The 57,671-nt window shown below is 43.7% G+C and carries 54 protein-coding genes and 2 riboswitches (1 of these 56 cut by a window edge); of the genes, 18 read left to right on the top strand and 36 right to left on the bottom strand.

Annotation, left to right across the window (positions count from 1 at the left end; translation table 11 throughout):
• Positions 1-57, bottom strand: partial view of a GNAT family N-acetyltransferase gene (locus H0266_RS17715; RefSeq protein ID WP_181473784.1) — the beginning only. Its footprint begins 390 nt before the window's first position; 57 of the gene's 447 nt are visible here — the first part of the coding sequence; the start codon lies at positions 55-57; its stop codon lies beyond the left edge, outside the window.
• A gap of 115 nt (positions 58-172) precedes the next feature.
• On the opposite strand from H0266_RS17715, the gene H0266_RS17710 reads away from it, so the two are divergent.
• Positions 173-1,546: a DUF2254 domain-containing protein gene (locus H0266_RS17710; protein ID WP_181473783.1), complete on the top strand. Its 1,374-nt coding sequence runs from the start codon at positions 173-175 to the stop codon at positions 1,544-1,546.
• Positions 1,547-1,654: 108 nt separating this feature from the next.
• Here H0266_RS17710 and H0266_RS17705 read toward each other — a convergent pair whose 3' ends face one another.
• The 3 genes from H0266_RS17705 to H0266_RS17695 form a co-directional block, all read right to left on the bottom strand.
• Positions 1,655-3,121 (bottom strand): DUF4153 domain-containing protein, encoded by a 1,467-nt coding sequence (locus H0266_RS17705; RefSeq protein WP_181473782.1) that lies wholly within the window; start codon positions 3,119-3,121, stop codon positions 1,655-1,657.
• Between the two features lie 72 nt (positions 3,122-3,193).
• Positions 3,194-3,811 (bottom strand): HAAS signaling domain-containing protein, encoded by a 618-nt coding sequence (locus tag H0266_RS17700; protein WP_181473781.1) that lies wholly within the window; start codon positions 3,809-3,811, stop codon positions 3,194-3,196.
• On the bottom strand, positions 3,801-4,133 hold the full coding sequence (locus H0266_RS17695; protein WP_181473780.1) for a PadR family transcriptional regulator: 333 nt from the start codon (positions 4,131-4,133) through the stop codon (positions 3,801-3,803). The genes H0266_RS17700 and H0266_RS17695 overlap by 11 nt, the downstream gene beginning before the upstream one ends.
• Positions 4,134-4,314: 181 nt before the next feature.
• Between H0266_RS17695 and H0266_RS17690 the strand changes: the two genes are divergently transcribed.
• Positions 4,315-5,208: a cation diffusion facilitator family transporter gene (locus H0266_RS17690; RefSeq protein WP_181473779.1), complete on the top strand. Its 894-nt coding sequence runs from the start codon at positions 4,315-4,317 to the stop codon at positions 5,206-5,208.
• 30 nt (positions 5,209-5,238) lie between these two features.
• On the opposite strand, the gene H0266_RS17685 is transcribed toward H0266_RS17690, so the two are convergent.
• Positions 5,239-5,664: a pyridoxamine 5'-phosphate oxidase family protein gene (locus tag H0266_RS17685; RefSeq protein ID WP_181473778.1), complete on the bottom strand. Its 426-nt coding sequence runs from the start codon at positions 5,662-5,664 to the stop codon at positions 5,239-5,241.
• 148 nt (positions 5,665-5,812) lie between these two features.
• Here H0266_RS17685 and H0266_RS17680 point away from each other — a divergent pair, with 148 nt between their 5' ends.
• Entirely contained in the window at positions 5,813-6,634 is an 822-nt protein-coding gene (locus H0266_RS17680; RefSeq protein ID WP_181473777.1) for an alpha/beta hydrolase, read from the top strand.
• 272 nt (positions 6,635-6,906) lie between these two features.
• On the opposite strand, the gene H0266_RS17675 is transcribed toward H0266_RS17680, so the two are convergent.
• Positions 6,907-7,587 carry a class I SAM-dependent methyltransferase gene (locus H0266_RS17675; protein WP_181473776.1) on the bottom strand — a complete coding sequence of 227 codons (681 nt, stop codon included), beginning with the start codon at positions 7,585-7,587 and terminating at the stop codon, positions 6,907-6,909.
• A 233-nt stretch (positions 7,588-7,820) separates the two neighbouring features.
• A riboswitch (cobalamin riboswitch) is annotated at positions 7,821-7,997 on the top strand.
• Positions 7,998-8,126: 129 nt separating this feature from the next.
• Here H0266_RS17675 and H0266_RS17670 point away from each other — a divergent pair.
• The 4 genes from H0266_RS17670 to H0266_RS17655 all read left to right on the top strand — a co-directional run bounded on the left by H0266_RS17670 (position 8,127) and on the right by H0266_RS17655 (position 13,350).
• A complete protein-coding gene (locus tag H0266_RS17670; protein WP_181473775.1) occupies positions 8,127-10,328 on the top strand; it encodes a ribonucleoside-diphosphate reductase subunit alpha in 2,202 nt (733 codons plus the stop codon).
• A 15-nt stretch (positions 10,329-10,343) separates the two neighbouring features.
• Complete coding sequence (locus tag H0266_RS17665; protein ID WP_181473774.1) at positions 10,344-11,381, top strand: ribonucleotide-diphosphate reductase subunit beta; 1,038 nt, start codon at positions 10,344-10,346, stop codon at positions 11,379-11,381.
• A gap of 206 nt (positions 11,382-11,587) precedes the next feature.
• Complete coding sequence (locus H0266_RS17660) at positions 11,588-11,929, top strand: P-II family nitrogen regulator (protein WP_181473773.1); 342 nt, start codon at positions 11,588-11,590, stop codon at positions 11,927-11,929.
• A 32-nt stretch (positions 11,930-11,961) separates the two neighbouring features.
• On the top strand, positions 11,962-13,350 hold the full coding sequence (locus H0266_RS17655; protein WP_181473864.1) for an ammonium transporter: 1,389 nt from the start codon (positions 11,962-11,964) through the stop codon (positions 13,348-13,350).
• 122 nt (positions 13,351-13,472) lie between these two features.
• Here the strand turns inward: H0266_RS17655 and H0266_RS17650 are convergent, their stop codons facing one another.
• The gene (locus H0266_RS17650) at positions 13,473-15,155 is read right to left on the bottom strand and encodes a YndJ family protein (protein WP_181473772.1); all 1,683 of its coding nucleotides are present in this window, start codon (positions 15,153-15,155) and stop codon (positions 13,473-13,475) included.
• A gap of 131 nt (positions 15,156-15,286) precedes the next feature.
• Between H0266_RS17650 and H0266_RS17645 the strand changes: the two genes are divergently transcribed.
• Positions 15,287-15,853, top strand: coding sequence for a sigma-70 family RNA polymerase sigma factor (locus H0266_RS17645; protein WP_181473771.1), 567 nt, complete (start codon positions 15,287-15,289; stop codon positions 15,851-15,853).
• Positions 15,850-16,485 carry a hypothetical protein gene (locus H0266_RS17640; RefSeq protein WP_181473770.1) on the top strand — a complete coding sequence of 212 codons (636 nt, stop codon included), beginning with the start codon at positions 15,850-15,852 and terminating at the stop codon, positions 16,483-16,485. Before H0266_RS17645 ends, H0266_RS17640 begins: the two co-directional genes overlap by 4 nt.
• A 36-nt stretch (positions 16,486-16,521) precedes the next feature.
• On the opposite strand, the gene H0266_RS17635 is transcribed toward H0266_RS17640, so the two are convergent.
• Complete coding sequence (locus H0266_RS17635) at positions 16,522-17,160, bottom strand: uracil-DNA glycosylase (protein WP_181473769.1); 639 nt, start codon at positions 17,158-17,160, stop codon at positions 16,522-16,524.
• A 583-nt stretch (positions 17,161-17,743) separates the two neighbouring features.
• On the opposite strand from H0266_RS17635, the gene H0266_RS17630 reads away from it, so the two are divergent.
• Positions 17,744-19,882 carry an MMPL family transporter gene (locus tag H0266_RS17630; RefSeq protein ID WP_181473768.1) on the top strand — a complete coding sequence of 713 codons (2,139 nt, stop codon included), beginning with the start codon at positions 17,744-17,746 and terminating at the stop codon, positions 19,880-19,882.
• 71 nt (positions 19,883-19,953) lie between these two features.
• Here H0266_RS17630 and H0266_RS17625 read toward each other — a convergent pair whose 3' ends face one another.
• The 14 genes from H0266_RS17625 to H0266_RS17560 form a co-directional block, all read right to left on the bottom strand.
• Positions 19,954-20,937, bottom strand: a complete 984-nt coding sequence (locus tag H0266_RS17625) for a sodium:calcium antiporter (protein WP_181473767.1) — start codon at positions 20,935-20,937, stop codon at positions 19,954-19,956.
• A gap of 214 nt (positions 20,938-21,151) precedes the next feature.
• The gene (locus tag H0266_RS17620; protein ID WP_181473766.1) at positions 21,152-22,657 is read right to left on the bottom strand and encodes a phytoene desaturase family protein; all 1,506 of its coding nucleotides are present in this window, start codon (positions 22,655-22,657) and stop codon (positions 21,152-21,154) included.
• A 17-nt stretch (positions 22,658-22,674) separates the two neighbouring features.
• The gene (locus H0266_RS17615; protein WP_181473765.1) at positions 22,675-23,232 is read right to left on the bottom strand and encodes a methyltransferase family protein; all 558 of its coding nucleotides are present in this window, start codon (positions 23,230-23,232) and stop codon (positions 22,675-22,677) included.
• A 435-nt stretch (positions 23,233-23,667) separates the two neighbouring features.
• Positions 23,668-23,805 (bottom strand): hypothetical protein, encoded by a 138-nt coding sequence (locus H0266_RS17610; protein WP_181473764.1) that lies wholly within the window; start codon positions 23,803-23,805, stop codon positions 23,668-23,670.
• Positions 23,806-23,892: 87 nt separating this feature from the next.
• Complete coding sequence (locus H0266_RS17605) at positions 23,893-24,117, bottom strand: hypothetical protein (protein WP_181473763.1); 225 nt, start codon at positions 24,115-24,117, stop codon at positions 23,893-23,895.
• Positions 24,118-24,228: 111 nt separating this feature from the next.
• Complete coding sequence (locus H0266_RS17600; RefSeq protein WP_181473762.1) at positions 24,229-25,470, bottom strand: dicarboxylate/amino acid:cation symporter; 1,242 nt, start codon at positions 25,468-25,470, stop codon at positions 24,229-24,231.
• A gap of 375 nt (positions 25,471-25,845) precedes the next feature.
• The gene (acsA, locus tag H0266_RS17595) at positions 25,846-27,546 is read right to left on the bottom strand and encodes an acetate--CoA ligase (protein ID WP_181473761.1); all 1,701 of its coding nucleotides are present in this window, start codon (positions 27,544-27,546) and stop codon (positions 25,846-25,848) included.
• 14 nt (positions 27,547-27,560) lie between these two features.
• Positions 27,561-28,274, bottom strand: a complete 714-nt coding sequence (locus H0266_RS17590; protein ID WP_181473760.1) for an ABC transporter ATP-binding protein — start codon at positions 28,272-28,274, stop codon at positions 27,561-27,563.
• A 15-nt stretch (positions 28,275-28,289) separates the two neighbouring features.
• On the bottom strand, positions 28,290-29,126 hold the full coding sequence (locus H0266_RS17585) for an ABC transporter permease (RefSeq protein ID WP_181473759.1): 837 nt from the start codon (positions 29,124-29,126) through the stop codon (positions 28,290-28,292).
• Positions 29,127-29,143: 17 nt separating this feature from the next.
• Positions 29,144-30,127 carry an aliphatic sulfonate ABC transporter substrate-binding protein gene (locus H0266_RS17580; RefSeq protein ID WP_181473758.1) on the bottom strand — a complete coding sequence of 328 codons (984 nt, stop codon included), beginning with the start codon at positions 30,125-30,127 and terminating at the stop codon, positions 29,144-29,146.
• A gap of 342 nt (positions 30,128-30,469) precedes the next feature.
• Positions 30,470-32,257 carry a PLP-dependent aspartate aminotransferase family protein gene (locus tag H0266_RS17575; protein ID WP_181473757.1) on the bottom strand — a complete coding sequence of 596 codons (1,788 nt, stop codon included), beginning with the start codon at positions 32,255-32,257 and terminating at the stop codon, positions 30,470-30,472.
• A gap of 105 nt (positions 32,258-32,362) precedes the next feature.
• Positions 32,363-32,477: riboswitch (SAM riboswitch) on the bottom strand.
• Between the two features lie 72 nt (positions 32,478-32,549).
• A complete protein-coding gene (locus H0266_RS17570) occupies positions 32,550-33,695 on the bottom strand; it encodes a trans-sulfuration enzyme family protein (RefSeq protein ID WP_181473756.1) in 1,146 nt (381 codons plus the stop codon).
• A 59-nt stretch (positions 33,696-33,754) separates the two neighbouring features.
• Positions 33,755-34,348: an NUDIX domain-containing protein gene (locus tag H0266_RS17565; RefSeq protein ID WP_181473755.1), complete on the bottom strand. Its 594-nt coding sequence runs from the start codon at positions 34,346-34,348 to the stop codon at positions 33,755-33,757.
• Between the two features lie 68 nt (positions 34,349-34,416).
• Positions 34,417-36,552, bottom strand: coding sequence for a putative bifunctional diguanylate cyclase/phosphodiesterase (locus H0266_RS17560; protein WP_181473754.1), 2,136 nt, complete (start codon positions 36,550-36,552; stop codon positions 34,417-34,419).
• 206 nt (positions 36,553-36,758) lie between these two features.
• Here H0266_RS17560 and H0266_RS17555 point away from each other — a divergent pair, with 206 nt between their 5' ends.
• Together H0266_RS17555 and H0266_RS17550 are read left to right on the top strand one after the other, a co-directional pair.
• Positions 36,759-36,923 (top strand): hypothetical protein, encoded by a 165-nt coding sequence (locus H0266_RS17555; protein WP_181473753.1) that lies wholly within the window; start codon positions 36,759-36,761, stop codon positions 36,921-36,923.
• A gap of 213 nt (positions 36,924-37,136) precedes the next feature.
• Positions 37,137-38,588 carry a hypothetical protein gene (locus tag H0266_RS17550; protein ID WP_181473752.1) on the top strand — a complete coding sequence of 484 codons (1,452 nt, stop codon included), beginning with the start codon at positions 37,137-37,139 and terminating at the stop codon, positions 38,586-38,588.
• Between the two features lie 290 nt (positions 38,589-38,878).
• Here H0266_RS17550 and H0266_RS17545 read toward each other — a convergent pair whose 3' ends face one another.
• Complete coding sequence (locus H0266_RS17545; protein WP_181473751.1) at positions 38,879-39,649, bottom strand: alpha/beta fold hydrolase; 771 nt, start codon at positions 39,647-39,649, stop codon at positions 38,879-38,881.
• Between the two features lie 229 nt (positions 39,650-39,878).
• Between H0266_RS17545 and H0266_RS17540 the strand changes: the two genes are divergently transcribed.
• Positions 39,879-40,478 (top strand): SCO family protein, encoded by a 600-nt coding sequence (locus tag H0266_RS17540; protein WP_181473750.1) that lies wholly within the window; start codon positions 39,879-39,881, stop codon positions 40,476-40,478.
• Positions 40,479-40,516: 38 nt separating this feature from the next.
• On the opposite strand, the gene H0266_RS17535 is transcribed toward H0266_RS17540, so the two are convergent.
• Entirely contained in the window at positions 40,517-41,416 is a 900-nt protein-coding gene (locus H0266_RS17535; protein WP_181473749.1) for a DUF1002 domain-containing protein, read from the bottom strand.
• A gap of 186 nt (positions 41,417-41,602) precedes the next feature.
• Between H0266_RS17535 and H0266_RS17530 the strand changes: the two genes are divergently transcribed.
• Together H0266_RS17530 and H0266_RS17525 are read left to right on the top strand one after the other, a co-directional pair.
• On the top strand, positions 41,603-41,989 hold the full coding sequence (locus H0266_RS17530; RefSeq protein WP_181473748.1) for a DoxX family protein: 387 nt from the start codon (positions 41,603-41,605) through the stop codon (positions 41,987-41,989).
• A 226-nt stretch (positions 41,990-42,215) separates the two neighbouring features.
• Positions 42,216-42,740, top strand: a complete 525-nt coding sequence (locus H0266_RS17525; protein ID WP_181473747.1) for a type 1 glutamine amidotransferase domain-containing protein — start codon at positions 42,216-42,218, stop codon at positions 42,738-42,740.
• A gap of 584 nt (positions 42,741-43,324) precedes the next feature.
• On the opposite strand, the gene H0266_RS17520 is transcribed toward H0266_RS17525, so the two are convergent.
• The 4 genes from H0266_RS17520 to H0266_RS17505 all read right to left on the bottom strand — a co-directional run bounded on the left by H0266_RS17520 (position 43,325) and on the right by H0266_RS17505 (position 47,453).
• Positions 43,325-44,482, bottom strand: coding sequence for an acyl-CoA dehydrogenase family protein (locus H0266_RS17520; protein ID WP_181473746.1), 1,158 nt, complete (start codon positions 44,480-44,482; stop codon positions 43,325-43,327).
• Between the two features lie 152 nt (positions 44,483-44,634).
• Positions 44,635-45,432: a YtvA family blue-light photoreceptor gene (ytvA, locus tag H0266_RS17515; protein WP_181473745.1), complete on the bottom strand. Its 798-nt coding sequence runs from the start codon at positions 45,430-45,432 to the stop codon at positions 44,635-44,637.
• Between the two features lie 82 nt (positions 45,433-45,514).
• Positions 45,515-46,078, bottom strand: a complete 564-nt coding sequence (locus tag H0266_RS17510) for a nucleotidyltransferase family protein (RefSeq protein WP_181473744.1) — start codon at positions 46,076-46,078, stop codon at positions 45,515-45,517.
• Positions 46,079-46,565: 487 nt separating this feature from the next.
• A complete protein-coding gene (locus H0266_RS17505) occupies positions 46,566-47,453 on the bottom strand; it encodes a LysR family transcriptional regulator (RefSeq protein ID WP_181473743.1) in 888 nt (295 codons plus the stop codon).
• 179 nt (positions 47,454-47,632) lie between these two features.
• Here H0266_RS17505 and H0266_RS17500 point away from each other — a divergent pair, with 179 nt between their 5' ends.
• Positions 47,633-48,610 carry a YeiH family protein gene (locus H0266_RS17500; protein ID WP_181473742.1) on the top strand — a complete coding sequence of 326 codons (978 nt, stop codon included), beginning with the start codon at positions 47,633-47,635 and terminating at the stop codon, positions 48,608-48,610.
• Positions 48,611-48,683: 73 nt separating this feature from the next.
• On the opposite strand, the gene H0266_RS17495 is transcribed toward H0266_RS17500, so the two are convergent.
• Together H0266_RS17495 and H0266_RS17490 are read right to left on the bottom strand one after the other, a co-directional pair.
• Positions 48,684-48,971: a hypothetical protein gene (locus tag H0266_RS17495; RefSeq protein ID WP_181473741.1), complete on the bottom strand. Its 288-nt coding sequence runs from the start codon at positions 48,969-48,971 to the stop codon at positions 48,684-48,686.
• A gap of 17 nt (positions 48,972-48,988) precedes the next feature.
• Entirely contained in the window at positions 48,989-49,453 is a 465-nt protein-coding gene (locus H0266_RS17490) for an NUDIX hydrolase (RefSeq protein ID WP_181473740.1), read from the bottom strand.
• Between the two features lie 200 nt (positions 49,454-49,653).
• On the opposite strand from H0266_RS17490, the gene H0266_RS17485 reads away from it, so the two are divergent.
• Positions 49,654-50,106 carry a GNAT family N-acetyltransferase gene (locus H0266_RS17485; protein ID WP_181473739.1) on the top strand — a complete coding sequence of 151 codons (453 nt, stop codon included), beginning with the start codon at positions 49,654-49,656 and terminating at the stop codon, positions 50,104-50,106.
• A 67-nt stretch (positions 50,107-50,173) separates the two neighbouring features.
• Here H0266_RS17485 and H0266_RS17480 read toward each other — a convergent pair whose 3' ends face one another.
• The 6 genes from H0266_RS17480 to H0266_RS17455 form a co-directional block, all read right to left on the bottom strand.
• Positions 50,174-51,325 carry an AI-2E family transporter gene (locus tag H0266_RS17480; RefSeq protein WP_181473738.1) on the bottom strand — a complete coding sequence of 384 codons (1,152 nt, stop codon included), beginning with the start codon at positions 51,323-51,325 and terminating at the stop codon, positions 50,174-50,176.
• 524 nt (positions 51,326-51,849) lie between these two features.
• On the bottom strand, positions 51,850-52,869 hold the full coding sequence (locus tag H0266_RS17475; RefSeq protein ID WP_181473737.1) for a MoeB/ThiF family adenylyltransferase: 1,020 nt from the start codon (positions 52,867-52,869) through the stop codon (positions 51,850-51,852).
• A 24-nt stretch (positions 52,870-52,893) separates the two neighbouring features.
• Positions 52,894-53,691 carry an SDR family NAD(P)-dependent oxidoreductase gene (locus H0266_RS17470; protein WP_181473736.1) on the bottom strand — a complete coding sequence of 266 codons (798 nt, stop codon included), beginning with the start codon at positions 53,689-53,691 and terminating at the stop codon, positions 52,894-52,896.
• A 250-nt stretch (positions 53,692-53,941) separates the two neighbouring features.
• Positions 53,942-54,097, bottom strand: a complete 156-nt coding sequence (locus H0266_RS17465; RefSeq protein ID WP_181473735.1) for a hypothetical protein — start codon at positions 54,095-54,097, stop codon at positions 53,942-53,944.
• A 315-nt stretch (positions 54,098-54,412) separates the two neighbouring features.
• Positions 54,413-55,159 (bottom strand): LysM peptidoglycan-binding and 3D domain-containing protein, encoded by a 747-nt coding sequence (locus H0266_RS17460; RefSeq protein WP_181473734.1) that lies wholly within the window; start codon positions 55,157-55,159, stop codon positions 54,413-54,415.
• 195 nt (positions 55,160-55,354) lie between these two features.
• Complete coding sequence (locus H0266_RS17455) at positions 55,355-56,119, bottom strand: MerR family transcriptional regulator (protein ID WP_181473733.1); 765 nt, start codon at positions 56,117-56,119, stop codon at positions 55,355-55,357.
• Positions 56,120-56,298: 179 nt separating this feature from the next.
• On the opposite strand from H0266_RS17455, the gene H0266_RS17450 reads away from it, so the two are divergent.
• Positions 56,299-57,330, top strand: coding sequence for an AimR family lysis-lysogeny pheromone receptor (locus H0266_RS17450; protein WP_181473732.1), 1,032 nt, complete (start codon positions 56,299-56,301; stop codon positions 57,328-57,330).
• The last annotated feature ends 341 nt before the right edge of the window (positions 57,331-57,671 follow it).

Genomic DNA, 57,671 nt, shown 5'->3' with positions numbered 1-57,671 from the left:
CAGGGTATACAACTCCTCTTTCGTCAGTTCTGCAAATGTTTTATTCACCCAATCCATAACGCCTCATCCCCTTTATAAAGTTACTAGTTACTATACCGAAGCGATTCCCGTTTGAAAAGAAAATAAGTTGGGAATTATTTTGAAATAATACAAAGAAAAGGAGCAAGAGCGAATGATACTGGATCTACTACCTGTTGCCGTAAGAAAATACTTCGAAATGTCGAAAAGACAAAGAAAACATGAAATGCAGATGGCCATTTGGTACATGCCTGTCGCCTACATAGGTATAGCAATTGGTTTTGGTGTTCTGACCCTTTTCTTAGACTTGGTCATTGAGGTCAATGAATACACGCACACCTTCTTCCAAATCAACGCGGACATTACCCGAATGCTGGTCAGCACTTTGATCGGGGGCATCCTGACGTTAAGCGCCTTTACGTTAAACTCCTTGCTTGTTGTTCTGATCACATTCAGTGGACAGTTTTCTCCGAGAATGCTCCTTAATTTCGTCTCTGATCGACGGACTCAGCATGCACTGGGAATCTTTAACGGGAACTTCGTCTACGTCCTCTTCGTATTCCTTTTCGTTGGCAATACATCGAAAGAAGCATTTGTGGCCGTCCCGATCACATCTGTGTTGCTTGCCTTCTTATCAGCGATTACATTCATTTATTTCATCAACCACGCCACAACTTGGATGCAGGTGCACAATATCACCTTTACGATGAAAAAATCATCGGAAGAAATCATAAACCAGACGCTGAAAAAAGAGTTGGAAGCCTATCGGACGACTGAACCTGGTGATCTAAAGGAAGAAGAAAGAGAAAAGGAAGTTTCAGTGGGATCAGTCAAATCGGGTTATATCCAGCTTGTGAACTATCGTGAAATGATACAAGAAGCAAAAAAGGACGACATCATCATTCAACTTCATTCACAAATCGGTGATTATACGCTCAAGACAAACAAGCTGCTCAGTTACTGGGGACCAGGTGCGGATGACGTTGATTATGAGAAATATTGCCGTATGATTGATATCGGCCACAAAGAAACAGAGATTCAAGATGTTCAAATGGGAATGCACAAGCTTGCCGAAATCGCAATCAAAGCACTGGGGAACGACGACCCCAAAACGGCGACGAACACGATTCACCAAATGTCAGAGTTGATGCTGACCGTAGAAGACTACATTACTTTCACTCCCTATCTAATGGATGATGATAAACAAGTACGCGTCATGTTATTGGAGGAATCATTCAACTATTACATTTACAGAGGGTTCGGGTACATTCGTCACTATGCCCGGGACAACCACTTGATCATCACCGAGCTTATCAATGGGCTTGCCATGATCGCAGAATCCATCGATCCATCTAAGCATGATATGTTGTGGGACTTTGCGTGTCAGACGCTGGACCATATCGAAACGGAACTTATCTATGATCTTGATAAAACGTTCTTATTAGATGGCGTCAAACGCTTGGCGGTATCTACGGATAAGGTCTTTGATTATTACGCCATTGAAGAGAAGTTCTATCCGAAAACCTAGGCAAGCTCCTAATAGACTTGTGAACCCATTACAAGGGTCGTTCATTGTTGTCATATTGCGTGGCATCGTCAATCGACCCTTGTTTCTATAGGACCAATACATTCATAGTCAAGGTTTCCATTCTTGTAGACGTTCAGACACTTTGTATTTCGGTATAGTAAAGGATTGCCATGCATCATTGGTTGAGTCGCGACCCGTCCACAATGCTTTTCTCATCTCTAGGGTTTCTTCTAATTGGGGGATGTCTGAATTCAATTCATAGACATCAAGCAATCCATCCACTCCTGTATAGGAAAGAGAATTCAGGTAATGAACGTCCAGTTTGCCCGTCTCTTGGTACCTCTCAATATTACGATCCACAATCCACGCCTCGACGTTCACAGCATTCAAAGCCGTGTAAAATAGTACCGCTGTTAAAATATAAAAATGAATCAAAGGTAACCGGTCCACCCATACACGAATTCCTGTGTACACAAAAATAACAAGGAGAAAAATCATGAATACGTGAGGAAGCACGCGAGCCATCGTAAACCCGTAATGGGCTTCATACATCATCAGACGATTAAAGGCTGAGATGAGCATGATCCCACTAAATAATATCAAGAACGTGTACATGACACGCAAAGTGATTCCTGTTTTCTTCCCTTCCGGCCTGTTGATGGTTAGCATAAGGAGCAGAACCGTCAAATTCAGCAGTGACACCATGATAAGTTCAAAAAAACCTCTACGAGCATATTCAGCATAGCTCATATCTCCATACAGCTCTCCCCCGAAGAAATAAGTGAACTGGACCACAGTAAAAAGCACATAGACGATATTCAGCAGTAGCAAGATTGTGATGGATACAATACCGTCTTGTTTTTCCATTTGAGTACTCACTACTTGCATATGATCTGGCGCTTTTCTTGTAAGAATTTGCATCACTCCGAAAAACAACCATCCTACGGCAACCGCAAGCGCCACTCTCACCGTAACTTCATTAACCTCAAGCCCAAACAGCCAATCCGGTATGACGGCAAGCATATTTTGAAAAGCTTGATCCGCTTGCATCAGCAGCACGACAACCACCATTAAAAGCGGAACACCTATGAACAAGCCAAGCAATATTTTCTTCAAGACATCGGATTGCTTCTCGTCCATTCCTTTGAATATTCGACGGTACACCTTATTTATAAATTGCGTATTGTAAACGAACGAACCGAAAACAGTCCCCACCATTCGCTTCAAAAATGAAAATTGATGCCACCGAATCGTAGCCGGTTTTGTAAGCAAAACGAGATGAGCTAATATAAATAAAGGGAGAAGCAGTGCATTAAGTACGTTAAACAGGAACGCATCATACAAAAAGTAGTTCGATGCAAGCACCAGTATGACAAACATGAGGAGAATCCCCATCCGTCGTTGTCTGAAAACAAAGTGACGGAATCGGATAAAGAAAACAAGATAGAAACTGGCAACGAAAACGATCGAGCTCACTCCGACGGGAGCGTGTAAGAAAGAGAGTTCCGCAAGCCCTCCCAAAGCTAAGCAAACCACAAAAAAGATAAGGTCATGACTTTTTAAATTGTTGGACATGATCATTCCTCCTATACCTAGTTTTACGATGAATATAGAATTTCTATGTATATAGGCGAAAAGAATGCCGCCTTAAAGAGACATCCTTCTCCCCCATCTGCAACCAATCCATGAGACAGGGTACAATAAGCCGGTACAAACGATACAAATCAAAATGAACCTTGGTGTGATCAATGGATCGAACCAGCGACGCGGTAAGATTTGAAAGACCGTAAGAGCCATCAATACCAAATTCGGAACAATGCCTATCAGAAGGGTTTTTTTCAATAATAGCATCCCCCTTGGACCAAACGCCTTGCCAATCTCATACCCTAACAACGCCCAAAACAGGAAATACAAAGCGATAATGACATTCGGGATGGAAAGCAGACGATACCAAAGGGACTGTAGGAATGGCCACTCAAACAAATGGTATCCAAGAGTTAAGAGTCCACCGCCCAAAAACAGGAACACATTGGATAGTACGAACAACCAATGCAGGCGCGACTCTGTGACCGAGTTCTCGGCTTGCCACATGCGGGCGATTTCTTCTGGAGACCCAAGCCTTGCAACGAGCTCTTCATAGCCGATCACCTCGTGTTCTGCTTCTAATTCACGAATGTGACCTTCGTATTCCTCCATGATTGAGGAGCGATCAGGGTGAAAGGACAATTCTTCAGACAACTCTTCTACGTAATCGTTACGATTCATGCTTTCCAATCAACTTATTCATGACTTGGACATATCGGTGCCACTCACTCGTTCGCTCTTTCAGCATCGCCTGCCCTTCTGGAGTGACTTGGTAATATTTGCGCGCGGGTCCTTTCTCTTGCTCCTGCCAATAATGGGTCACATACCCTTGCTTCTCCAATTTATGAAGAGCTGGATACAGCGTTCCTTCCTTCACCTGAAAACTATGGTCACTGCGCTGGTCCATCTCTTTGACTAACTCATATCCATACATATCCCGGTCGTTCAACATTTGCAAAACTAAGAGAGACGTACTCCCTTTCACTAATTCTCGATTAAACAATCTTTTCACCTACCTCGGATAATTAGGTAAGTACATCATACCTAATTATCCGAGGTAAGTAAAGACGCGTTTAAATGAAGGGAGAAAAGGAAACATAAAAGGAAGAATAGACAAAACAACGTACGCTTTATATGATTGTATATGAACATATAATCATACATCGATTTAGGAGGATACATCTATGGGACATCATCATCACCATGTCGATTCATCGACAGGAAAAATAAAAGTGGCCTTTTTCCTTAACCTAGGATTCACAATCATAGAAATCATCGGAGGTCTATTGACCAACAGCATGGCCATCCTTTCTGATGCCTTGCACGACTTAGGAGATTCCTTATCTTTAGGTCTTGCTTGGTTTCTCCAGAAATTCTCGAACAAAGATCATTCCACTGATTTCTCTTTTGGATATCGACGATTTTCTTTACTTGCTGCCCTCATTAATAGCGTTGTACTGATTGTCGGTTCAGTCTTCATCTTAACCGAGGCGATCCCGAGGTTAATGAACCCTGAACAACCTAATACCATAGGAATGATTATACTGTCTGTTCTCGGTATCCTCGTGAACGGAGCAGCTGTATTCCGTTTGCGCGGAGGAGACTCGATGAACCAAAAAGTCATGACCTGGCATTTGCTTGAGGATGTTCTCGGCTGGGTGGCTGTTCTGATTGTCAGTATCATTATGACGTTCACAGACTTACCTATTCTTGATCCCATTGCTTCCATCGGTATTACTCTTTTCATTTTATATAATGTCATCGTAAACTTCGTAAAGACGATGCGTTTATTCTTAGAAGGCGTTCCGAAAAACATTGATTTGGAAGATTTGATTGAAAAAATGAATGCCGTTGAAGCCATTAAATCGACTCACCACACCCATTTGTGGTCGATGGACGGTGATCATCACGCGTTCTCCACGCATGTCGTTGTCGGTTCTTCTGCAACAAAAGAGGAAATCTGTGATGTGAAAGATTCCATCAAAGACATTATCAGCTCGATTCACCTTGATCACGTAACGATTGAAGTAGAGTACGAAGACAAGCCTTGTTCTATCACAGAACCAAAAAACGAGTGAGCTGAATGAGCTCACTCGTTTTTGTGTCTTTTATAATTCTAGAATTTCTGGTGTGTCTTCGCCTTCGTTCATGAGGCGGATCGCTTCTGGCATAATCTCAAGGACAATATATTCAGGGTCATCTTTGCTATCGAACCAACGCTTCATACGATCATTCCATAGCCAGTCCTTGATGTCCTGATCATCACGTATTTTCGCTTGGCCTTCGATTTCTAAGTAACCATCTCCATAGCCTTCTCCTTCGTAACCGAGCAAGATGTGTACGTTCGGATTCTCCTCGATTTCTTCTGCTTTATGCGTTTCACGATTCGTCGGTGTGAAGAATGTAAACGCATCGTTGTTTGAAAACGTCATATAGCGCGTATGAGGTTTGCCATCTTTCACTGTCGCGAGTGTTCCAACCTTATGGTTCTCCATCACTTCATGTATCTTGGCTTTTAATTCTTCTTGGTTCATTTTAATCTCCCCTTCTTTCAGTCTCACCAACAGTTTTCCCTGTCTGATGTAAAATATAAACATGTCGCTATGTTATGATTCGTTTTTCTTCCATGACAGAGGGTATGCTATATAATGTCTACAACAAGAATGTACAGGAGGATTTATTGTGAAGGACAAGAAAAAACTAATCTCCCTCTTACTCCCCACCCTGATTATCGGGGTTCTCTTGTTCTTTTCTGCTTCAAAACCAACGAGGTCCGAATACGGGACAGACGTTATTCCAACGGTATTTGTTCATGGATACAAAGGCGGAGAACGGAGTTTTTCTACGATGCTGCACCGATTCGAGCAGAAAAACTGGGGAGAACGACAAATGCTCATCCGCGTATCAAGAAACGGAAAGGTGAATATAAACGGTCATGTAGCTGGCCCGAAACCGATGGTGCAAGTCATCTTCGAGAATAGCCGCGCAAGCCTTGAACAACAAACGAAATGGCTTCGTAAAGTGATGAAAACCTTGCACTCAGATTTCTCAGTAGAATCTGTCAACCTTGTCAGCCATTCCATGGGAGGATTGGCTTCTGCCAATTATTTAGTTAGCAATGACACCAAACAGCCACAGGTAAGAAACTTGGCCGTCATCGCTAGTCCGTTTAAAGGAATCGATAAGGCAGGGTATTTCCAAATCAATCAAGATGCTGCCGCGGATGATTTACAACCTCAATCGGACGCCTTACAACAGCTCACAAGCAAGGAAATCCCTCATGATATTGACGTTCTATCTATAAGCGGTGTCATCAACGAGGAGGACTCGAAGGCTGAACATTGGGATGGACTGGTACATGTGACGAGCTCGCAAGCTATCAAAAAAATGGTGTCTCGTGGTCAACTTGAAAAAGAGATTGTATATGGACCTTTGGCCACACACTCCGGCCTTCATGAACTTCCACAAGTCGATCAGCTAGTCCACGACTTTTTGGTACAGTAACCTTAAGAAATCATATAAAAAACGCTCAGAACATCCTGAGCGTTTGTTTTTATTTCCGATGAAAGGCCTCAAAGAAATCTAAGAACGCGTGAAAAGTAGCAACAGATTGAAAAGCAAGAAGACTCAATGCTGTGAGTGAAAAGAAACCAATAAATAAAAAGCGAATCGATGGAATAGCATGAAGCCAAGCAACCATCTTATCCCTCTTTATAGTCTCGCTCAATGAGTGATATAAGCCTATCATACTCCTGTTTTCAATCATTTCAACGACATTATTTTTTCTCGAACATGAATAACCACATGAACGTCAACGCTTGTTTCATATCCTCATCAAGTGACTCAATCAACTCTGCCTGAACTCCTCGTTTGTACACGCCTTCTCCACCAAGGTGTAGCCAACCTGTCTCTTCTGCCATCCTACTGAATTCCCACGGCATCATCGTATTGCAAATCACTTCTTCTCCAAATAAGCGGCGGTAGCTATTCACCCGCGGCATCGCCGTCGGTCCCAGAAGTCCAATACAAAGCTTTCCGCCCGGATTCAAAATGCGCTTCATTTCCTCCAATCCTTGATATGGAACCTCTGTCCATTCCAAAGAATTGATGGCCATAATCCCATCAAAACTCTCGCTTTCAAAAGGCAAGTCCGTCAGATCCCCTTGCACAAAATTCAGACCATCTGTTTTCATACGTGCATTAGCACGTTCAATCATATCTTGTGATAAGTCCAACCCCGTCACCCTGTATCCTGACTGATGCAACTTATAGGATCCATATCCATCTCCACATCCTAGATCTGCAAGGGATGCACCTTTCTCTATGTAAGACTCCAAAAAAGGAACAATCGATTTCCTGCTACCGTTATCCCACATATCTTGACTTCGCTGATTCCATGATTCTGCCCGAAGGTCCCATTGTTTCTCCGCTTCTTTATGCCAATTGAATGATTCCATCGTTCCAACATCCCTTCATACGCTTTTTCTTCCATTATAAAGTAAATCCTTTAGTAAACACACACTCCATGCAACAAATGATAATAATGATTATGACCGTAAGAACCTGAAGTAATGCCCAGTCAGGAGACTAACAGAAACCAGTAAAACCAAAAAACAGTTGCACATTATCCGTTTGTTCGATATGCTAAATACACCATATAAGCTAACCACTAATCAAATATAACTACATATAGTATCCACGAACAGAAGATGCCGTTAAGGCTTAATAGGGAATCCGGTGAAACACCGGAGCTGCCCCCGCAACTGTAAGCGTACGCGAAATGGATTTTCCACTGTACTTTTCGTACGGGAAGGACCAGAGTAAGATCGTGCGCAAGCCAGGAGACCTGTCTTCGTTCGTAGTAGTTTCAACTTCTTCGGGGATTGAGGAGATGATGCGATGGAACGAACGCATCTTCTTTTTTTATGCCTTCGTTTCATGGTCTCATCCGCTCAAATTCGAGCGGATTTTTTTATGTTCAAAAAGGAGTGAAAAGATGAACAGTATAACTTTAGAAACAACATGGTTAGAGGAAGCGTTCCCTCACCTCCCCATCCGTGACGTACTCGGGAAAACGAACGCCAAAAGCCTGGACGCTCATACTCAGGAGGTGGTTTTAGCCTGCTTAGCAGAAATTGATGAAGCGAGTCCAGACTGGACATTCGTCGCAAGTCGCGTGTATTTGAACTGGATGTATAAACAATCTAGAGCGAACCGACAACAACAGAATGCTTATGTGAACTTTCATGACTTAATCGTTTCTCTTATAGATAAAGGGATTTATTCCAGGAAACTTCTTACCTATTACAGTCAATCAGACATCGAAGAACTCGAAGGGTCCATTGAACCAGAACGTGATCATTTATTCACTTACATCGGACTTCGCACATTAAGTGATCGATATTTAGCCAGATCCAAAGAGAACGAGATATTCGAACTGCCTCAGGAACGATTCATGATCATCGCCATGACATTGATGGCGCAGGAAAAAGAGAGCCAGCGTCTCAGGTTAGTAAAAGAGGCTTACTGGGCGTTAAGTCACCTGTACATGACTGTGGCCACCCCTACCCTAGCCAATGCTGGTAAACAGCACGGGCAACTCAGCTCCTGTTTCATCGATACAGTCGATGACAGCCTGCAATCGATCTACGATAGCAACACCGATATCGCCAATCTAAGTAAAAATGGTGGAGGGATCGGCGTTTATTTAGGGAAAATCAGAAGCCGCGGCAGTGATATCCAAGGGTTCAAAGGCGTCTCTTCCGGTGTGATTCCTTGGATGAAGCAGTTAAATAATACAGCCGTCAGTGTCGATCAACTCGGCCAGCGTCAGGGCGCGATTGCCGTTTACTTAGACGTTTGGCACAAAGATATCTTCTCTTTTCTAGATAGTCGATTAAATAATGGAGACGAACGACAGCGCACGCACGATTTATTTACCGGCGTATCCATTCCCGATGTATTTATGGAAGCTGTTGAACAGAGAGAAGACTGGTATTTATTCGATCCCCACGAAGTGCGTCAGGTTATGGGGTTTGCCTTAGAGGATGTGTATGACGAACATCTTGGGGACGGGACATTCCGAACGTACTACCAGCAGTGCATCGAACACCCTGAGCTATCAAAGGAATGCGTACCTGCGATTGATATTATGAAAAGAATCATGATCGGTCAGCTTGAAACAGGGACACCGTATATGTTTTATCGAGACGAAGTGAACCGAATGAACCCGAACTCACACGCCGGGATGATTTATTGTTCTAACCTTTGTACAGAAATCACCCAAAACCAAAGCGCCTCCTCTCAAGAGCAGCAGTATGTGGAGGATGGACAAATCATCACGGTTAAAGATCCCGGAGATTTCGTCGTTTGTAACTTATCCAGCATAAACCTAGGGCGAGCGGTACCGTCCGGTCACTTGCAACGATTGATCAAGATTCAAGTCCGAATGCTTGATAACGTCATCGACCAAAACTCCATCCCCGTCCTGCAAGCGCAATTGACGAACCAAGCTTACCGGGGCGTAGGGCTCGGAACCTTCGGGTGGGCGCATTTGCTCGCTTTAAAGAAGATCCCTTGGGAATCGGATGAAGCGATCGCCTATGCTGATGAAATCTACCAGGCAATTGCCTTCTATACCATTGAAGCGAGCAGTGATTTAGCCCAGGAAAAAGGTAGCTATGGTCACTTTGAAGGGTCCGAATGGCAAACGGGGGCATTTTTCATTAAACGAACGTTTGATCAATCGCAATCCTGGAACTGGAGAGCTCTTCAGGAAAGGGTTCAAAGAAACGGTATAAGAAATGGTTATCTGATGGCGGTGGCTCCGAACTCCAGCACCTCTTTAATTGCTGGCAGTACAGCAAGCATTGATCCAATATTCAAGAGGTTTTATTCCGAAGAAAAGAAAGATTTCAAGATTCCTGTGACGGCTCCTGACTTGAACCATCACACTTACGGGTTCTATCCCTCTGCGTATGATGTCGATCAAAAGGCGAGCATGAGACAGAACGCTGCCCGTCAAAAGTATATCGACCAATCCATTTCATTCAATCTATATGTCCGGAACTCCATCCAAGCAAAGGAATTATTAGATTTACATTTAGAAGCGTGGAAACTTGGCTTGAAGACAACGTATTATACAAGGTCTACATCCAGTCAAGGCGCTGTTGATGAATGTGAAAGCTGCTCATCCTAAAGGAGGAACCACATTATGACGAACATCCAAACACGCAAACTCGTTGATAAAGATGCCCCGAACCAATCCACAGGCATCATCAATGGACAAAGCTCCAACGTTCTCAACTGGGACGATACCGCTTTTTCATGGGCTTACCCTATGTACAAGAACATGCTCTCGAACTTTTGGATTCCGAATGAGATCAATATGAGCAATGACTTGAAACAATGGCCGGATCTATCGCCAGAAGAGAAGCATACGTTTAAGAAAATCATTGGGCTGCTCGCTTTTTTAGATTCGATTCAAACCGACTACTCAGGAAAAGTGGCTGACTATTTAACAGATTCTAGTTTATCCGCCCTTATGCAAGTCTTGGCTTTTCAAGAAGTCGTACACAACCAGTCGTATTCTTATGTCTTATCATCCCTTGTACCCCAGCATGAACAAGAAGAGATTTTTGAGTACTGGAAACACGACGAGGTCTTATTAGAACGCAATAGGTTCATTACGGAGGGGTACGAGGCATTCATTGAAACTCCAACAGCGGAGAATTTCTTGAAGTCCATTGTGTACGATGTCGTATTAGAAGGGTTGTTTTTCTATGCAGGGTTCGCTTTCTTCTATAATTTAGCACGCAATCACAAGATGGTCTCGACAAGTACGATGATCAATTACATCAATCGTGATGAACAAATCCATGTAAACTTATTCGCCCGCATCTTTAAAGAAACGCTTTACGAAAACCCAGACATGGATAAGGAACATTTCCAAAATTTCGCCACGGAAACATTCGCTGAAGCTGCAGAGCTTGAAATTAAATGGGCCGAACACATCATCGGCCACCACTTCCCTGGGATCCCATTAGAGGATTTAAACGACTACATTCGATTTATGGCGAATAAACGCTGCAAGCAACTCGGGGCAGACAAGCCATTTCCAACCTACAAGAAGAATCCACTCAAATGGATCCGGGCATATCAAGACGTGGATGAAGGTAAATCAGACTTTTTCGAACAGAAATCCAGGCAATATACGAAAGTGTCAGAAACAAACGGATTCGATGACTTATAAATTTTTCTCCCTCTTTTTTAAGAGGGATTTTTTATTGTCCTCATCACAATGGAAACGGTTACCAAAGCATCCACATGTCACGTTTCCTTACATGAACGCAATAAAGTGTATTGATTTTTCTGAATATTTACTTTATGATTATATTTATTCATAACTTGATGTGTTAGAAAACCTGACACAAACAAGAATAAGGAGGAGTAAGATCGATGAAAAAAGTAGAGGCTATCATTCGTCCTGAAGCCTTCCAAACACTCCGCCAAAACCTCGATCACTTAGGTGTCAAAGGGTTGACGGTATCAGAAGTGGCTGGATGTGGACAACAGAAAGGTCAAGAAGGGATTTTCCGCGGCAGCCGATTCGAAGTAAAGCTATATCCGAAGGTGAAAGTGGAAATGGTTGCGGAAGATCACGAACTCGAGTCCATTATTGATGTCATCATGGATTCTTGCGCGACTAATGAAGTTGGTGATGGGAAGATCTTCGTTTCTACAATTGAGGAAGTTTTCCGCATTCGAACAGGAGAAACTGGTAAAGCCGCTCTCATTTAATCACGATTATTTTGGAAGGATGGATGAATCGAATGAAAAAAATCGCTCTTTTATTTATTATTGCTTTGTTTAGTTTCCCCGTTATCGCAAGTGCACAAGCGGTAACACCTGAATCCGTATTACAGTCTCTGGACATGGTTTGGATCATGATTGCCGCCTTTTTAGTATTCTTTATGCACGCAGGTTTTGCTATGGTTGAGTCTGGCTTCACACGATCGAAGAACGCTCTCAACATTTTAATGAAAAACTTCATGACCATGTCCATCGCTGCTGTACTCTACTTTGTTGTCGGGTACGGGATCATGTTCGGAACGTCTGGCGGTGGGATCATCGGAATTGATGGGTTCTTCCTTACAGGACAAGAAGACCAAATCGGATTCTTCGTTTTCCAAGCTGTCTTTGCCGCGACCTGTGCGACGATCATCTCAGGTGCTGTCGCCGAACGAATGAAACTGAACTCTTACCTTCTCCTTACCGTTTTAATGACAGGCTTCATCTATCCTGTAGTAGGCCACTGGGTTTGGGGCGGTGGATGGTTGTCCTCCCTCGGATTCGTTGACTTTGCCGGTTCTACAGTCGTCCACTTGACTGGTGCCCTAGGTGCCATCGTGACGGTCATGTTCCTCGGACCACGCCTTGGTAAATATAGCGGTAAAACCGTCAACGTCATCCCTGGACACAACATTCCTTTAGGTGCTTTAGGTGTATTCATCCTATGGTTCGGTTGGTTCGGATTCAACGGTGGAAGTACGCTCGCAGCCGATCCTTCCTTAATCCCTTCTGTTGTAGCGACGACACTATTATCCGCTTCAGCGGGAATTATCGGATCTGCTTTTTACTCCCAAGCGAAATTCAAACGGATTGATGCTTCTCTTACTTTGAACGGCGCGCTCGCCGGACTTGTCGGAATTACAGCGGGTACAGCGAATGTATCCTTGATCGGCGCCATCGCAATCGGATTGATTGCCGGTGTCATTCTAGTCGAAGCCGTTCAATTCCTTGATCGCGTAGCACGCATTGACGACCCTGTAGGCGCCATTGCTGTTCATGGTATTTGCGGCATTTGGGGTACTCTCGCTGTTGGACTATTCTCTGTCGAAGGCGGCCTTTTCTACGGAGGCGGAATCAGCCTTCTAGGTATTCAAGCAGTCGGCATCTTGGCGGTAATCGCTTGGACAATGGCTACTACAGCAGGTGCTGTTCTCCTGATCAAAGCACTGACAAACGGTATTCGCGTATCTCGTCAGGAAGAAATCTCTGGCTTGGACTTTGCTGAGCATGGTTCCTCCGCTTATGAGTCTAGTCGTGGTATTTTCAACGAGAACCCAGGTTCGACGGCTGACTTCGGTGTCGATCTACTCCACCGGTTAGACAGCTTGAACAACGAACCCAGAAAGACTGACCACAAAACAGCTCAATAATATCTGCAACACGAATAAGACCTCTTCTATCTCCCCCGAATAGAAGAGGTCTTTTCTTTTTCTGTCTCTTATTCCGGGAGTAAACCGAATAGACAATTCTAAAAGCAGATTCTACAATGAATCTACTTCACAGCTTTTTCGCGGATGTGGTACGTAATCGTTAGAAAAGGGATGTTCAATAGAGATAGAAAATGCTTCGCGATCAGCTCTCCACTTTCATCTGCTTGAACGTGAAACCATTCCCTAAGAGGCGTACGAATCGTCCAGCTCCCCAACGTCACATATACCCCTTCATCCCCTCTGGCATCCACGCGTTGATGACTTGATAAAATAAGACCATCCCCGTCATCTTTCTGCAAACGCAACACCCCCGTCATCATACCGAACGGCAAAGGCAGTCCAATATTCATGTAGCGCTCTTCCGCTTGCTTATGAAAGGAGTAAAGAGCTGTAAAAATCGGCTCATCCGTCTCCCTGTTTTTCCTGATCCAGGCCCGCACATGGCGCCGTCCATCTTGTTCATCCGATATAGCTACAATCTCCCCGTTCATCTCCACATCACTTGAAGGTGGAAGATTGATCTGTCCGAAGCGTTTAGTTAAACGATGACTCATACCAGAAAGTCTACGGAAGCCCCTTTGCCAACGAATAGAAGCGTGCATGTCATATTGATCCGTGCGCAAGTAAAACCGCCTTACGAGAGGGTGGATGGTGGTAGGGTCAAAACGGTCGCTCTGAAAGAACCTCCAGGTCGGAATCAACCCCGATTCCGATCGATAGCTTTCCACCCATTTATTTTTGTACACCGCGTCATTTCCAATATATCCACTCGCCCTCACCCGGCTGACAGGGAAGCTCGTATAGCGATGACGTTGCGGCGCACCCGTCCTTCTCCAAGACAGTACAGCTAAAACAGAAAAGCCAAAAGCATTCAATAAGCCGTGGTAAGAGACCATTCTATGCACCGTAATCGAATACGCATCGATCATCAACCCTAAACTATATAAGAACGAGAGAACCATCGTTCCAAGTAACACTAAGGAAGCACCTCTTAAGCCAGCCCCTGCCCAAGTGCTCAAGTCAATCGACATCCAGATCCACCAGATACATAGCCATATTAGAATTAAGACATAAAGACCAACAGTGATTACTTCTACAGGAGGTCCTTGATCGAGTCCAACCGCAACTAGGATCGGACCGATGATGACCCCAACCGCAAGGACATGGTATGGCCTGTGCATATACCTTTTTCGGACACGATTTCCATCGGAGCGATAACGCCCGAAGAAGCCCGTCACTAATGGAAGGACAAAGGCCGCGTAGTGAAAGTGGATAGCTGTTAATTGGACAATCGTCTCCGAATAAGGAAGGTAATCAGACCATCCCGCTTGAGCAATTAAGAGCCACCCTCCACCGACAGCTATGTACATCAAACCAATATCAATGATCGTTTCCTCCATCGGTCGCACTCCACGGCCCAATAGACGCATCAAACCACCGAAAGCAAGAAGCAGAGTATAGAAGAACCAAATAGCCGCCCACCACCCCGCTTCCACTCCAGCAGGCAATGTGACAGATATCGCTCCCGCTCCAGCGAAAGGCAGAGAGGTTTGCATCACTTTCCATAACCACTGTTCTGCACGATTACCTTCCTTGTGTTTCACGACTTCTTCAACTAACAGCGGAACAAGCACAAAGAACACTAACCCTAGAGCAATATCAATTTTACTCACAAAAAAAATAAAGCACCAAACAACTAAGATGACCGTTCCAGCCAACGCATTCCATCTACCCGGATTTTTCATTCTTCATTCCCCCTGATGAACGAGACCGCATTTTCCAAATATAGCTAAACGTGTTTTAATAGAGTTAGATATTTCTATTTTACCAAAACCTCAAGCAAAGGAGTGTCGTCTAAGTTATGAGGTGGGACAAATTGATACATAAACAACGCACAAGCCCCGTCACCCCCGATGATAAGGTCGACATGGATCAACGGGTCGAACAGTGGATTCAAGATTATGGCCATGATTTAAAGTGGTTAGCCTACTCCTATGTAAAAGACCACTCCTTAGCTGAAGATATCACTCAAGAGACGTTTATTAAAGCGTATCAAAAATACTCGAGCTTTAAAGAAGAATCTAGTGTGAAAACCTGGTTATACAAAATTTCAATCAATCTGTGTAAAGACCATTTGAAAAGCTCTTATATGAAAAGAGTCGTCAAAAAAGGGACAGAGTTGTTCAGAAGCCTCCCTTCGACGCAATATACACCCGAAGAGTACGTGTTGAACCAAAGTGAAGACGAAGAATTATTTCAACATATTTTAGCGCTTGAGGGAAAATATAGAGAGATCATCATTCTATATTATTTTGAAGAGTTCGATACAAACGAATTAGCTGACGTCATTCAAGCGAGCCCTAACACAGTCAAAACAAGACTCAGACGGGCACGCCAGCTTTTACAAAAGCAAATGACTTCAGAAGGAGGTACGTCGGAATGAATGACTTACTCGATCGCAAGTTAAAGAAATTGGATCGACAGTTAAAATACGATGAAGTTCCGTTTGACGAAGAACATATGAAGAAAGCTGTACTAAGGGCACCCAAAGCTAGACCGTCCACAACCCCTTCCTGGATCAGGCGAACCGCCCCACTTCCGCTGATTGCAGCTTTGACTTTCTTCTGTATTCAATTCGTGACGAACCCGGCGGATCACGCTATATACACTGCAAATATGTTGCCATCCAAAAGTTCCGTCACAGAGCTGAAAACACAGACAAATGCCAACCTATTGAGTTTCGATCAAAAGAAAGCCGATATCACTTCGCCCTCACCTAAACAATCCACCATGATAAGGGAAACCTATGTCATCCATAATGACCATCAATTTGTGCAGACAGGAAAAACCGTGCAAACCGAAGAGTTAGGCGAAGTATTAGGAACCATTCAAATCAAACGAATGATGGACGAAACCCTGCGGCAAGAGACAGAAATCTATAGCATCAAGGGCGAAGATGACGAGGATCGAATCGCCATCGAAAGCAGGCGGAACACAGGAATCGGCTCCACATCCATCAGCAAGCAAGGATATTTCGTGTTCGAGCGTAAAGAACCGCTTCCACAAGCTCAATAACATTTCAAACATCCGCTAAAAGGTAGCGGATGTTTTTTATTTCTTTCTATTCTGACCTAAGTAATCCCTGACTTTTTCTAAGGAACTTTCGATTTCCGCTCTGATCTTCGGATTATAAAATACTGCGGCAGGGTGATAGAGCGGTATGATTTCATAAGTCCGTTCAGACTCCGACCACTGACCTCCTTCTATATCCCAGCATAAGACCCTGGTTTCAAAAACCTCACCGACCACATCACTCATTCGTTGCTCACCCCCTGTCAGTCGCTTAAAGGCAACACCACCAAGCGCTACAATAACAGAAGGATCCACCTTACGTATTTGATAATCCAATAACGGCGCATGAGCGATGATTTCTTTTTGATTGGGCTTTCGGTTCGCTTTCCTCTGGCCTGACTCATTGTTCGCCTCAACCCAGCGATAAGGACGACTTCGCACAACACTCGTAATGTAGACCTTCTCTCGATCCCACCCCAACAGATTGAATTGCTTATCCAGTTCTTTTCCTGCACGGCCAATAAAAGGTACTCCTTTTACCGCTTCATTCTCACCAGGGGCTTCCCCGACAACCATGATGTCGCTATTCTGATCCCCTTTCCCTAACACAAATCCTTCGACTGCATAAGGTTCTATTCTCTGTTTCGCTTCATTAATAATATTCTCAGGAATCTCCATTCATCCCACCTCCACTTCCTTTGGTATTTTCCACAACATCATCAACCCTACACCTAACGACCTATCAGTTTTCAAAAGAAAGGAAAAGGAGTATGATTTGAAGGGAGCATGTATATAAATATCCTGTTACACATTGATGTCATTTTTCTCTACTATACTTATCTCCCCGTGCCTATACAGTCTCTCGAAATCACATGCAAATAGCGAATAAGGTTGAGATACTTTCGTCAATGATTGTTATTCTCAGCGTATGAGTTGATTATATTCATGTCGACATTCTTACATCAAAAAATGGTCCGACTATCTATATTTGGGTGGGTGTGATGGGAAATGACGAGACTCCCGCGGGAGAAGGACTCAGGCGAGACCCCACAGGGAGTGCCAACGACCGAGGAAGCTTGCCGGTTCCACCGCAGGAAAGAGGGTTATTTCCCACCACACCCTAGTCATTCTTCCATAGAGGAGCCAAGAGACTCATATTCAGGATAGAGAGGGTTATAACGGAGTAGGAGAAATTAAGGATCAGCAACAAGGATGAGCAGAGCTACAGAAATAAGAGATTGATATAAAGGAGTTTGTGTTGATGAGTAAACTATCCTCTTTGATTGTGCGGTTCCATAAATGGCTCTTAGCCCTATGGATTGTAATCGCAGTCGCCATGGGGTACTTCGCCATACAGTTACCTTCATTATTAGACGGTGACGGGTTTCGTACAGATGGAGAATTTGAAGAAGTGGAAGACATCCTGAACGAAGAGTTCGACTTCCCAGAATCGACTTTACTGGTATTGTTTGAAGAAAAATCAGATGAAGAGATTTCATCGCTTTTAACGGAAATAGAAGACTTGGATGCAGCATCAAGCATCCAGTCACCAATCGATAACGAAGAGATGCAAGAAGGCGATGTTGCCTATGCATCCCTGTTCTTCACAGATGAGTCATTGGATATAAATCAAGTCATCAGTGATGTTAAAGATATTACGTCTGAAGAATCAGGCGTCAGTTTAACCGGAGCCCCTGTCATTTCAGAAGACATAAATAAAGCAAGCCAAGACGATTTGAAGCGCGCCGAATTAATCGGCCTCCCTGTCGCCTTACTCATTTTATTGCTTGCATTCGGAACGGTCGTCGCTTCCCTGCTCCCTCTGATCATCGGAGCCATAACGATTGTAGCAGGTTTCGGGGTGTTAGCGATCATCGGTCAAGATACACAGTTGTCCATTTTCATCCTGAATATTGTTCCCATGATCGGCCTTGCTTTAAGCATTGATTTTGCCTTACTGTTTATCAACCGCTACCGGGAGGAACGCTTGAAACAAGAAAAAGCCGAAGCCTTAATGACGACCATCCAGACAGCAGGTCGTTCCATTATCTTTTCTGCTGTTTGTGTGTTTATCGGACTTGCTGCCATGAGCGTCATACAAGTCGATATTTTCACAAACATTGCAATCGGCGGATCCATTGTCATTGTTGCAGCGGTGCTTGCTTCTCTCACCTTGCTCCCTTCACTCCTGTACGTGTTAGGATCAAAAATTGATAAGTGGAGGATCATTTCGACAGATAAAGATACTACACCTAGATGGCGGACATTCGCCCGCGGCGTAATGAAGCATCCCGTGATCATCGCCTTTATTGCGCTCATCATTCTAGGGATTGGCGTCATCCCTGTGTTCAATATGAATCTATCAATTCCGACAATCGACGCACTCCCTAAGAGTTATGATTCTCGCGCCGCTTTTGAGACGATTGATGAGACGTTCATGGACGGGGAAGAAAGCACAGCCTACGTCATCGCTGAACGGGATGGCGATTGGTTGGAGTCAGATGGTCTTGAACAAATCAAAGATCTTGAAGAGCAATTATCGGATGAAGAAATTGTCGACTCCGTCGATACCCTTTATTCAGCAACCGATTTCAACACACCCGAAGAGCTCGCAGCGTCTCTCGACCAACCTCAAGTAAGAGAACAGTTGCAACCGGCTATCAACCAATTCATTAATGAAGATTTACTGATGATTCCTGTGCATTTGACAGCTTCCGCTAACTCTTCGGAGGCCCAAGAACTGATGACCCAGTGGTCGAGCGATTCATGGGACGTAGAGATGATGTTTGGCGGTCAACCAAAATTCAACGAAGAAATCTATACCGAAATTTACGATAAGATCGGCATCACATTAGCGATCATCATCATCTCCACTTTCATCATTTTGACTATCGCTTTCCGGTCCGTCATCATCCCGTTAAAAGCGATTCTCATGAACATCATCGGACTTGCCTCTACATTCGGTATCCTTGTGTGGATCTTCCAAGGAGGTCACTTCGGGCTCAATGAGGCGGATATCGCCCTTGTTTTACCTGTCATCGTGTTCAGCCTCGTGTTCGGGTTGAGTATGGACTACGAAGTGTTCCTAATCTCCAGAATCCATGAATTTTATTTACAAAATGGAGACAACACGAAGTCTACAGTAGAAGGGTTGGCTAATACGAGCAAGATCATTACTTCTGCTGCTTTAATCATGATTGTCATCACAGGAGCATTCGCATTTACAGGCGTTGTTCCTGTTAAACAGATCGGAATCGGGATTGCAGTCGCCATCTTTATCGATGCCACGATCATTCGTTTACTTCTAGTCCCTAGCTTGATGAAGCTTCTCGGCGACTGGAACTGGTGGTTACCATTCACAAAAGCCAATCAAGTGAAGAAAAAAGAAACGTCCAGTTAAATTCTTATGTTCAATACGTCCTAGAACACAAAAAAGCTTCTGCATCCATGTTTGGGTTGCAGAAGCTTTTTCTATTTGATTTGAAATACAAAATACGTCGTAATGAAATAGCAGACGATGATCAACATTGAAGGGATCAAGTATCCAGCTCGTTTATGATTACGTGTGATGCTGTAGATTACGAACAAGATGAACAGGATCGAAACGCCTCCTGTAATGATGTTCGCCACTCCTGATTCCTGCAGTAGATTGCCCCGAAAGTAGAAAGCATCGGTAATCGCGAGAATCATCAGATTAAACGCATTACTCCCCAAAAGAGAACTGATTCCCAAATTAAAATTGCGTAACTTGAGTGCCGTCCCTACACTGACAGCATCCGGTAAAGACGTACTGATCGCGACTAAGAAAGAGCCGATAAATGAAGCGCCAATTCCGGTAATGACCGATATCCTTTCAGCCGTCACGGTTAACACACTACCGATGAGCATAATCGCAAACGCTGCCGCAATAAACCTGACTAACACCTGCTTGTACGTATAATCACTATATTTCTCGTTTTCTTTCTTCACTTTCCGACCTTGATAGTCTGTCCGGTCATTGATATATTTCGATCCAATAAAATAGAGCATCACAATAATAATCGATGTATAGCTTATATGGAACACTGCGGTAGGTAATGTGAGTGATAACCCCGCTACCACCACGAGCGTCATAAAGATGACAAGCCACCCATACATCTTACTCTCCGGCGTTGCATGCGTCATGATTTGATAACGACGATACACGATATCAAAGATAGCAAGACCCATAATGTTAAACAGGTTACTGCCAATCAGATTTCCTACAGCTAAGTCCGGGCTATCTATTATGATCGCCGTGACGCTCGATGTAAGCTCGGGCAAAGAAATGGCCACCCCTATGATCGCTCCCATGAAAGCTGACGAAGCACGACTTTTTTCTTTCACAGCATCCCCGAAAATCGATAATTGCGAGGCTACAAAAAATGTTCCGACCCCCGCAAGGAAGAACAGCGAAAACACAATCCAATCTGCCAAATCCAACCACCTCAATCTATGTAAAGCTATATTGGTCATCCATTCCCTTACCCTTATCTCACGAAACGATTTCCGCTTAATATTTTATTTAGAAAATAAATCCATTAAGGTTGAGCGTACACACCAACTCATCTGAACAGTATGCCCTAAGAAGCATGGTATTCTACAGCTCATAAAAAAAGACCAGCAATCGCTGGCCCTTACACCCATTATCTTATGACTTTACAGTTTCTTTTTCTTGTTCTTTAATTAAGTCTGCTGTCAATTGACCGGATAACGTAACCATCGGAACTCCTCCGCCAGGGTGAGTAGACCCACCGACGAAATAGAGACCTTCATAAACTTGGCTCTTTGAAGGAATCTTGAAGCCGCCATTCGTTTTACGATCAGCAGCAATTCCATAAATGGAACCACCATTCGGCCCGTAAAGAGACTCCAAATCCTCTGGAGTGAAACGGTATTCGAATTCTATTGAATCACGAAGGCCTGAGACGCCCATTCGTTCTAATTTATCTAACACAACTTCTCGGTATTGATTCCAATCTATCGGCTTACGCTTGCCATTCGTCAGCGGTGGTACGTGGGTCAACACGAATAAGTTATCTTTTCCTTCCGGCGCTTGCGTATCATCTGAGCGGGAAGAAATTCCAATATAAATCGTCGGATCGTCTGCCGGCTTGCCTTGGTCGAAGATCTGTTTGAATTCTTTCTCCGGGTCTTCTGAGAAAAAGAAGTTATGGTGCTTCAAGTGATCGAACTTCTTATCTGTACCTAATAGAAGAACAAGCCCAGAGACGGTCGGATCAAATTTCTTCTCCAGAGACTTCGTTTCCTTCTTCACTTTAGAAGTAGCAGGAGCTAAACGGCGATATGCCGGAATCGCTTCTAAGTTCGACACAATCACATCCGCTTCATGGACGGTTCCATCTTCCGTCTCGACACCAACGACACGGTCCCCTTCCACAACGAGTTGTTTGACCGGCGTATTCAATTGAACATCAACTCGAAGCTCTTCCATCAACTGACCCATAGCTTCAGCAATCTTGTACATGCCACCTTTGACATAATGAATCCCTAGCCCAAGTTGCACATACACAAGCTGGTTCAGAATAGCTGGTGAAGAATACGGATTCGAACCGACGTACATCACAAAGAAATTGAACAACTGCTCTAAGTACTTATTATCAAATTGCTTTTTCGTCGATTTCGCTACCGTGCTCATCGGATCCATCTGAAAGAGCTCACTAAGCTTATGATGGCTCTTCAAATCTTTCAAATCCGAGATACTATATTTATAGAAGCTCTTCATACATAATTCATACATGTCCTGACTATATGATAGGAAATCTGTCAGTTTACGGTTCGGTCGATCAGTCACTTTCGCCATCTCTTCCAACATAGAAGGCAGGTCGCTTGTCACATCAAGCTGCTTTCCGTCTTCAAAAAATGTTCTCCACTGCGGCTCTACACGTTCTACAGTGATATAATCCTCAAGGCGACGGTGAACACTTTCAAACAATTGCTCCAGCACCCACGGCATCGTCAAGATCGATGGCCCTGTGTCAAAAGTGAATCCTTTTCCTTCCCGCTTATTCAATTTCCCACCGATATTACTGTTTTTCTCGATGACTTTCACATCATACCCATCAGCATTCAATCTGATAGCTGCTGACATTCCACCAAGACCTGCTCCAACAACGATCGCTTTCTTTTTGTTCAAAGCATCCACCTCCGAATTTAATAAACAAATGGAACTAAGCGGTATCTGTTCTCACACCACTGCCGGTACAAGTCCCCGTGAGCTTCAATAAGCATTGCTTCTTCTATGCGAATTCTATGTAGTAAAGCAATGGTCACAAGACCTCCACAGAACACAGCCGTCCATATATTCCCTACTCCCAAACAAAAACCGACGATGATAAAAAAAAGCCCTGTATAAAGAGGATGCCTCAACTTCCGGTACGGTCCGGTACTGACTAGCTTATCCCCCTTTTGAACGGATACATCCCGGGTGAATTGATCTTTTAAATGCAAAATCCCCCAGTATCTCAAGCCCACTCCAGCAGCGTAGATCACTAATCCTACCCACCATAGAGTGCTAGAAACGATAATCCCCGTTTGCAACTCTCTCATCACTAGAGATAAAACAATCGCTAGAATAATGGCAACAAGAATGAGAGGAAAAGATCGACGCTCAAGCTGTCCACCATCTTCGCTACTCCGGTTTCGGAATAAGAAGAATTCCACTAACCAAAGTACTGTAATAACGATAAACAATACCTCGAAAACATTCATGTATAAGTATTCTTCGTGCATTGCAACCTAAGCATACCTTCCCCTCCCCATTCTCGCCATAGCTGCTACCTTCTACTTTTCCCATAATGACAGGAGTTTAAACGATACAAAGGAGAAAAACTTGAACGCTGGCTACCAATCAATTTATGATTGTACAAACAGACGTATTAAATAGGAGGCGCTCCTCATTGTTACCGTTCATATATCCATTTGTTTCTAAAACCACTTCTGGAAGTCAGAGGCTCACATGACTTTATTTTATTGGTTCTTCATATTATCTGTCGTGCTCATCACGTTTTTCGTTATTTTCAAGAAGTTGACGAAAACGAGCTACTGGATCATGGGGGTTGTACTGCTCCTTTATGCCTTTATACTCCTAATGAATATACCACCAAACTAAGGATAATGAAGTGAAAGCAAACAGAGACAGGCAAGTCATTCTTTTGTCCCTACCTGCACATCTACCTTTTTCGCTCGAATCAAGGCGTTAAGCAATCGAGAGAGGACTTTTCTCAGCGGTGTTGGCTGCTCTATATATTGAAAAGCGTCGAAACGGCCATACCATCTGCGCACAAAACAAACTTCCATTGAGCAGAACCTTTCTCAGCTTTTCTAACACAAAAAACGACCAGACAATATCTGGTCGTTTCCCTTAAGTCATTATCCTTTTTCTCTTCTTTGCTTATTGATCGCTTCACGTATGTGATAAAGCTCCGCATACATCGCTGTAGCATAGACAGAAATGATACTTAAGAACATCGACAGGACGAAGGTCGATCCATCCAAACCGAACCCTTGTACAGATGTGAAGCCTACAATTGCGCCTATAATGACACCAATCCCCGTAAGAATTATGATTTTCTGTAATGTTACCGAATAAAACACAGGACCACCTCTTTCGCTTCCTTTTTTGTAAATATACCCTAGAGTGCCCAGCTTTACACATTCCTTATCCCATAGAAAAAAGCCGCCTCCCATTGGAGACGGCTCGTCACATTAAGCTTGAAGACGCTGTTCTTCTAGATTTTCAATACCGTGTTTTTTCTCAGACTCTGACACAACGACCGCACATGCGGCATCACCCGTAATGTTCAAGGCTGTACGCGTCATATCCAACAGACGGTCGATACCAATGATCAGCGCAATACCTTCTACCGGCAAAGCCACTTGATTCAATACCATCGCAAGCATGATGAGTCCAACTCCTGGCACCCCAGCTGTTCCGATACTGGCAAGAACGGCTGTAAGAATGACCATAATAATCGCAGAGAAGGATAAATCAATGCCATACACTTGAGCAATAAATACAGTCGCCACACCTTGCATGATGGCTGTACCATCCATGTTGATGGTGGCACCGAGCGGTTGCACGAAACTACTGATCGGTTTTGGCACATTCAAATTCTCTTGAGCTGTTTTCATAGAGATTGGTAGCGTAGAACTACTACTGGAGGTACTGAAACCGACTGTCATAGCCGGGAAGAACCCTTTGAAGAATTTGACCGGGCTCATCTTTCCTAAGAAGGAAACAGCAGATCCGTACGTTACAATCGCATGAATGAATAGGGCGGCAATGACGACAACCATATACATGAACATCGCTTGCGCACCATCTAACCCCATCTCACCAATCGCTGACGCTAATAAACCAAAGGCACCATATGGCGCAAACTTCATGATCATGTTTACAAGGTACATCATAATGTCATTACCTTGTTCAATGGCTTTCATCAGTCCACTCGTCTTTTTACCAAGCATTGCCAAAGCAAGGCCGATAAAGATAGAGAAGAAGATGATCTGCAACATATTCCCTTCAACCATCGCTTGGATTGGGTTGGTCGGAATAATGTTCGTAAATGTTTCGACTACTGTCGGCGCTTCTGAACTCTCATATTCAGCACCTGTCGTATCGATATCGATATTTCCCGGTTCCACGACGTAAGCTAAGGAAATTGCAATGGCAATCGCAATCGTTGTCGTAACAAGGAAGAAGCCTACAGTTTTACCACCAATGCGCCCCAGTTTCTTCGGATCACCCAAAGAAGCTGTCCCTAGCGTAATGGAGAAGAAGACAATCGGCACAACAAGCATCTTAATCAGATTTAAGAAGATGGTACCTAATGGACCGAATATATATGTGTCTAATGTAGTGAATAAATCGGGCGCCCCCAAGTTCAAGGCTAAGCCGATCGCCGCACCAAGAATCAGACCAATGAATATTTTTACTGTTAAATTCATTGAATAACCTCCTAATCGTTAATGAAAACGCTTTCTTTTTCTTTCACTCGTAAATTTTTTTGTATGATAAAAAAAGCGTATTTCATTGTTACGTTTGTTTTTGAGTTAGCCCTAGGATCGGGCATGGACGAAGCGAAAGGTATAAAGCGATGGGTTGAATTGTTAGAAAATATAAACAATTAAAACAGTTCTTTGTTGTGCCATTTTAAAATTATAGCACAGGGTTTTACAATAGAAAATATAAATTTCACTAATTTAATAGAAAGTAATACGACTGACATTTCTTAAAATCTATGTAAGCGCAATCAAAAGTAGTACATGAAATGAACAAAACACCTTACATAGAATGTTCCTCATTCTTGCAAGGTGTCACGTTTATGATGAGAACGTCGCTCTTTCCTGTTCTCTTTTCTTCAATTCTCTACGTAATAGCTTTCCACTGATTTGTGTTTTTGGTAATTCTTCTAGTACTTCAATTTCTCTCGGGGCTGCGTGTGCCGCCAATTTATCTTTGACGAACAAGCGAACTTCTTTGAAAAGTTCCTCTCCCCAGTCATAGCCATGATTGATAGTGACGAAGGCTTTGACGATTTCTCCCCGTACATCATCCGGTTTTCCAATGACCCCAGCCTCTTTGATTGCAGGGTGTTCAATCAGCTTACTCTCCACTTCGAAAGGACCGATCCGCTCTCCCGATGAATTGATCATATCGTCACTGCGCCCTTGGAAAAATACATAGCCATCTTCATCAAGATAGGCGAGATCTCCGGCAATATACCAGTCTTCTCCATAAGGAAAATAGCTGTTGAATTTCTGCTTATTCTTCCACACTTCCTTCATGATTGATGGCCAAGAAGTCCGAATGGCGAGATGACCAGTTTCAAACGCTGGCAATGGACTACCCTCTTCATCAAGTATGGATACTTCAATCCCTGGAATAGGACGTCCCATCGATCCTGGCTTTATAGTTCGGGTCGGTACGTTCGCGATTAACTGCGCCCCCGTCTCTGTCATCCACCACGTATCATGGATTCGTAAGCCAAGTGTTTCATACGCCCAGTAAATCACCTCGGGATTTAAGGGTTCCCCCACACTCAGAATGTGCCTTAAAGAAGAAAGATCGAACTTTTTCTGCAAATCTTCCCCCTCTGCTTGCAACATTCTAAACGCGGTAGGCGCACTATACCAAACGGTGACCCCCGCTTCTTCTAGCACTTGATACCATGCCTCTGCGGAGAAACGCCCCCCATGAATCACGACAGTAACACCATTTAATAAAGGGGCGAACACACCATACACGGTCCCTGTCACCCATCCAGGGTGAGCGGTGCACCAATAGACGTCGTTTTCATGTAAATCCAATACCCATCTTCCTGTTTGGTATTGCTGTATCATATTACGATGAGCGTGAATGATTCCTTTCGGTTTACCTGTCGATCCACTCGTATAATGAATGTTCAAACCATCTTCTAAATCAACCCACTCTACTTCAGAGAAAGAACTTTCCACGCGTGCTTCCTCAACAATCGAAATCTCGGTGGTATCGTTCCCAGAATCCGTCGTAAATATATGACGAAGGCTAGGAATCTCTTCTTTATTGACTCGATCCATGAAGGATTGATCTGTGATAAGGTACTTACCTTCACAATCGTTGATTCGATCCTTCACAGCTTCCTCCATAAACGCTTCGAATAAAGGACCGACAACAGCTCCAATTCGAATTGCAGCTAACATGGCAATATACCCGTATGGATGTTTAGGTAAGAAAACAAATACATAATCCCCTTTGCCGACCCCATAACGCCTTAACACGTTCGCCCAACGACTCACCTCACTTTGCAGTTCATGATACGTGTAGGTGATCGCCTTTCCTTTTCCTATATAATAGAGAGCCCGGTGCGCTCCCTTCCCTGCGTTTACATGGCGATCGATGCACTCGTAAGCCATATTCACTTGCCCACTCTTACTCCACGTAAAAACGTCATGCACGTTTCTCCAATCAAAAGGCTCACCTTCCTTATACTCCTTTTGAATATGAGAACCGCCGGAATGCGGTGGTAAAACGGAGTCTCTCATTCTTGAATCCCCCCTTACGTTTTGGTAAAGTCTAGTTCTTTCAAAATCTCTTCTTTCAATTCTGCTAACTGGGCGTCCCCACGTTTACGTGGTTTCGGTCGATCTATGTGAATCTCAGACTCGACCTGACCAGGCTGTCCCCTCATGATGATCACCCGATCACATAAATATACGGCCTCGTCGATATCATGCGTTACAAGTAAAGTGGTCGTGTCATGCTTCTCCCAAATGGAAAGCAACAAATCTTGTAGCTGCATTTTCGTAAAAGCATCAAGGGCACTAAAGGGTTCATCCAATAATAGAATCTCCGGCTGATGGAGCAACGACCTGGCAATCGCCACACGTTGAGCCATACCTCCAGACAAATCTTTCGGAAAATGCTTCTCAAAACCTGCAAGCCCTACTGTTTCAAGCAGTTCCTCTGCCTGTTGTTGTGAGGAAGCTCTCTTTGCACCAAATGTAATATTGTCGATTACATTAAGCCAAGGCATCAAACGTGGCTCTTGAAACATCATCCCAAAAGCTTGATCAGGGTTCTCGGCAGACGTCTGTATCATCCCTTGGTAGTTCGGATCCAACCCAGCTAGAACACGGAGGAGTGTACTTTTTCCACACCCGCTCGTTCCTAGAACACCGACAACCTCCCCTTTACTTAACTGAAAGTCGACATGGCGAAACCCTGCTTTTCCATGTTGAAAAATCCGTGATACACAATCGACCGTTAGCATAACCAATCCCCTTTCTTATGACGCATTTTCCATATTGTCCTGCCAGCGAAGCGCTCGTGTTTGAATGCGTTTCAACACTTCATCTGTCACCTTCCCGAAGATGGCAAATAACAAGATGCTTCCGACAACCAGCTCAGGAGCCGACGTATTTTGTCCAAAGACCATTAAATACCCAAGCCCTTGACTTGCGCCGAGCAATTCGGCTGCGACAACGAACATCCACCCTAGACTCAATCCGCTTCTTATGCCCACTAAAAAAGAAGGGAAAGAAGCCGGCAGAATAATCCGCCGTATCAACTGAACACTCGAAAAGTGATACATACGCCCGACTTCAATCAGTTTCCGGTCCACACCTTGAATACCGGATGTGAGATTCAAGTAAACGGGGAAGAACACCCCGACCGCAACTAAGGTTATTTTTGATGTCTCTCCAATACCGATCCAAAGAATGAATAATGGTACCCAAGCAAGTGAGGGAATGGCACGTAACGCTTGAAGCATCGGATCCAGTAACTGATTCGCTATCTTGCTGTAACCAGTTGCGGCACCAAGGACGATGGCAACGGAGGTGCCGACAAGGAAACCAGCCAGAACACGGTAAAGGGTAATCCATATATGTCCCCACAGCTCTCCTGACTGCGCCATACTCACAACTTCTTCCAGCACGGTCGTTGGAGCCGGGAGAAGATGAGGAGCTACCCACCCGATCCGCGAAGACAGTTCCCAGAGAATCACTAAAGCAATAGGAATTAAACTTCCAAGAAACACGTTGGATTTCCAAAATGGAAACGATCTCTTCTTCTTCTTTTCTTTCACAGAGGGAGTGACGGCGACTTCAGTACGACTAGACATGATTACGCCCTCCTTGTTTATGGATTGATGACTTCTTCAGCCAATGCAGGTTGAATCAAATCGTCAGCCAGGTCATCGATGTTCACATCGGCATCAATGATTTCCTCTGCTTGCAAAACTTTCCCTGCCCCAATAATCGTCTCTTTTAGAGCTTTACCAGGAACCGGGTTCGAGAAATCATTTCGCTCTAGTCCTTTCTTGGCAACTTCTAAATCAATACCTGCTTCGTCTGCTAAGATTTGTGCAGCCTCTTCAGGGTTCTCAATGGTCCACCTTCTCGCTTTTTCATACACTTCAATCACGGTCTTGACGATTTCAGGATGTTTCTCTGCGTATTCCGAACGAACGTTCAATGTGCCATATGTGTTGAATTCAGGATTTCGATAAAATAAATTCGCATCGGATTCAAGCTCCAGACGCGCCATATGAGGATCAAGGCCAGCCCATGCGTCCACACTGCCTGATGTTAGCGCCGAGCCACCATCTGCGTGTTGTAGGTTGACTAACTCAATATCTTTTGGAGATAATCCGTGTTCCTTTAAGGCCCGAACTAAGAAAATATATGGATCCGTTCCAAGTGTCGCCGCGACTTTTTTCCCTTTCAAATCTTCAACAGACGAGATGTCAGAGTCAGCATTGGTTACGAGCGCTGTCCATTCCGGCTTCGAATATAAGTAAACAGTTTCTACAGGCGCGTTATTCGCTTTGGCCATCAATGCCGCCGCACCAGCTGTCGATCCAAAGTCGACACTGCTGGAATTCAGAAACTCAAGCGCCTTGTTACTCCCTTGACTGAGGACAAATTCAACGTCGATACCAAGATTTTCAAACGCTTCCTCTGCCCAACCTTTTTCCTTCAAAACAAGACTAGTCGGAGAGTAGTACGCATAGTCGAGCGTCACTTTACTTGGTGTCTGCTCCCCTTCAGCACTTCCTGAACATCCAGCCAGAATCAGTCCAAGCACAACCAGTGTAAAGATGAACCACGATCGTTTTTTCATTACATCCGCTCCTTTTATGTGAAACTATTCACATTTAATTATGATATTCTTTTAGTTTTATTGAGCTGAAATATCTTATAACGTAGAACTTTGGTGAAAATCTGACGGGGTTAGATTGAGAATCAAAGTATATACTGTCCATGATGTGGGTTCGCTCATATTTAATATGAGGGGTGGATTTGAAACAATGATACTCCCACGGAAGAAGGAACAGGGTATGACCCCACCCAGATTGGAACGAACGAGGGGGTTCGCCCGTTCCCCCGGAGGAAAAAGAGTTGTTTCAAAACCACCGCTTCCCTTTTTAAAGTTACGCCCCCCTACTCTTAACGGATTCTATTTTTAGATATCACAAGCATACGTATCGATCGTGCCGCGAAGCCTTTGAGCTTCCTTATACGTACAACGGTTATGCACGACCTCGAGCCCTGCGTCACTCGCAATTTCTGCTGCTTTCGGTGCAATCACGCCTTCTTGCAGCCAAAATACCTTCGGACGAACATCCGCTGCTTCCTTGGCAATTTCAATGGCCGCTTCCGGGCTTCTGAACACTTGGACGACGTCGATGTCGAACGGAACCGATTTCAGATCAGGATAAGCGGTCTCTCCCAGCACTTCCGTTTCCCGCGGATTGACAGGCACGATTTGATAGCCGAGACGTTGCATTTTCCTTGCCAATCGATGACTCGGTCGTGATGGCTTTCCACTTAAGCCGACAACCGCTAACCGTTTCGCACGTTTGACGGTCTCTCCGTCGACCTCTTCTTCCAAGTGCGGTGACTGGAGTGCCCATTTGATTACCCCTTCATCATTTTCCGTTATCCCACGGTTTGACTCTTTTCCCGTTGCCGTTGCGATTGCCCGGTCTAAGTCATGAATCAAGTCCTTCGCTGACTCTAAGCCTACGGATAGTCGGATCAATTCTTCCGTTACACCGCTTGCAGCCAAATCTTCGATGGACAACTGCTGATGCGTCGTGGATGCTGGGTGGATGATCAGTGACTTCGCATCCCCAACATTGGCTACGTGAGACCATAAAGCAATATTGTCAATGATTGTGCGGCCGGCTTCGCGTCCGCCCTTAATCCCGAAGTTCACGATTGATCCATAACCGCCTTCAAGGTATTTTTGCGCCAACTCATGAGCTGGATGATCTTTCAATCCTGGATAAGAGACCCACTCGACGTCCGGATGACCTTGTAAGTACTCTGCAATTTCCTGAGCATTGTCACTATGGCGATCCACGCGCAAGTGCAGTGTTTCTAATCCTTGAAGAAGGAGAAAAGCGTTCTGCGGACTCAGACAGGACCCAAAGTCACGTAAAAGCTGCACACGTAATTTGGTGATGAAAGCAAGTGTTCCGAAGTCTGCTGTATAGACAATTCCGTTGTAGCTTTCATCCGGTTCTGTGAAAACGGGGAATTTTTCATTGTTCCAGTCGAATCGCCCACCGTCGACCACTACACCGCCGACTGTTGTTCCATGTCCTCCGATCCATTTTGTCGCAGAGTGGACGACTATATCAGCCCCTGATTCAATCGGCTTACAGGAGTACGGTGTGGCGAAGGTGTTATCGATAATGAGTGGAATATCGTTGTCGTGAGCGACTTCAGCCACTTTTTCAATATCCAACACATGAAGGCTCGGATTCCCGATTGTTTCAGCAAACACGGCTTTTGTTTGATCCGTAATGGCTGTTCTGAAATTTTCAGGATCTTTTGGATCAACAAATCTGACTTTAATGCCATATCGCGGTAAAGTGTTTGCGAATAAATTATACGTGCCGCCGTAAAGGTTAGCCGCGGCAACGACTTCATCGCCTGCTCCTGCAATATTCATAATCGATAAGGCAATCGCTGACATGCCAGATGCAGTGGCTACAGAAGCTACGCCCCCTTCTAGAAGGGCCATCCTTTTCTCAAATACATCCACCGTCGGGTTTCCGATTCGCGAATAAATGTTTCCGGGTTCGTCTAGAGCAAATAAACTTTGTGCGTGATCCGTGTCTTGGAACACATAAGATGTCGTTTGATAAATCGGAACCGCTCGTGATCCCGTCGTCGGATCAGGTGACTGTCCCCCGTGTAGCGAAATCGTGTCTACATCATAACTCTCTACTTGTTTACTCATTTCATCGTCCTCCTAAAATGGATGGTTCTTATCAATATCCGTGACAATAACAACAAAAAGCCCCTCTTCTTTGATAAGAAGAGGGGCTTGAAATACACAATCCTCCTCTTATCTTCCAGATCAGTCATGCTGATCTGTAGGATTTAGCACCTTTTCAAACCGATGTTTGAAGGTTGCCGGGCTTCGCAGGGCCTATTCCCTCTGCCACTCTTGATAAGAGATCCTTATTTAATTAACTATGATGAGAATTATAAAACACAAGATGACTGAATGTCAATAATTTTTAGAATATTTAATTTACTGATTGCGAAATCGCTGCTTGGAACTGCTCGATAATGTCCGAAGCTTCTTCAATACCAATGGATAAACGTATGACATAATCGTTGATGCCTATGTTTTCGCGTTCTTGATCAGAAAGGGCACGATGAGAGGTCCGCACTGGATAAGACACTGTCGTTTCGACACCAGCCAGTGTAGGGGCAATTTTGATCCAACCTAAAGATTTGAAGAAAGTCTCAACTTGTACACGCTCTGATAATTCAATCGTCACAATCGCACCGTTCCCACGTTCTGAAACAAACTCCGGATAATAGACATGATGCACATGATCATTGGACTCCAAAGCACGCGCTAATTCTTTCGCATTATGAGACTGCTGTTTCATTCGTAAAGCAAGCGTCTTTGCGCCACGTTGGGTCAGCCAAGCTTCAAATGGACTCAAGTTGGCTCCTAAAGTCACTACTTTTTGCGTAGCTTTTTGGATGAGTTCTCCTCCCCCTACAAGTACACCGGATGTTACGTCACTATGACCGCCTATATACTTCGTAGCACTATGTACGACAAGATCAATCCCCTTTGTAAAAGGTTGTAACAAATAAGGTGTGGCGAATGTATTATCCACCATCGTATATAATCCGTTGTCTTTCGCTAGGGATACAAGCGCACCTAGGTCTTCCACTCTGAGGAACGGATTGGACACGGATTCCGTATAAAGCAAGGTCGTATTGCTCTTAATTTCGTTCTTCACCTTGTCTATGTCTGCAAATGGGACCATCGTCACTTCAATGCCGAACGTTTTCAGTTCTGAATTGAGCAATTTATGTGTGCCACCATAAACATCATCCGCTGCTACAATATGATCTCCTGGAGACGCAACAGCCAGGATCCCTGCTAATATGGCAGACATTCCTGAAGAAGTCGCGACACCTGCTTCTGCTTCTTCTAACTGAGCAATGGTTTGGCTCAGCTCGTCTGTATTGGGATTTCGTTCTCTAGAATATAAGTAAGGACTACCACCTTCATAATAGCTTTCAAGATGATCTAGATCCTTGAACGTGAACGCGGTCGATTGATAGATCGGTGTATTTTTACTATTTTGTACTTGTTTTTGGTCAAATTTCTGATGAACCACCTTTGTTTCAAATGATGAATGACTCATATTTTTCCTCCTCTAGCTGTCCAGTTATGGCAAGATTATATAGAGACTCTGCACCCTTGTCAAAGTTTTTCGACTTTTTCCATAACGTGTTGAATGATGAATTGAATATACCCCCATGAATGAGGGACGACATCCTGAAAGGTCATGTCTCCTTCTTCTCCCGTGATGACAGACTGGTACTTTACGGGATCGTTCTTCAGAAAAGGGACATCGACCAGACGAACTCTGATGATGTCCGACACCTCACTGCTCACCTGCAGTGAACCTGACTGATCGATACGATAGAGAAACACGCGACATATTTCTCGGTCCTTTAGGTCTTCAAAAAGCAATTCCTCTTTGTATGTCCCAAGCGTTTCCATTTGATCATGATCGATGGATAACCCGACTTCTTCTTCAATTTCACGAACCCCCGCATCCATTACCTTCTCACCTACTTCAATATGTCCGGCAGCCGTAATGTCAAACAGTTTAGGAAAGTCGGCTTTGTCTTCTGCGCGTTTCTGAAAATATAAGAATGTGCCCTTCTCACTCACTTCATAAAACCAGCAATGGAAGGTTTCGTGCCAATCTCCATCCCGGTGGACAAGGGAGCGTCCTTTAGGTTGTAATGGCTCTTCATTCTCATTGAAAGTCATCAACCACTCTTCCACTATTCCCACCTCCTTATTGATAAAGTTACTTTAGGTTCTTCGTGCCCTCTGAGAAAAGAAGCGTGAACCTATAGGCTCACGCTTTCAGCAGGGGTCGGCTTACTAAAATAGTAGCCTTGATATTCGTAACATCCTTTTTGTTTCAAATAGCGGATATGTGCTTCTTTTTCCACACCTTCTGCTATAATCTGAAGGCTTAGGCTTTTGGCCATGGCAATGATAGCACTGACAATGGCGACATCGTTTTCACCCGCATCGATTTGATTGATAAACGAACGATCAATCTTGATGGCATCTACCGGCAGTCGGCTCAAGTAACTCAAAGAGGAAAATCCGACCCCGAAATCATCAAGGTGAACCTTGATTCCTCCTGCCCTCAGCTTTTCTAATGTCTCGATACTACGATCGAAATCCTGTAGCACCATCGTTTCCGTAATTTCGACAATCAAGCTCTCTGGAGATAAGTCCGATTGCTTCAGCGCAGCAAACACTTTGTCTGGTAGATAACGATCGACAAATTGTTTAGCTGATAAATTCACTGAAACCTTCAAATCAAGTCGTTCATATTTTTGTTGCCATTCTTTAATTTGATCACACGCCTCTTGCAACACCCATTCTCCCAGTTGAGTAATCATCCCACTCTCTTCGGCAAGACCGATAAAGTAGTGCGGGGACAGCAATCCATATGTCGGGTGATTCCAACGAATTAATGCCTCATAGCCAATCACTTCAGAGGACCGTCCACAAATTTGCGGTTGATAATGCAAGACGAACTCTTGTTTATCAAGTGCGTGGTGCAAGGCTTGTTTCAGAACCATCTCTTCACGGATTTCCTTGCTCATATTAGAATCATACAACTCATACCGATTCTTTCCATTACGCTTCGCTTTATGCATCGCGGCATGTGCATAGCGTAACATCGCCCCTTCTTCCTTGCCATCATAAGGAAAGAAACTGACACCGACACTCACTGTTGTATAGTATTCCCGTTGGTCAATGGTGAACGGCCGCTTCATCGATTGAATCACATGATCTGCCATATCGCACACGTCATCTACTTCAGTTGCTTCTTTGAGAAGAACAACGAACTCATCGCTGCTTACCCTTGAGATGACACAATTTCTCCTAGCAAAGATTTGGTTCAAGTGCCGCGCAAACTGACGCAATAGCTCATCACCTTTTTCGTGCCCCCAGGAGTCATTGATCATTTTAAAGTTATCCAAATCGATGATGAGAAGCCCCAACTTCGTTCCATTATTTCCGGCAATCTCAAACTCTTTTTTGACAAGCTCAGAAAAATAATCTCGCTGGATCAACCCTGTCAATGAATCAAATTGAGAGAGCTTACGCAATTGACTTTCGGTCTTCATTTTCACTAACTCATGCTCGATTCGATCAGCTAAAATTTGAAAAATCGCCCTGCTCAACGGACCATTGATCAAGGGTTGGTCATCCATAATAGCAATGATGCCAATCACATCACCATTCGAGTTTAACAGCGTTTTTCCGAAATAACTCTCGATATCATGCCTCTGAAGAAAGTCATCTTCAGGGAATCGCGCTTGTACATCTTTCGGATAAAAGCACTCATTCGTCTGAATGACACCCTCACAAGGTGTATGCTCCAAACTGTATTCAAAACCCGATGTAATTTGCCCATTCTGATACATAGAAATGGTTGTGATCACATTTCTATCTTCTCCCGAAACCTCTCCTACCACCACCGTGCTTACGCGTAATGCCTTAGCTAAATAGCGGACGAAAAAATTGAAAAAAGATTGCCCGTTAGATGTCGAGAACGCTTCTCCAATTTCAGTAATCGAATTCTTTAGTTGCTCGAGTTCATCACGGCAAGAGGAAGCGGAGACAGACAATCCGCTGTAACCGAGGAACTCCCCGTCTTCTGCATAATAAGGGGTCACCACATCTTTTGCCCAGCGATAGCCTGACCACCTTTTCAAACGATAACTCAAATGAAACGTCTGTTCTTGCTTCCCTTCCGCAATGACTGCCTTCAGCGTGTCGATATCTTCATTATGGAGGAGACCTTTCAGACCTTGCTGATTTATAATCCGTTCTTCAACGCCCAAATCACGTCTTAACACATCGTTAAAATAGATGTTCTGATCCTTTTGATCAAAGAACCACATAGGTATGGAAAGCTGCTTGAGAGTTTTCCAAGGATGATCGATTATCTGAGCCATTCCTCTCACCTACCACTCTGAATTTAAAACCACCTTTAATAAATATCGGAAAATTTCGATAAGAATCAAGAAATATGCTCTATTTAGTCAAATTTTTTATTGGGTGCTGAGAATCGATTTCTGATGCATAAATGTTATCTACATGTTTATGATACCTCTATAAACAGGAATACTATTAGAGACAACATCCATAAGGAGGCAAGACGATGGCCAGAAAAGGAAAGATCACTCCCCCGAGCGATTTCGCTCAAGTTTTCAGTCATTCCCTAACCTACAACAAATCCTTCACTCCACGAGAAGTGGACCCTGTCGATGAACAATCCGAGAGTGACGCTATGCTGAATCACTACTTGGATGAAGAAGAGAAATAGAGCTGTACACCGACTTTGGTGTACAGCTCTTTTTTTACGCCTTTTTCCTTCATTGATCACGATTTACCAGAAAATTCTGTTATGATAATGAAGAATACGTTCATGGGTAGATTGTCGTTTTTTTAAAAATTTTTAAGTCAATATTAAATCACGCACATCATTACATATCCATCATAAGAATGACAAAATCTTACGTGAAGAAAGGAATGAACTATGAAGAAGCAAGCCAACAAACAAAAGGCCATAATCATCATCGCCGTACTTCTTGTTTTTGGAATCGGTGCATATGTCACGACTTCAGGCGAAGGAGAAAGGCTGACATCTGAACAAGAACCACAACGAAAAGCGAAAGCTGTCGATCAAGACAAGCTGCCGATAGAATGGGCTGAAGTCGAAACAAAAGAGGAATTGAATGATTTCTATAGACGGCAAATACCGAAAATTGATCAAATCAGAGAACGAGAGCTGATGACCTCTCCCGGGCAATCGATGACGGTCCCTGATAAAGAAGGCCGTGTCCAAATCAATGAAGTGTGGCATAGCGGTCAACAAATCTTTTACTTATACAGTATCGACCTCTCCCTGCTTGTTGAAGAAGAAGGCGACACTAATCATTACTTGAATGATCCACCACAAGTCGATCAACTGAAGATTGAAGAAACCGGCGACATACAATCTCAAACCCTTCACGCTTTCAGCTCACTCAGGCATAATGAAGCGGTCATCTTTGAGAACCGATTATATGGCATCATCCATTCTATGCCGATCATGAAAGAAGGGATGGATGACCCCTATATGAGTTTCTCTCAAATGCCGGAATCCTTTCAAGGAACGGCAAAAACATCGATCCGCTTCCGTATAAACGGGGAAACGATCGAGACCGAGGCGATCCCAGTCCCGTACTCTTATGATCCAGACAAACAAACAATTGCCACTCTACCGTTCTCCGGGTCTTATTCAGACAACGGATTGACTATCGAACCAACAGAATTGGTGATGAGTGTCTCCACCAATTATATAAAGATGAGAATCAAGGATGATAACAACCTATTTAACCATACGCTCGAAGGACGAGTGATAAGCGATGATCAAGAGGTTCCATTCAGCCCTCGTTTACAAAAGATCGACGGGGAAGAAAATATGTATCGTGCCTTTTTCGGTCCATTGAATGAGTCATCCACAGAAATCCCGGACAAGTTGTCCTTAGATATTCGAAACGTTCATTTGATTAAAGAGAATCCCTATTCGTTCACTTTCGAGCTGCCCGAGCTTGAAGGAACGGACCATGTGAATAAGGAATTGACGAAGAAAGTAGCCGAGAAATACGAAACGAATGTGTACTTACAGGATATGAACTATCATAAGAATCACGGCCTCACCTTATCTCTTAGGTACACACCAAAAGATGCCGGCCAAAAAGAGAAGCTAGTCGGCACTACCATTTTCAACGGACAGACACCCCCAGATCAAACCGATCACATAAGCGTTGTTACCGATAACGGCAATGATGGATTCGTGGGGACAGGCGGGTCAGAAAGAACGTCTCGCCTGGACATTCCAGATTCTCTTTTAGATGGTGCATCAAGCGTAACCGTTACGTTCAATGAAGTCGTTGTAGCCAATAAAATCGACCAAACCTTTACTATAGATACACAGTCAGAGTAAGCAGAGGGAGTACCCTCTGCTTTTTTGTTTGTTGAATACGTGTACTGCTGTGATAAGCTTCACCACGTAAAATGGTGGAGAAAGTCCTCTTCTCAACTGTTTTGACTTCATATGAATCAAAAAAGACTTGAGAGAAAGATTATCTAATCACTTCATAGCAAAAACTAATTACAAAACTGCAGAGATAAAGGTTCTCCGACCACTTTATTAGAGTTCTAACTATTAAAACAGTCGTGAATCAACAATCACTCGCTTAATTTCTTTATCCAGAAACAGACACCTGTAATTTCTTACACGAGTCGTTTTTCTACGACAAACCGCTCAATCATCTCATGGAATTGAGGCCAATGAGTAGCCGGGATCTGGTGGTACGCCCTCTCAATAACCCCAAGCGTAACATCTGGACATTGACGATAGTAAAACGAGTGATGATTGATCCAAAACTCCTTAGCTCCATAAACAAGTAGTAGCGGTGCTTTCAATTGGTCAAGTCGCCGGCTACAGTCATAATGATGCCCTCGGTTATAGTACTCATACCATACGTCTGGATCAGACTTTGCCATATGTTCACTTAATTCCCTTTTAATATCGGCCCGACGGAAATGGGAATGGCTAAGCAGCTTGGCGAGTGTTTCCGTACTCTTCTGCACCCACCTCATCCCGACTTCAAATTCAAAATGGAGCATCCCTGTCACGACTTTCGGAAATCCTCCAGCTAAAATCAGCCCCTTCACTCGATCTGGAAAGGTCAATGCGGTTTCTTGAGCAACCATCCCTCCGCAGGAATACCCTGCGATGATGGCTTTGTCTAGTTTTAAATGATCTAACAAATCGATGATTTCACGAGCATAAAAGCTGATATCCGGGGCTCTAGTTACCGTTTCAGAATCACCATTTCCACTTAAGTCCGGAAAAATCATACGATAGCTTTTCACCAGATCATGTTGCTGCCTGAACACCTTCCTCCCCATCCCTGGAGGATGGATCCAGACAAACGCCTCTCCGCTTCCTCTATCTTCGTAAAATAATTGTTTTCCTTTGTCATTTGTATAATAAGGCATATGCATCCCTCGCTCTTAATCGTTCTTATTAGCGTCTGCAAAAGAGCCTCATTTATACAAATCTTACAGGTTCATGATCAAGGATATCACGCATAAATTCAGTCAGGTTCGTGCTCGAAAATATATACCAATGTTTGTCGATTTACGCAACAAATCCCCCTAGCGTTGACAGCCCGTTTTCAGCAGTCGTAAACTGAAGAAGAATGCTCTTTCCAGAAAGGGGAACATTATGAAAAGAATCCTCACGATCGGATTACTTCTTTTGTCGGCCACTCTTCTTACGGCCTGCGGATCAAGCAACAATGGACAATCGGATGAAGCTATTGAAAATACATTAGGTTGGGAAGTCGGGACGTTAGAGGCAACAAACCAGGACGGCGAATCGTTCTCTACTGATGATGTGGAAGGAAAAGTATGGATCGCTGATTTCATTTTCACTTCCTGCGATACCGTTTGTCCACCTATGACCCGCAATATGACGAAGATTCAAGAAGGTTTGAAAGAGGAGAACGTGGATACTGAAATTGTATCCTTCAGCGTGGATCCTACGGTAGATACTCCGGAGAAATTAGCTGAATTCGGTGGAAAATATGGAGCCGATACGAGCAACTGGCACTTCGTTACAGGGTATGACCAAGAAACGATTGCTGAATTTGCGAAAGAAAGCTTCAAGACACAAGCTGATAAGATCGAAGGCAATGACCAAGTCATTCACGGGGCTTCCTTTTATTTAGTCGGTGAAGATGGGACGGTATTACAGAAGTACAATGGTTCACAAGATGTTCCTTACGAGCAAATTGTCGAAGACGCCAAAGCCGCTTCTGAATGAAAAAATCCTCTGAGCAGTGATCAGCTCAGAGGATTTTTTTAATTGAGTAATGAATTGATGAAATTAGACAGAGAACGGAAGAAATCCCGCACGCCATTTGTTACACTGTTCCAGAACCCATCATCGTTGATTAGGTCCTGCAAACTTCCCGTTAAATCATTCAACTGATTTCGGACTTGATCAAAATCGATATTCAGATTCCGCATCTGTTCGAATAAATCAATCAGACGTTGGCGGTCCTCTGGACTTAATTCAATGTTCAAGGATTGCAACTGATCTTGAACGATTTGTTCAATTTCTTCTCTCGTTGCTGGGTCTTGCTCAGCAATCGCTTTTTTGATTTCCGTCAGCAGTTCACTGATCTTCGCTTGGTCGATTCCTTGTTCTTCGGCAATATCGGTCGCGATATCCAATTCATCGCTCGCCACTTTCATGCGTCCTTCGTCAAGCTTGACCCCTTTAGCATCGTACGCTTTGTAGATTCCAGTGAGCGCAGAATGACCACTTACTTTGACAGATGACGCCACAAGGACGTCGGCATTCTCGACACCTGCTGTTAATAGTGCATTCGTGTACATTTCTTTCGATACTTGTGTAATATTTTCAGGTGTCACGATATCAATCGCTAAACCTTGTCCGTTATCTTGATGTATGATTTTCACTGATGAATACATGTTCGAATTCGGATTCCCACCGATATAATTGGCGAGATCCTGTCCATTGACTGTAAATTCATCGACCTGATCATGTTGATCCACTTCTAACAGCTCAGCCACATCCGTTTTTTGCGTATCTGTCAAAGCTGCTCCGTAAACGACGATTGGCAATCCAAGTTTTTCATTAATCCCTTGATCTCCCGTCGAGGCAAAACTTGCACTCGGAAGAATCAAACTAAACAAAACGAAAAAGACTGTAACGACATTTACCCATTTTTTCATAACTGTTCGACCCCTTACCATGATGGTAGTTTTAACACTTCAATCAATCTATGCCAAACCTTATCCCTATTATACCTTACCCACATTAGTAGCACCTACCGTTTCTTTTCATTTACAATAGAGATGTAGTCTTTATACGGATGACAACCTACATACGTTTCACTATGAAGAGAGGACGTGCAGGTAATGATGTTACTAAAAAGGATTGGACTATACGTATTCGCAGCGGCTTTCTTTTTTGCAGGCGTCACACACTTTATTTATGACCACGGTTTTGCAGCCATGCTTCCTTCCTGGGTACCGTTAAAGCTTGAAATCGTCTATGTGTCAGGCATTATGGAGTGGTTGCTAGCTCTACTTCTTATTTTCCCGCAAACGAGACGAGCAGCAGGTATAGCCACAGCTTTATTCTTACTTCTAGTCGTTCCAGCCAATTTTTATGCAGCTATTTATGGTATTCCCGCACCTTGGAGCGAAGAAACGAACCAAACAGCGCTATGGATTCGGATCCTTTTCCAACCGCTACTGATCTGGTGGGTTCTCGCTGTATCGAAAGATTCGAACGAAACCTGAAGATTTGATAAACTATAAGAAAAGCGCAAGCGTCCCGGGAGACACGACACGCATAAGCAAAACGGCTGGAGGAAGGCGGATTTTCCTTCCGCAAGACGGATTGCTTATGTCAGGAGTGTCTGGGCGCTGGAGCTAGACAATGAAAAGCGCAAGCGCCCTGGGAGCCACAATCAGGGTTGAAATAGGAAGCTAGTAGTATTCTTACCACATTTAAAGGAGGTTGTTTATGCGTTTAGAAGGAAAGAAAGCCATTGCCCTCGTGAGTAAAGACTTCGAAGACTTAGAGTTATGGTACCCTCTGCTTCGTTTGCAAGAAGAAGGAGCAACGGTGCATCTCGTTGGTGAAAAAGCCGGAGAAGAGTACCCCGGGAAATATGGGGTGCCCGCTACAGCCGATTTAGCCTTTGACGATGTGAATCCAGCTGATTATGACGGGATTCTTGTCCCAGGTGGTTGGTCACCAGATAAACTTCGTCGTTACGACAAAGTGATGGAGATGGTGAAACATATGGATGAGCACCGCAAGCCGATTGGCCAAATCTGCCATGCGGGCTGGGTTCTCATTTCTGCAGACATCCTGAAAGGCAGAAAAGTCACAAGTACACCAGGCATCAAAGATGACATGATGAACGCAGGCGCAACTTGGGTTGACGAAGCGGTTGTGACCGATGAGCACATCGTGTCTGCACGCAGACCACCAGATTTGCCGCCTTATGCAAAAGCTTATGCAGACTTGTTAGCCGAACAATAAATACAGAGTGGATTCTCTATTGGGAGAATCCACTTTTTTATGGTGGTTCCTAAAAGGGAACTTAAACCCAAAAAATGTCCGCTCCAATATGTGAAACGGACATACAGTATGTTGAGAAGCTACTTTCGGTTCTTCCATGTTGAGAAGGGACCGGCGGCGTGGAAACGACTCCCTTTCCGCAGGCGGCGGTGAGCTTCTCTGGCCGCTTCGCGCTCTGCGGGATCTCAACCCAAGCCCCAGGGTCCTGCAGGAGTGTCGCCGTTTCCACGCCACCTTGCGAGAGGAAGTGTGAACCTCTTGAAATCCCCTACAAAGAGGGCTGCTACGAATAAACGCACAATGTTTGGCAAGGTTCTGTTCCCACTATTTGTAGCATAGTGGGATGGAAAACGGGGAGACTCCCGCGGGAGAAGGACCTAGGCGAGACCCCACAGAGAGTGTCAACGAACGAGGAGGATTGCCGGTTACCGGCAGGAAAGCGAGTCGTTTTCCATCCCACGGTATTCTTATATAAAAACAGAACCTCTGCACAGACTTCTGCAGGCAGCCTGCATGTCCGCTCCACATTGTGGAACGGACATTTCTTATTGCAACGCTCGCTTCGCTAACATACTGACTACCGCGTCATCCATCGGCGGGTTATGCAACCCGGCGCGCACGTCACGGTAATATTTTTCAAACGGATTATGCTTGGAAAGCCCTCGGCCTCCAGCAATCCGCATAGCTAAATCGACGACTTCATTGGCCGCATTCGTAACGGCTAATTTGACCGCAGCTAATTCGGGACCGATCTGGTCACGATTCTCAGGCTCTTCATCCCACTTCCTTGCGACACTATATAAGTAGGAATGAGCCTGCATCAGCTTCCATTCCATCTGACCGATTTTATCTTGGATATGGGACACTTCCGAGATCGTAGTATCCAAACTGTTCGGCTGAAAATTCTTGGCAAACTCGATCGCGTCATTTCTTGCTGCAACGGCTATGCCAAGATAACAAGCCGGGATATGCAAGAGCCACCCTTTGGCAGAGGACTTGCCTTCTCCCTTTATTTCGACTAAATCTGTTTCATGTAAGACTACACGGTCTAACACAAGGTCATGACTTCCCGTGCCCCTCATCCCTAGTGTATCCCATGTATAGTCAACAGAAATGCCTGGCTGGTGCCGGTCAATTAAGAACCACCCTACTTGATCGAGGTCTTCGACATAGGCGGAAACGATGTAGTAATCCAGGTGATCGACCATCGACGCAAAAGTTTTCCTTCCTGAGACAATGTACTGACCTCCATCCCGGACTGCTTTCGTCTCCGGAACACCTCCTCTTGTCGGACTTCCGGTTGCCGGTTCCGTTGCCATCCGATTCACGACTTTCTGTTCATCCGCCACTTCTTTCGCCAGTTTTTGAAAAGTTTGTGGATCCCACAATTGATCGTCAGTTAACTCCATCATGACGCCGACGTGCCAGCCGATCGATAACGCGACCGCACCGTCTCCTTCTGCAATCTTCTCTTGTAACAACAAGAATTCATAAAGCGATAGATCTTCTCCACCATCTTTCTTAGCTAAAGCGAGCGAGGGGTAGGATTCTTCTTTAATCACCTTCAATGTATCCGGTGAGAAATCCGCCTTACGATCCGTGGTCTCTACGTGCTTCTTTGCTTCTGCCGCTATACGAGTTGCTTTATCAAAAAGCTGTTGTTGCCGTTCATTCTTGATCCAAGTCTCGAGAATTGAATGCATCGGTTTCCACTCCTACGTTGATGTTTATCTAAATCATACAAAATTAGTCGGCTTTATTCTAGTGACCCGCTCACTTTCTTAACAAAAGTATTCCCTTTTTCATCCTATGTAAAAGCCCGACTCCATCCTCTGATGAAATCGGGCTTCTCAAGTTACTTACGAATCGATTGTAGCGCTTGTTTAACGGAAGCGTAAGTTTGTAAAGATAAATCTGTGAAATCAGCAAACGGAGTGCTTTCTATTGCAAATGATGGCTTAATTCCTGTGATGACCAGAGTAGTCCCCATCAAATCCAGTAGTTGGTTCATTTGATAAATCCCCATATGTACCCCTTCATTATAGGAATGGACGGCTGACAAGTCCATAATCAAGTAATCGTCTTTCGATTCCATAACATGATGACTGACATTCTCAAGCATTTGCTGCAGACGATCGTCATCAAGAGTTCCCACTAAAGGCAATACCGATATCCCTTCTTCCACTGGTACAATCGGTGTGGATAATCGTTTGACTTCAGAAAGGTAATGCCCGATCAATTCTTCCTGCTCTCGACGTTTCGTGACATCCTTTTGCACGCCTACAAAATACATTTGTCCCATCTGCTCAACATAGACAGGGTAGATTTGAAGTTCGTTCCAAAAAGGTGTTCCGTCTTTTTTGTAGTTTTTAATTTCTACATACGTTACTTCCTGATCCTCTATCCCTTTTTTCAATTTCTTCACAGATGCTGGAGTGGTCTCTTCCCCTTGAAGAAATCGGCAATTCCTCCCCAAAATCTCGTGCGACTCATATCCGGTTAAATCTTTGAACCCTTGGTTGCAATAGATCATCGGATTATCCTCTTGCTCAGGGTCCGTAATCACCACTCCCGCCCCTACACGATCAATAGCTGCTTTTATGAATTCGTTTTGCTGGATTTCTTCTAATTTATCAAATGTATAATAATCCATTATGATTGATCCCCTTTTAAGTGGAATGAATACTTTTATAGTAAAATGAATCGAAGAAAATTTCCAATCAAAACTTAAATTCTCACCAAGGAACGATGGTCAATTGAGGCCACTTTTCCTTCCAGCGTTCTGCTTTAGAACGATACACCTCTTCTGTTACTAAACGCTTATTCGGCCGGACAATGAGCGAGAATAAATCGTCCAAACCGAAGGGCGCGTAACATTCGTACCTGCCGCCCACCTTCTTAACACCGATAGCTGAGGCCGTTGTAGGCCACGTATCGATGGCATCTTCTAAGGACATATACGGCTCTATAGATTGGCTGAATTTTTTCTCATACCAAAGATGGACGAGGGCTTCATTTTTCACATCGATTTCGAAAGGGAAGTCCTTCAGCTTTTGCTCAAGCTTCGATTCTAATTCCTTTTCTTCATCTAAAGTCGTACCAGAACCATTATGAAAGTAGACGATATCAGCATCTTTAATCCCGTACGTTGAATCGTATCCGTGAAGGTTGTTCCAGACCGTTTGGGTGATGCATCCTGCTGCTATGTAATAATCATCGAACAATGGATCAGCGGCTTCAAATAGTCGTTGAAGGTCTTCATGCTGATCCACGATTTCAATCAATCTGCGCTCACTCATCCGATCACCTCATACTTTTATATAACAAAAAAGGCATGCCTCTCTTCGAAACACACCTTTGATATTCATGTTTTATGGACGGGATCAATGATAAGCTATGTGCCGGTCCTTACCTGGTCTCTTCCTTTGGTGTTTTGTAAACCTTCTCTACTTCTACTCCCAGCGTCTTCAAGTAATCGACAATCTGGTCTAGGCTTTTCATGTTTTCACCTCAGTATTATGATCAAGATTTGGCTCGAAACCACACCTATTCGTTTCGACTATCCTCTTTACGAAATCCATCTCGAAAACGTTTCAATTCCTTGCATATTCTACGATACCCCACACTCTAAGAAAGTATGCAAGTTTTTTGCAATTCCATGTTCTCGATCAGCCGATTATTTAAAGGGACTCTATACGTTTACTTCGACCCTACCCATGTCATTCCCTCTCCATAGTTTAATGATATCAGAAAAAAATCTCGATAAATATCATCATTTTGTGACAATTACAGCGAATATTTTTTCTTCACCTCTTCTATGAACACGCCTGCATTTTTCGAAATTTCTTCCTCGTTGACCGGTGTAACAATTGAGAAATAGCGGACGGCGCTCTTAATGTAGGGAATCGTCATGATTAAATCTTCGGCATTCGTATGCTTGACGACCGTTCTGGATATAAACGACAGGCCAAGGCCTTCTTTGACACTTTGAACGACACCATGATTGCTGCCGATCGTAATCAGTTTTTTCGGGCGAATATTGTACGACTCTAACATCGAATCCATCATCGCCCTCGTACCTGAGCCACCTTCTCTTGTCAGCCATGTTTGGTCTTGCAATTGATGAAACGTAACGGGTTCATGCTTACGCAAGGGATGGTCCTTGGGAACAATCACGACCATTTCATCTTCCATGAAAGGAGAAGACGTGAGTCCTTGATGGTGAACTTGCCCTTCAACAAGACCCACATCCAATTCATGGAGCTGAACAGCCCTGTTGATGCGCTCTGTATTTGCGATTTGAATCATCAAATCAATCGCTGGGTATTTCTCATCGAACATCTTCAAAATCGATGGCAAAATGTACTCACCCACTGTGTAACTGGCGCCTATATGAATGGTTCCTCGAAGCTGATGTTGAAATTCATAGACCTCCGCTTTCGCTTTCTCAATGACTCCACTTATCTGCCTCGCTCTTTGATACACCATCTCACCTGTTTGTGTCAGCTTAAACCGTTTCGGTGATCGATCGATTAACGTCGTGGAAAAATAGGACTCTAAATTCTTGATGTGAAAGCTCACCGTCGGTTGAGATAAATTCAACCTTTGGGACGCCTTCGTAAAACTTTTTTCATCTACGACGGTGATGAAAGTTTGCATCGATTCGAAATCCATTCTACCACTCCTTATCATTAATAATATTAATGATTAACATTATAAAGTTTTATTTTACTAATGTTAAGTGCAGGCGTATAGTGTTAAAAGGAAATCAATGTCTGATCGTTTACACTCGAAGTAAACAAACAAAAAAAGACCTATTCACTTTAACTTTAGAAAAGAAAGAGGGATTCGTTATGAAGATTGCCTATCGTCCCTTATTATCCGGTATCGGATTTACAGCAATTGTCGCTTCTCTAGGCTTCACCCTGGCACAATTACCTGTTCTCAACAAAACAGGTCCGCTTGCTGTCGCTATATTACTCGCAGTTTTGTACCGGCACTTCTTCGGTTATCCGGAGGCGATCCGTTCTGGCATCCAATTCTCCGCTAAAAAGCTGCTTCGTCTTGCCATTATTCTGTTCGGCTTACGTTTAAATATGAACTTGATCTTAGATGAAGGCCTCCCACTTTTATTAAGAGATCTAGGAGTCATTGTGTTCGCGATTGGATTGATGGTATTTCTTGCGCGTATATTCAACGCCGATGCTTCCTTATCCATGCTTCTCGGTATCGGTACAGGCGTATGTGGAGCATCTGCGATTGCGGCGGTTTCACCTATTTTGAAAGTCAAAGAAGAAGATACTGCAATAAGCGCAGGACTAATCTCTATTGTAGGAACCATCTTTGCGATTGGCTACACGCTTCTTCGCCCGCTTCTACCTTTGGATGCGGAAGCTTACGGCATGTGGGCCGGAATCAGCTTGCACGAAGTCGCTCATGTAGCGCTTGCCGGTGCCCCTGCTGGCGAAGAGGGGTTAGGAATGGCTCTCTTATCCAAGCTCGGACGTGTCTTTCTACTCGTTCCGTTGAGCCTTCTATTAATCTGGTTTATGAAAAATAAGAAAAACGAAGAAACCGAGAATAGCATCACTTTCCCATGGTTTTTACTCGGCTTTCTAGCCATGAGCTTAATCGGAAGCTACTTCATCCGTATTCCTGAAGATGTCTTAGGTCATATCGCGTCTCTGACATCGTTTCTATTGACGATGGCGATGGTCGGGCTCGGCCTGAGTGTCAGTTTGAGAGATTTAAAGCATAAAGCCTTAAAGCCGCTCCTTCTACTCATCCTCACATCCATTCTGTTGTCAGTTTTGAGCTATTGGATCGTTTAAGGCAGTCATGGTTTTCCGAAACTAAAAAGCATCGAATGAAAAATTTCATTCGATGCTTTTTTAAGTTTGTGCCCTATGCTTTGTTCTCGTCTTTTTCCTTATCTTCGTCCGCTATGTAAAAGTCGATTGCATGATCAAATTCATCTCGGGAAACATGACGTGTACTCCCTTGTTCAACATCCGCTTTTTTCGTGGATTGGGGTATTGGCCTCGCATCGTAGTCACGCGATTTACCACTATACAGATCATCATGTGGAGTATAAGCACGGTCTTCGCTACCAGAGTGTGAGGTCTTCCCGAAGTATTTAAACATTTGCACGATGATGACGATGACAATCAACCCTAGCATGAAATAAGCCATATAAATCCCTCCATTACTTAATCAATCACTGGTAACGTGACGTCCTTAGCCCAATCCAGAATGAATACTTCCTGACGATCATTTAAGTTCTCGGGAAGGTCATCTTTTTTGAAGAATTGATGCTCTTTCGTTTCGCTTCCTTCATGAATCAGTTCCCCTTCAAAAGATTTCGATTTGAAAATAATTTGAACACTGTAAGCTCGATCCTTATTCGGATAAGTGGCGAAACATTTCTCCCCCGAATAAATACCGAACAATTCAAGGTCTTTGACTTCTAACCCTGTTTCTTCCAACGTTTCTCGCTTCGCTGTTTCCTCAAAGCCTTCCCCGATTTCCATTAACCCACCCGGGATACACCAGTTATCCAAGTCCGTTCGATGTTGAAGTAGAATGTGACCTTCTTGTTCTATGATGACGCCACATCCGACCGTCAATAATGTTTCATGCCCGATCAACTTTCTCATGTCCTTAATATAATCCATCTGTTTTCCCCTTTTTTATTCAGCTTTGCTATGGGCTATAAATGGAATTTACAAAGGATGATCCCCCACCATAGCAATGTCTTTTTCCTCTTACCGTACCATATATGGGATATAATAGAAACTCGATTTCCAACCTCATTCCCTTTCATTCTCCCATAGATTTGCTAGAATGGGGACATGGTTGATGAAAGGATGAGTACATGGCTATTGATATCCTTTCCCATAGAGATCCTAAGGTCGCAACGGATATCCTAAAAATCCAACAGGAGTCCTATGCGGTTGAAGCGGAATTAATTAACTTCTCAGATATTCCTCCATTCCGTGACTCCGTACAATCGATTGTAGAGAATGATGAAACATTCATCGGATACATGATCGAAGAAAAAATCGTTGGAGTCCTTGCTTATAAAGAAGAGCAAGAGGAAATTGATATTTACAGAATGATGGTTGATCCCGCTTATTTCAGAAGAGGAATAGGTGAATCGCTTCTGAAACATTTGTTTGCTACGATGCCGAATAAACCGGTCGTCGTTCAGACAGGGAAAGGGAACGAACCCGCCGTCAATCTTTATCTTAAATATGGGTTTGAACCAGTGGATGAAGTAGAAGTAGAGCCAGACGTTTGGATTGTGATGATGAAAAAAGCACAATAAATGAAGACCAGAGGGATGCGGCTAAAGCGAGCCAACATCCCCCTGGTCTTTTTCTCATTCAGGTATCCTATTCTTCTGTTTCATACTGATCTTCTTGATCGACATAGCGGTTGTAACGCTTCTTAAACCATACATAGAGATGGGTCACAAACACTTTAATGATCGCATAACCCGGTATGGCGAGGATGATCCCAACGACGCCGAACAAATGGCCAGCTGTCAAAAGCACGAAGATAATCGTGACAGGGTGAATATGCAAGCTTTTCCCCATAATCTGCGGAGAAATGAATTTGCCCTCCAGCAACTGGACGACCGTCCATACAAAGGCTAATTTCAGAACCATAAATGGTGATGTAACGATTGCGATAATCAACGCCGGCGTAATCGCAATCATTGGTCCTAAGTACGGTACAACGCTTGTCACACTAGCAATGGCCGCTAATAATAACGCATAGTCAATGCCAATGATCAAAAAGCCGATGTACATCATGATCCCGATACAGAAGCTGACAATAATCTGCCCTTGAATATACGCACTCAGTTGATGATCGATTCCTTTGAAGACGCTCATCACTTCTTTTCGAGCTTTTGGAGGAAAAATATGAACAATCTTGTTCGGCAGTTTATGTCCGTCTTTCAATAAATAAAACAAGATAAACGGCAGAGTGACAATGGCAATCACAACGTTAGTCAGAGTTGTGATGAAACTGGTGATTCCCTCAACTGTTTGAGCAGCATAAGTTGATAAATCAGGCAGTTGGTTCAGTATTCCATTTACGTCTTGGAATAGATCATTATAGTAATTGCCTACAACCGAACTGCGAAGCCATTGGTCCGTTGTGTTGACTAAATCACGCAAATATTGAGGTAATTCTTCCGCTAAACTGATGAACTGTTTTTCCAGAAACGGAACAATCAGAATGATCAACAACGTAATGAGCCCGACCACAAGCATAAGCGTAATGATGATTCCCCAAACGCGCTTGATTCTCCATGATTCCATCATTTGAATGATGGGGCGAAGTAAATAGTACACCACTACTGAAAGAATGATCGGTAAGGCTACGGTTTTAACAAAAACTAGAACCGGGTGAAATAGAAACCCTACTCGAGAATACACGAGTATATTTAAGCCGATGATCAACAGAATGCCAAGTATGTACAACAAGGTACGACCACCAAAGAAACGGATGATTGGTGTTGAATCCCAGCGATTCATTTCCTTCCCCCTTTGTGACCCTCTTTTTTATAAATTCTACCATAAGTAGAACAAAACGATAGAAAAAGAAAGGTCCTATTATAGAATATTATTCTTGAACACGTTCTGGTCCGTTCACTCTTAGGAGAGTCTGGGAGAACTGGAACCTCAATTCGGACATTTATCCAAGCGATCCGGACAAGAGATGCACGATATCATACATTCAAGTGCTCAATTCGGACAAGCGATCTATATCGGACATTTGCTCAGCGTCTTCGGACAGACTGTTCACTTTTCCGCCACACCTTACATCTTATTTCGAGGAGAACCCCCCAGGGACAGAAAAAAGAAAAACGCGCCTATGTAGAAGGCGCGTTTCGTCTAATATCTTCTGCGTTTACGCATGAACTTCCTAATAATCGGATACACCATCGGGCCATATTTGAAGACTCTCTTTAACAAGCGCCCCATCAGTAAAGCCTCCTTTAATTATTGTCTGTTGTTTATGTATTCCCATTTTAATAGTCATACAAACAATGGAAAGGTCAGCCACCGACTATACGCTGATAGATGGATTTCGCTTCTGTCACATCTTTCGTTCCATGGACAAGGACACGTCCATCTTTAAAAAACACTAGACGATGCGCACCTTGATCATAAGATAACAAGAAAGGGTTCTCTTTCACTTCCCCATCCACCAACCGCTCTTTCAACTCTTCGAAATCTCTATCCCCCATCTGTCCAGGTCTGATTTGTACCGTGTCCCTTCCGCAGAGAACGGCTGTTTTCGTTTGAGTTTCCATAGATAAAGAAGGGTATGTAGGGTCATTTCCACAAGATGGACAGTCCCTTTTCTTCACATTTTTTACAGATATGCTTGAATACCTATGGTTCCAAAGGTCAAACGTCACAAACTTTCCGTGAATCGCTTGCTGATCGCCGACAAGTATTTTCAATACGTCTGCCACTTGGTGAGCCGTCACCATCTGCACAGCCGGGCTGATGACACCAACCGTATCACACGTAGCCCCGCCCATCGGAACCGAATCCAACAAGCAGCGGAGACAGGCATTCTCTCCAGGCAATATCGTGTAGCTGACTCCGTGACTGCTCACACATGCACCATACACCCAAGGGACGTTATACTTTTGAGAAATATCATTCATGAGTAAGCGAGCTTCAAAATTGTCTGTTGCGTCAATCATGACGTCGACTTCTTCGACCAACGACTCAAGCGTCTCTCTTCCTGCGTCTTGGACATATGCTTCAATTGTTACCTCCCCATTGATTTGACCCAAGCGCTCTTTCGCAGCAATGACTTTAGGGAGTCTATCACTCGCATCGTTTTCAGAATAAAGCTGTTGCCGCTGTAGGTTGCTCCATTCGACATAATCACGATCGATCAATGTCAGCTTACCGATTCCAGCGCGAGCGAGCTGCTCAGCACAACTTGTCCCTAGCGCACCAACACCTAGAATAAGTACATGCTTTTGACCGATAAGGACTTGTCCCGAACTTCCTATCGGTGCAAATAGGCGTTGTCTTGAATAACGATCCTTACTCATGATGAATCTCTCCTTGTTTACAAATTAGCGCATGACGCTTCCGCCAGAAATCTTCAATGACTCCCCGATAATATTTTCTGAAGCGTCCGTCAGTAAATAGACAATCGAGCGTGCGACTTCTTCCGGGGTAGAAAGCCGGCTGGAAGGAATCCCTTGTTCAGCTAACTCCCTTTGTTCTTCATAGCTTCGTCCTTCGCGTTCCCCTTTGCTTCGAATAGCCTCTTGCCCCATCGAAGTATCCACATACCCCGGGCACACCGCATTCACACGAATACCATACTCAATAGCCTCATAGGCAAAAGACTGAGTGAATCCAGTTATGGCAAATTTAGAACCACTATAAGCGGTATTCCCATGTGTTCCCCTCAAACCTGAGAGAGAAGATAGATTAACAATTGACCCGCCCTTTTTCTTCATATGTTCATAAACAGCTTGAGTGAATAGAATCGTTGAAAAGAAGTTCAGTTCCATCACTTTTCGTAACTCTTCTTCAGTCAGTTGATCGAGAGGTCCTCCTCCTATGATACCTGCTGAATTGACTAAGCCTGTAATATCCCCTATTTCATTGCGCGCTTGTGAAACAATCTGTTGCCGTCCACCATCTTCATTTAGATCCGCAACAACGACTGCAACCTTTGCATCTTCATTTATCGTAGCACACTCTTCTTTGAGTGCTGCTAATTTCTCTTCGTTACGCCCTGTGACGGTTACATGTCCTCCGCATCGCACAATTTCTTTCGCCACTTCGTAACCAATTCCACCGGTAGCACCCGTAATAATGATGTGTTGGTCCTGTAATGCTTCTTTTGAAAAAATAGACAAATTACTCGCCTCCTTAAAACTGTAAATAGCCTAATTTCACTCAAGCGAAACGCACATCATCTCCTTATTAAGGCTCACTGAGAAGTATGTTGATGACGACTTATTTAGGTTTTGGGCAATAAAAAATCAGCGCTTAAGTGACAGATTCTGTCCTTAAAGCGCTGATCCACGGAACTCCTCTTTTAAAGAAGTTTGACATGTTAATTCTCATTTTGTTTCTTCGCATAGCATTCCTTCACCACGTCAGATGTTATTTACGCTTACTGTTCTGCTTGCGGGAAGCAAAAAGTGTTTTCCCACTCTTGGTGCGCTTTGCACTTTTGACTTTCGCTGCAGACTTGCCTTCTGGACTGTTCTTGTAATCCTCATCAAAAAGCTCACGCGCTTTAGAATATAGCAGAGTCATCGTGGTGACCTCCTTTTCTTTATAGGGTTATAAATCGATTCCCCTTGATAATATTAGTAAAACATCACAAACGCAACAAAAAAATTTTTATTTTTATATTTTTCTTTTTCATCTATTTTGAATCTGGTTCCCACCTAGGAGAAGCCGTTCTGTTGATCGAATTCCAAACTCCTGAATCCGTTTCTTTTTACATCAATAACACACATGAGATTCATGTTTATTTTGTAGAAACGCGGGAATTCATTCTTATAAATATATCTTTATTTATACTAGAAAACAGACGACACGAATGTGCCGCCTGTTTACCGTTTATAATTAGTCTAGGATCGTTACTTCAACGTTTTGGCGCCCGAAGTTCAATGCATCGGAACGACTTGGCATGAATACATCGATACGGTTACCTTGGATCGCGCCACCGATGTCTCCAGCTACAGCACGTCCATATCCTTCTACATAAACTTCTGTGCCGAGAGGGATGACGTTAGGATCTACCGCGATGACTTTACGGTCTGGGTTTGCACGAAGGTCAATACCTGTTGCTGTTACACCAGAGCAACCTGTGCAATAAGCCGTATAAGCTGTTGCTTCTACATTGATTGTGCGACCTTCTTCTTGAGAAGACTGCGTAGATTGCGTGTCATTTGTGCTTTGCGTAGATGCTTGTACTTCTCCGTTCACAGCAAGCTGTTGTCCAGGATAGATAAGGTTTGAATTCAATCCGTTAGACGCTTTCAAAGAAGATACGCTTACGCCGTAATTCTGAGAAATGCTGTATAGAGTATCCCCAGAACGAACCGTGTACGTGTCTGCTTGTGCGTTAGTTGATGCCGTCTCAACTGTTGCGTTGCTATTTTCATTGATTTGTAGAGCTTGACCTGGATAAATCAAGTTGGATGTTAGATTGTTTTCTTGTTTTATATCATTGACGGATACACCATTGTTCTGAGCAATGCTCCAAAGCGTATCCCCTTTGTTTACCGTAATCTCTTCTGCACTTGCTGTAATTGTTGTAGTCGCCATAATCCCAGTGACCGCTGCCAAAGATAAAATTGTTTTTTTCATTATTGATTGCCTCCTTGGATAACAGCCTTTTCTATTGAGACCCGATGTCTCGCAAGCGCTGTTTCAAAATCACAAGTCCTATACTAACACCTGTGAGGCATAACTCAATAACAGGAAAGTCACATTCACTTTACGTTTATTACATATATGTTACTCCGTTGTAACATGAGACTCTCGAATTCTTAATAAATCCAGTCAATCCGCCAGTTTGTCGCAGTATGAATGGATTGCCTTTTGCAAAAACTCTGAATAACCTTTTTGTTTTTTTTCGATGTTTTTTGTAAAACGAGAGTCGTTGACATACATATCCGCAAGTCCTCTGAAGATCTCCGGCGTGCAAGTGTAGAAGTAATCCGTAATATGTTGGCGTTTTTCTCCAATCAAACGTTGGACTTCTTCATCATCAGGTCCATGATCCATACGGTCGATGATGGCTTGGTCGATAGCCTCACTTTTTCCATGAATCCTCTTCCAATCTTCCTCTGTATAGGAGGCTGTTTTGGCCTTTGATTGTTTGTACGCGTCCGTATCCCCCCAGCGATCTTTCACTTCTTTCTCATATCTCTTCTGATGCTTCTCTATTTCAGTTCGGTCAAATGAGTCAAACTTATCCTGGTTCGACATTTTCTTTCCTCCTCTTAATGAAACAAGCGTCTGATCTATGGAATTCAATATACGATCCAAACGCCTCTTCTTTTCTTTCAATAGTACTTTTTGGTGCTGCAAAGCCTTCTCCTGATCGAAATCCGGGTCGTCTAAGATTTGCTGTATCGTGCTTAAGGAAAAGTCCATTTCCTTTAGTAACAAGATTTGTTGCAAACGCGCAACTTCTTCTTCCCCATAATAGCGAAACCGATTCTCCCCTATTAACTGCGGCGATAACAATCCGATATCATCATAGTGGTGGAGTGTGCGCACACTCACACCAGCAACATCAGACAGTTCTTTCACTTTATACATGGTGACCACCTCGTTACACACTAATCGATCACGTTACGTTAGAGTCAACTTTTATTTGTAGAATTTATTTACTGGACTCCTTAACCTACAATTTGAAAAAATTTGCAAATTGCTTTGTTTATTCTTACATACACCTTATAATAGAAGTACCTAAATGAAAGGCTGAGGAGGGATATGATATGAAGAGTTATATGGTGATTGAACCCACACGGTTCAATCGAATTCATATGAATCATCTTTCTCCTGCTTACAAATTCTATCATCATGAACTTAAAGACGCAGACTCAGATGTGATGGCACAGGAACGGACCAGGCAGTTCTGTTTATCCAATAAACATACGAAGATAGAGGACCAACTGGCGACGATGGAATTTCTCTATATGAACGATTACTTCAAGGATTTAGATCGAGCACTTACCTTCGACCATCTCCATCCTGAAGTTGTCCAACTTTACCGTATTGTTTTGGACAGGAAAACAACCCGGTTGACTGAACAGGATTTAAAAGAAATGGAGACTTGGACATTCGAACATCCTTCCCTAAGATGCATCCATTTGTTCCTTCTCGTCTATGCTTATTATGATATGAGAAAATATGCAGGAATGGACAAATATACAGAGGATATCCAGGAAGCGTTGTTCACCATAAATGAACCTTTATTTCATTACTATATGAAACTTCGCTTTGATGAATTGACTTTCCATCACTATTGGAAAATCAACAGTCTCGTTTTAGCTCGAAAGTTCGCTTACAAGTATATCAGTTCCGGATTAGCTCCCAAGAAATTAGCCACCATGCATCACCATTTAGCGCTGACTCACTCGTTGGACGATTACGATCAGACGATGGATTATTTATTAAAAACGAAACACTTAGGAGAAATACATCAGCTACCCGATATCATTCAATCTGTCACGAACCACTCTATTCCGTTTACATCAGCCTTTCATAACCGCACGGAAAATGTTCATACGACAGATCCTGTAGAAATTGCTCACTTAGCCATTGCCCGTGGCGATAACCAAAAAGCGATCGACCTTCTTTCCCGTAGAACTTCGTTGTCACCTTTTCAACAAAGCTATCTAGGACTCGCCAAAAAAGACCTCGCTTTGTTACGTCATGCCAAGTATCGCTTCGTACATGAAAGCCGAGACTTATTCTTCGCTCAATTACCTGAGCATTATATGAAACGAGTTCTTACGATTGTGTAAGTGATGTACCTTCATGAAACAAAAAGAAGCTGCCAAGCAAATCGCAGCTTCTTTTTAATACCATAATCTCCCCCATATCTTGAATACTTGAAGGTGAGGTGTTTGGGTCCTCTACTGAAGTAAGAAAAGGGCGTGGTGGGAAATGACTCGCTTTCCTGCGGGGGAACCGCCGAGCCTCCTCGGTCGTTAACACTCCCTGTGGGGTCTCGCCTGAGTCCTTCTCCCGCGGGAGTCTCGCCATTTCCCACCACACCCGTCCATATTTGGCTCGTCGGACCATTCATTGATGAGAAGATTGTGGCCTTACTGACATTGAAAAAACTAGGTGTCCGAAAAAATGT

It is taken from the genome of Halobacillus locisalis (assembly GCF_013694105.1).
Lineage (GTDB): Bacteria > Bacillota > Bacilli > Bacillales > Halobacillaceae > Halobacillus > Halobacillus locisalis.
Note: the sequence above shows the minus strand (reverse complement) of the source record. Positions and strands in the feature narration are given on the sequence as shown.

Excerpts from the sequence above, each read along its gene's own strand:
- H0266_RS17710 (WP_181473783.1), top strand. The coding sequence starts at position 173 with ATGATACTGGATCTACTACCTGTTGCCGTAAGAAAATACTTCGAAATG.
- H0266_RS17705 (WP_181473782.1), bottom strand. The coding sequence starts at position 3,121 with ATGTCCAACAATTTAAAAAGTCATGACCTTATCTTTTTTGTGGTTTGC.
- H0266_RS17700 (WP_181473781.1), bottom strand. The coding sequence starts at position 3,811 with ATGAATCGTAACGATTACGTAGAAGAGTTGTCTGAAGAATTGTCCTTT.
- H0266_RS17690 (WP_181473779.1), top strand. The coding sequence starts at position 4,315 with ATGGGACATCATCATCACCATGTCGATTCATCGACAGGAAAAATAAAA.
- H0266_RS17685 (WP_181473778.1), bottom strand. The coding sequence starts at position 5,664 with ATGAACCAAGAAGAATTAAAAGCCAAGATACATGAAGTGATGGAGAAC.
- H0266_RS17675 (WP_181473776.1), bottom strand. The coding sequence starts at position 7,587 with ATGGAATCATTCAATTGGCATAAAGAAGCGGAGAAACAATGGGACCTT.
- H0266_RS17670 (WP_181473775.1), top strand. The coding sequence starts at position 8,127 with ATGAACAGTATAACTTTAGAAACAACATGGTTAGAGGAAGCGTTCCCT.
- H0266_RS17665 (WP_181473774.1), top strand. The coding sequence starts at position 10,344 with ATGACGAACATCCAAACACGCAAACTCGTTGATAAAGATGCCCCGAAC.
- H0266_RS17660 (WP_181473773.1), top strand. The coding sequence starts at position 11,588 with ATGAAAAAAGTAGAGGCTATCATTCGTCCTGAAGCCTTCCAAACACTC.
- H0266_RS17655 (WP_181473864.1), top strand. The coding sequence starts at position 11,962 with ATGAAAAAAATCGCTCTTTTATTTATTATTGCTTTGTTTAGTTTCCCC.
- H0266_RS17650 (WP_181473772.1), bottom strand. The coding sequence starts at position 15,155 with ATGAAAAATCCGGGTAGATGGAATGCGTTGGCTGGAACGGTCATCTTA.
- H0266_RS17640 (WP_181473770.1), top strand. The coding sequence starts at position 15,850 with ATGAATGACTTACTCGATCGCAAGTTAAAGAAATTGGATCGACAGTTA.
- H0266_RS17635 (WP_181473769.1), bottom strand. The coding sequence starts at position 17,160 with ATGGAGATTCCTGAGAATATTATTAATGAAGCGAAACAGAGAATAGAA.
- H0266_RS17630 (WP_181473768.1), top strand. The coding sequence starts at position 17,744 with ATGAGTAAACTATCCTCTTTGATTGTGCGGTTCCATAAATGGCTCTTA.
- H0266_RS17615 (WP_181473765.1), bottom strand. The coding sequence starts at position 23,232 with ATGAATGTTTTCGAGGTATTGTTTATCGTTATTACAGTACTTTGGTTA.
- H0266_RS17600 (WP_181473762.1), bottom strand. The coding sequence starts at position 25,470 with ATGAATTTAACAGTAAAAATATTCATTGGTCTGATTCTTGGTGCGGCG.
- acsA (WP_181473761.1), bottom strand. The coding sequence starts at position 27,546 with ATGAGAGACTCCGTTTTACCACCGCATTCCGGCGGTTCTCATATTCAA.
- H0266_RS17590 (WP_181473760.1), bottom strand. The coding sequence starts at position 28,274 with ATGCTAACGGTCGATTGTGTATCACGGATTTTTCAACATGGAAAAGCA.
- H0266_RS17585 (WP_181473759.1), bottom strand. The coding sequence starts at position 29,126 with ATGTCTAGTCGTACTGAAGTCGCCGTCACTCCCTCTGTGAAAGAAAAG.
- H0266_RS17580 (WP_181473758.1), bottom strand. The coding sequence starts at position 30,127 with ATGAAAAAACGATCGTGGTTCATCTTTACACTGGTTGTGCTTGGACTG.
- H0266_RS17575 (WP_181473757.1), bottom strand. The coding sequence starts at position 32,257 with ATGAGTAAACAAGTAGAGAGTTATGATGTAGACACGATTTCGCTACAC.
- H0266_RS17570 (WP_181473756.1), bottom strand. The coding sequence starts at position 33,695 with ATGAGTCATTCATCATTTGAAACAAAGGTGGTTCATCAGAAATTTGAC.
- H0266_RS17560 (WP_181473754.1), bottom strand. The coding sequence starts at position 36,552 with ATGGCTCAGATAATCGATCATCCTTGGAAAACTCTCAAGCAGCTTTCC.
- H0266_RS17555 (WP_181473753.1), top strand. The coding sequence starts at position 36,759 with ATGGCCAGAAAAGGAAAGATCACTCCCCCGAGCGATTTCGCTCAAGTT.
- H0266_RS17550 (WP_181473752.1), top strand. The coding sequence starts at position 37,137 with ATGAAGAAGCAAGCCAACAAACAAAAGGCCATAATCATCATCGCCGTA.
- H0266_RS17545 (WP_181473751.1), bottom strand. The coding sequence starts at position 39,649 with ATGCCTTATTATACAAATGACAAAGGAAAACAATTATTTTACGAAGAT.
- H0266_RS17540 (WP_181473750.1), top strand. The coding sequence starts at position 39,879 with ATGAAAAGAATCCTCACGATCGGATTACTTCTTTTGTCGGCCACTCTT.
- H0266_RS17535 (WP_181473749.1), bottom strand. The coding sequence starts at position 41,416 with ATGAAAAAATGGGTAAATGTCGTTACAGTCTTTTTCGTTTTGTTTAGT.
- H0266_RS17530 (WP_181473748.1), top strand. The coding sequence starts at position 41,603 with ATGATGTTACTAAAAAGGATTGGACTATACGTATTCGCAGCGGCTTTC.
- H0266_RS17525 (WP_181473747.1), top strand. The coding sequence starts at position 42,216 with ATGCGTTTAGAAGGAAAGAAAGCCATTGCCCTCGTGAGTAAAGACTTC.
- H0266_RS17520 (WP_181473746.1), bottom strand. The coding sequence starts at position 44,482 with ATGCATTCAATTCTCGAGACTTGGATCAAGAATGAACGGCAACAACAG.
- ytvA (WP_181473745.1), bottom strand. The coding sequence starts at position 45,432 with ATGGATTATTATACATTTGATAAATTAGAAGAAATCCAGCAAAACGAA.
- H0266_RS17510 (WP_181473744.1), bottom strand. The coding sequence starts at position 46,078 with ATGAGTGAGCGCAGATTGATTGAAATCGTGGATCAGCATGAAGACCTT.
- H0266_RS17505 (WP_181473743.1), bottom strand. The coding sequence starts at position 47,453 with ATGGATTTCGAATCGATGCAAACTTTCATCACCGTCGTAGATGAAAAA.
- H0266_RS17500 (WP_181473742.1), top strand. The coding sequence starts at position 47,633 with ATGAAGATTGCCTATCGTCCCTTATTATCCGGTATCGGATTTACAGCA.
- H0266_RS17495 (WP_181473741.1), bottom strand. The coding sequence starts at position 48,971 with ATGGCTTATTTCATGCTAGGGTTGATTGTCATCGTCATCATCGTGCAA.
- H0266_RS17490 (WP_181473740.1), bottom strand. The coding sequence starts at position 49,453 with ATGGATTATATTAAGGACATGAGAAAGTTGATCGGGCATGAAACATTA.
- H0266_RS17485 (WP_181473739.1), top strand. The coding sequence starts at position 49,654 with ATGGCTATTGATATCCTTTCCCATAGAGATCCTAAGGTCGCAACGGAT.
- H0266_RS17480 (WP_181473738.1), bottom strand. The coding sequence starts at position 51,325 with ATGAATCGCTGGGATTCAACACCAATCATCCGTTTCTTTGGTGGTCGT.
- H0266_RS17475 (WP_181473737.1), bottom strand. The coding sequence starts at position 52,869 with ATGAGTAAGGATCGTTATTCAAGACAACGCCTATTTGCACCGATAGGA.
- H0266_RS17465 (WP_181473735.1), bottom strand. The coding sequence starts at position 54,097 with ATGACTCTGCTATATTCTAAAGCGCGTGAGCTTTTTGATGAGGATTAC.
- H0266_RS17460 (WP_181473734.1), bottom strand. The coding sequence starts at position 55,159 with ATGAAAAAAACAATTTTATCTTTGGCAGCGGTCACTGGGATTATGGCG.
- H0266_RS17455 (WP_181473733.1), bottom strand. The coding sequence starts at position 56,119 with ATGTATAAAGTGAAAGAACTGTCTGATGTTGCTGGTGTGAGTGTGCGC.
- H0266_RS17450 (WP_181473732.1), top strand. The coding sequence starts at position 56,299 with ATGAAGAGTTATATGGTGATTGAACCCACACGGTTCAATCGAATTCAT.